Raw genomic sequence first — 57,671 nt, 5'->3', positions numbered from 1 at the left:
GACGACGTTCGCCAACGTCGAGAAGTCCTGGGCCTACCGCCAGGACCAGCTGCCCTCGACCCACCCGGTCGCCGCGGACATCCCCGACATCGCCGCCGTCGAGGTCAACTTCGACGGCATCACCTACGCGAAGGGCGCATCGGTCCTCAAGCAGCTGGTCGCCTATGTGGGTCTCGAGGACTTCCTCGCCGGGTTGCGCAGCTACTTCGCCGCGCACGAGTTCGGCAACGCCACGTTCGCCGATCTCCTGGGCGCACTGGAGAAGTCGTCGGGCCGCGACCTGTCGGACTGGGGCGCCCAATGGCTGCGCACCACCGGCATCAACGTCATCCGACCCGACTTCGAGGTCGACGACTCGGGCGCCTTCACCCGGTTCACCATCGTCCAGGACGGTGCCGCCCCCGGCGCCGGTGAGACCAGGGTCCACCGTCTGCGTGTGGGCGTCTACGCCGACAACGGATCCGGTGCCATCGAGCAGACCCGCAGCGTCGAACTCGACATCGAGGGTGAGCGCACCGATGTCGCCGATCTCGTCGGCGTGCACCGCGGAGATCTGGTGCTGCTCAACGACGGCGACCTGACCTACGCCTCGGTCCGACTCGACCCGGAGTCGCTGGCGACCGCGACCGCACGGATCGGCGACATCAGCGATCCGATGCCACGCACCCTGGTCTGGTCGGCGGCGTGGGAGATGACCCGGCAGGCCGAGATGCGGGCCCGCGATTTCGTCGAACTCGTTCGCCGAGGAATCGCCGCCGAGTCGGAAATCGGTGTCGTGCAACGCGTCCTGCTGCAGGCGACGACAGCCATCGAGTCCTACGCCGACCCCGAGTGGGCGGCGACGACGGGCCGCCCGGGGTTCAGCGCTCGCATGCTCGAGCTCGCCCGCGCCGCCGATGCCGGCTCCGACCATCAGCTCGCGTTCGTCAACACGTGGCTGGCCGGCCGGATCAACGACGACGAGACCGAGGTGGCCCGCGCACTGCTCGACGGTGCGGACCCCGCCGAGCACGGCCTCGACGGTCTCGCCGTGGACACCGATCTGCGGTGGAAGCTGGTGACCGCCCTGGCGACCGCTGGTGCCATCGACACCGATCCGGCGTCGACCCCGGTCATCGACGCCGAGGCCGAGCGTGACAACACCGCGACCGGTACGCGGTCGGCGGCACTGGCGCGGGCGGCCCGTCCGCTCGCGGAAGCCAAGGCGGACACCTGGACTCGCGCCGTCGAGGACGACACGCTCTCGAACGTGTACACCCGCACCATGATCGGCGGGTTCGCCCGCCCCGGGCAGGGCGAACTCCTCGAGCCCTATGTCGAGAAGTACTTCGCCGCCGTACCGGAGGTCTGGGCACGCCGGTCCAGCGAGGTCGCGCAGACCGTCGTCGTCGGTCTGTACCCGAGTTGGGCGATGTCGCAGCAGGCCCTCGACCTCGCCGAGGAGTTCTTGTCCGGGGACCATCCGTCCGCGCTCAAGCGATTGATCTCCGAGGGTCGTGACGGCGTGGCACGCTCGCTTCGAGCACGCGCCTTCGACGCACAGGAGGGCTGAGCCGGCAGACCTGCGGTCAGCGTCGTCGCCACCGGTATCGCACCTGCGGGCGGCCCGCCGAGCCGTATTCGGTGTCGCGGTCGAGGACGTGGTCGTCGGCGAGCCGCTCCAGGTAGCGCCATGCGGTGACCCGCGACGATCCGAGGGCGCGGGCGACCTCGGAGGCGGTGAGTCCGTCGGGGCTGTCGCGGACCGCCCGGCTCACCGCGTCCTCGGTCTGCGGCGCGGCCCCCTTCTTCGCCGACCGGCGGGTGTCGCTCGTGCGCAATTCGGCGAGCGCACGGTCGACGTCGCGCTGGCTGACCGCGTCGGCATCACCGGTGAGCGCCTCGCGGTAGCGCAGGTACTGCTCGATCTTCTCTCGGAACGCCGCGAAGGTGAACGGTTTCAGCAGGTAGAGCAGCACTCCGCGCGACATGGCGCTCCGGACGGTCGCGAGGTCGCGCTGTGCGGTGATCGCGATGACATCGGGCGCCGGGCGTACACCCGACAGCGCGGAGGCGAGGTCCACCCCGCGGGCGTCCGGCAGGCCCAGGTCGAGCAGGACCAGGTCGACGGGCCCGGCGCCGGCCATCCGCAGCGCCTCCTGCGCCGTGGACACGGCGCCCACGACCTCGAATCCCCCCAGACGGGCGAGGTAGTCCCGGTGCGCCTCGGCGATCACCGGTTCGTCCTCGACGATCAGGACGCGGATCACGGTGTGCCCGCCCGCTCGTCGGCGCGCACGCGCACCGAGATGACCGAGCCGTAGGTGTTCTCGGCGGTCATCGTGCCGTGTCGACGGGCGACGACCTGGGCGACCAGGGCGAGCCCGAGCCCGCGGCCGGCGGCGTCGCCACCCGACTTCGTCGAGTAGCCCCGGGCGGTCGCCTGGGCGAACAGTTCGGCGTCCATGCCGGTTCCGCTGTCGGCGACGATGATGTCGAGCACGCGGTCGTCCCCGACGACGGTCACCTCGACCCATGGGTCGGCCGGGTCGCAGGCATCCAGTGCGTTGTCGATCAGGTTGCCCACCACCGTGATCATCTCGCCGGGAGTGAGGATGCCGGTGCCGGCGTCGCTGACCTGCGACTCCTCGGTCAACGACAGCGGAATGCCGCGTTCGGCCGCCTGCGCTGTCTTGCCGAGCAGCAGGGCGACCAGCGCGGGCTCGGCCACCGCCTGGGTCATCCGGTCGATGAGCTGTTGGGACAACTCGAACTCGGTGGTCGCCAGGCGGACCGCCTCGTCGGGCCGTCCCATCTCGACGAGCGCGACGATCGTGTGCAATCGGTTGGCGGCCTCGTGCGCCTGGGACCGTAGTGCCTCGGCGAACCGCGTCATCGAGTCGAGTTCACCCATCGCCTCCGCGAGCTCGGTGCGGTCCCGGATGGTCACCACCGACGACCGCCGTCGGCCGGACACCGGGGAACGGCTCACGAGCAACACTCGGCCGCGGTCCGCATACGTCACGTCTGTCTCCTCGTCGCCGTCGGTGAGGAAGGCCGGCAGCTCGTCGGGCGACGCGTCGGCTTCGATGCCGAGCAGGCGTTGCGCTTCGGAGTTGACGAGGGCGGGTCGCCCGTCCTCCACCACCACCAGCCCCTCCCGCACGGACCGCAGCACGGCGTCGTGATGGTCGTACATCAGTCTCAGCTCCTCGGGCGCGAGGCCACCGGTCTGCCGTAGCAACCGTCGCCGAATCCACCACACGCCGCCGACCGCCGTGAGCAGGGCCGCGAACGCCGCGAGGGCGATCAGTGGCAGCTGGCCACGCCACGCCGATGTCAGCGTGCGTTGCGTGATCCCCGCCGCGACCATCCCCACGACGCGTCCGCCCGGCGTGCGGACGGGGACGATCGTGCGGATGGACGGTCCGAGGGTGCCGGTGTAGTTCTCGGTGATCGTCTGCCCTCGCAGCGCCGCGTCGATGCTGCCCAGATACGGTTCGCCGATCCGCGTGGGGTCGGTGTGGGTGAAGCGGGTCCGGTCCGGCGCGAGCACGGTGATGAAGGCGATCCCGGTCGCCGCGCGGACGCGTTCGGTCACCGGCTGGAGCACCGCACTCGGGTCCGGGGACGTCAGTGCCGCGACGGTCGACGGTGACTCCGCAAGGCTGACCGCCACGGCGGTCACCTCGGCCCGCGCCGCTCGGTCTGCGTCGATGCGGGCATCGACGGCCGCCAGAACGCTCTCGGCGACGACCACCACCGCGAAGACCGACAGCGCGAGGGCCGCGACCTGTCCGGCGAGCGTTCGCGGGTACCACCGCATCCCTGCCGACCTCGTTCCCTGTCTGAACGTAATGAACACAATCGTGACCCGCGTCACCCCGTCGGGCCACAATCCTAATCACTGTTGTCCGAGGTGTATGAGGAGAGAATCACCGATGAACATTCGAGGCAGGTCCGGCGGCTCACCGGCCGGAGAAGGTTCCGATCCGATCGCGACCACGCCTGACGATACGGCCGGCGCGCCCCCACGCGGTAAACGGGACCGTACCCACTGGCTCTACATCGGCGTCATCATCGCGGTGGTCGCGGGTGTGGTGGTCGGTCTCGTCGCGCCCGGCGTCGGCAAGGACCTCGGCGTGCTCGGCACCATGTTCGTCAGCCTCATCAAGATGATGATCGCGCCGGTCATCTTCTGCACGATCGTCCTGGGCATCGGATCGGTCCGCAAGGCGGCGACGGTCGGCAAGGTCGGCGGCCTCGCCTTCGTCTACTTCCTGGCGATGTCGACGGTCGCACTGGCCATCGGCCTGGTCGTCGGCAACATCATCCAGCCGGGCGACGGCCTGAACATCGATTCGGTGTCGGGCAAGGGGCAGGAGCTGGCCGACGAGTCACACGAGTCCGGCGGAACGCTCGACTTCATCCAGGGCATCATCCCGGACTCGATGCTGTCCGCGCTGACCGAGGGCAGTGTGCTGCAGGCCCTCTTCGTCGCACTCCTCGTCGGGTTCGCCATCCAGAGCATGGGCCGGACCGGCGAACCGATCCTGACCGCGGTCTCCTACTTCCAGAAGCTCGTCTTCAAGGTGCTGACGATGGTGCTCTGGGTGGCCCCGATCGGCGCGTTCGGCGCCATCGCCAGCGTCGTGGGCCAGACCGGCTGGGCGGCGGTCCAGCAGCTGCTGACGTTGATGCTCGCCTTCTACCTCACCTGCCTGGTGTTCGTGTTCGGCGTGCTCGGCGTGCTGCTGCGGACGGTGTCGGGTGTCTCGATCTTCAAGCTCGTCCGGTACCTCGCCCGCGAGTACCTGCTCATCTTCGCGACCTCGTCGTCGGAGTCCGCGCTGCCCCGCCTCATCGCGAAGATGGAACACCTCGGCGTGGAGAAGACCACGGTCGGCGTCGTGGTGCCGACCGGGTACTCCTTCAACCTCGACGGCACCGCCATCTACCTCACCATGGCGTCGATCTTCATCGCCGATGCGATGGGCGACCCGCTGTCGATCGGTGAGCAGATCGGCCTGCTCGTCTTCATGATCATCGCGTCCAAGGGTGCCGCCGGCGTCAGCGGTGCGGGACTGGCCACCCTCGCCGGTGGACTGCAGGCCCACCGCCCCGAGATGCTCGACGGCGTCGGCCTCATCGTCGGTATCGACCGGTTCATGTCGGAGGCCCGCGCGGTCACCAACTTCTCCGGAAACGCGGTCGCGACCCTGCTCGTCGGTTCGTGGACCAGCACCGTCGACAAGGAGCGCGTCGACGATGTGCTGTCGGGCCGGGACCCGTTCGACGAGACCAACATGGTCGACGACGAACTCGAGTCGGACGCCACCACCGCGCGAGGTGCACACGAGAAGGTCCTCACCCACTGACGCGGACACCACGGCAACGACGAGGCCGCCCCACCGGAAGGTGGGGCGGCCTCGTGGTCTGTGCAGAAGGGCGGGTCAGCCGGCGGCGGCCGCGGTGGCCATCACCCGCAGCGAGGCGATCAGCCCGTCGATCAGGTTGCCCTGACGAAAACCGGTGACCGCGGCGGTGACGCCGAGGGCCGCCACACGATCGTTCACGCGGGTGGAGACCGAACTGCCGGAGACGATGACCACGTCGCGCGAGTTCGGCGACACGGCGATCAGCGTGCCGTACGCGGGCTCGGGCGACTTCGCGAGGATCTCGCGGGCACTGGCCTCCACGTCGCCGTCGAGGTCACCGATGTACACCGAGAAACGGACGAGGGCCTTCTCGCTGGCGGCCTTGAGCGTGTCGTCGAGCGCGATCAGGTCCCGCTTGCTGAAGGGCGGCGTCGTCGGCGAGTCACCGGGGTAGCGAGCCGCGGAGATGCGGCCGCTGTTGGTGAACACCGCGCCCACCGGCAGTTCGGCGGCCGAACGGGCCGCGACCTCTGCGCTCACATTCGCGTGCGTAACCTCACCACTTGCCACTGGCCGAACTCCCGTCAACGTCGCTTGGTTCCGCGTGCCGCGGAAGTGCCATCGGTTCGATGTCGGTGGCACTGAAGAGAAGCGGTGCATGCTCCCACTGCTGGTCGAGGGTGTACTCCTTGACCTTCGGGTACTTGACCCCCGAGGAGAACACCATCGCGACAACACAGAGCAGCACGAAGAGCACCGTCACGATCGTGACTGGCACTCCGATGGGGACGATCAGGCTGTCGACGTCCATGTCACCCTTTCGATGGTCGCGCCGGACCCGCCCGGTTGTCGGCGCAGGTCATCGTTGATCAATCTAACCCACCGAACACCGCCCGGCGCACCGGGGCCTACAGCGCGTCGTAGACGCGCGAGGCGCCCCCGCGCGGCCTCCACGACGCCTCACGCAGCGCCGGAGTCGATGTACTGGAGCCAGGCCGGATCGATGTCCTTGATCGTCGCGAGCAACCGCCAGTGCCTGCCCTTCGGCGCGGTCGGAACCGTACGCAGCGCCCACCCGAGCTCCCCGAGGAGGCGATCCGCCTTGCGGTGATTGCACGACGCACAGCACGCGACGCAGTTCTCCCATGTATGCGTTCCGCCCCGGCTCCGCGGGACCACGTGGTCGATCGTCGTCGCCCGTGCACCGCAGTAGCCGCACCGCGCCCGGTCCCGACGCATCAGTGCGTCCCGGGTCATCGGGACCGTCGCCCGGTAGGGCACGTGGACGTATTTCCGGAGCCGGACCACGGTCGGGATCGGGACCGCGGTACCCACCGAGTGCATCGCACCGCCGTGTTCGTCGGCGTGCACGAGGTCCGCGCGACCGCGCAGCACGAGAACGACGGCACGCCGGACCGTGACGGCCGTCAGCGGTTCGTAGGTGGCATTGAGGAGCAGCACCCGACGACGTGTCCAGGTGCGGGTACCGGTCGCGTTCTCCTCGGTGTCGACGTCCCGCATCGGTGTCGCACCGCCCGTTGCCCGCGACCTCGCCCTGCCGTGTGTCGCCCTCGCGTGTGATCTGTGCGTCATTATCGCCTCCCACCACTCCGACGAGCACAAGTCCATCACGGCGGCGGTCTCCGTGGGAACCGTTTCGCGGTGTCGGGCCAGCTCAGAGCCCTGGAACCGGCGCGACGTTGAGAGGTGCGGCCGGGGTGAGGACAATGGCGTAGGTGACTGGCGAACCCAACACATCCCCTCCGACCCCACCGGCGCCGGAAACCCCCGCGCGGACCTTCTACGACGAGGTCGGCGGCGCCGAGACGTTCCGGCGCCTCACCGCTGTGTTCTACACCGAGGTGGCGCGCGACGAGGTGTTGCGCCCGCTGTATCCCGAGGAAGACCTCGCCCCCGCCGAACGCCGGATGCGGATGTTCCTCGAGCAGTACTGGGGCGGTCCGCGGACCTACTCCGACGAGCGGGGCCACCCCCGGCTCCGCATGCGCCACAATCCGTTCCGCGTCGGGCCGATCGAACGGGACGCGTGGCTGCGCTGCATGCACACCGCGATCGCCTCCATCGACGAGGAGACCCTCGACGCCCCGCACCGCCGAGCGTTGATCGACTACATGGAGATGGCGGCGCAATCGATGATGAATTCGCCCATCTGAGAGCGGTTTCCCTCCCGACACGCCGCCCGACTCGCCGACTGACCTGGATTTCTCCGAGAAAACTCAGGTAGGGCACAATGACCACGGTGAGCGACGAGACACCAGATGTTGTCCCCGCCGAGTCATCTGACGTGGGCCAGCCCGAGGACGCGCCGTACGACGACGGCGCGATCGAGTCCGATGTCGATGCGCTCGACGAGCCGACCCCCGATGAGTCGGTCACCGACGCGGCCGTCGTGGCCGCTGACACACCGGTCACACCGCCCGTTGTCCCGCAGCTGGATCCGTCCGACACCTCGTGGTGGAAGTCCGCGGTGTTCTACCAGATCTACCCGCGCTCCTTCTCCGATCTCGACGGCGACGGGATCGGCGACCTCGCCGGGGTCATCGACAAACTCGGTTACCTCGAACTCCTCGGAATCGATGCCATCTGGCTGAGTCCGATCATGGCCTCCCCCATGGCCGATCACGGTTACGACGTCGCCGACCCCCGCGACATCGATCCCCTCTTCGGCGATCTCGATGTGTTCGACGACCTCATCGCCGAGGCCCACGAGCGCGACATCCGCGTGACGATGGACCTCGTCCCCAACCACACGAGCGACCAGCACGAGTGGTTCCGAGCCGCACTCGAGGCGGCCCCCGGCAGTCCCGAACGGGAGCGGTACATCTTCCGGGACGGCCGCGGCGACAACGGCGACGAGCCGCCGAACAACTGGCACAGCATCTTCGGCGGCCCCGCCTGGACACGTGTGACCGAGGCCGACGGCTCGCCCGGCCAGTGGTACCTCCACATCTTCGCGAAGGAACAGCCGGATCTGAACTGGGAGAACCCCGACGTCTTCGCCGATCTGGAGAAGACACTGCGCTTCTGGCTCGATCGGGGTGTCGACGGTTTCCGCATCGACGTCGCGCACGGGATGGCCAAACCCGCCGACCTGCCCGACATGGACCTGTCGGCGACCAAACTCCTGCAGAACTCCGACGACGATCCGCGTTTCAACAACTATGCGGTGCACGAGATCCACCGCAAGATCCGCAAGGTCCTCGACGAGTACCCCGGTGCGGCCAACGTCGGTGAGATCTGGGTCAGCGACAACGAGCGTTTCGCCGAGTACCTGCGGCCCGACGAACTGCACCTCGGTTTCAACTTCCGGCTGGCCAAGGCGCCGTTCGAATCCGGCGCGATCCGCGAGGCGATCGAGAACTCGATCGACGCGGTGCTGTCGGTGTCGGGCACACCCACGTGGACGCTCTCCAACCACGACGTCGCCCGCGAGGTCACCCGCTACGCGGTGGTCGATCCGGATACCGGCGCACTCGACCTCGAACGCGGCACACGGCGCGCACGCGCGATGCTCGTCGTCGAGATGGCTTTGCCCGGAACCATATTCCTCTACAACGGGTCCGAACTGGGACTGCCCAACGTCGACGACCTGCCGGACGACGCGCTGCAGGACCCGGTGTGGGAGCGTTCCGGGCACACCGAACGCGGCCGGGACGGGTGCCGCGTGCCGATCCCCTGGGAGGGAACCGAGCCACCGTTCGGATTCAGCGCGTCGAACGAGACCTGGTTGCCGATCCCGACCTCGTGGCAGGCGCTCACCGTCGAAGCCCAGCTCGAGGACGTGGGATCGATGCTGTCGCTCTACCGTGCCGCCATCGACCTGCGAGTGTCCCGTCCGGAGTTCGCCGGCGAGCACATCGAGTGGTACGGCGCTCCCGAAGGATGCCTGGCGTTCCGTCGTTCCGAGGGGCAGCTGATCTGCGCACTGAACGCCGGCGAGGTACCGGTACCCCTCCCGCCCGGCGAATTGCTGCTCGTCAGTTCGCCTCTCGTCGACGGCCTGCTCGCGCCGGACGCGGCGGCCTGGCTGGTGTGACCGCCCACCTGCCGGGCTAGTTCAGGACCGTCACCGCGAGATCGCGGTGGCGACGCTGGTACACCGACCCGAAGCGGGCGTCGATCCGAATCCACGCCGCGGACATCCGGATTCGAACCGGCTCGTCGGCGGCGATCGCTCCGGTGTCGGAGGTCTCGGTGACCGCCCGTCCGGCCGCGTCGCGGATGAACCCCATACCGGTGAGGGCGAAGACCGACCTCATGCTCACCGCGGCCCGCAGGGCACCTTCCTCGGATGTCACTTCCAGGACGTCCTGATCGAGCAGACCCGTTGCGGGACCGTGCCCACTGCCCTCCTCACGGGCGACCCGTGCGCCCTCGCGGGACAGTTCGACGACGCTGCGCGCGGGGACGTCGTCGATGTGCCGGAAACCGACGGCGGCGGGAAGCGCACCGCGCCAGGCACTGTCGAGCGAGAAGCCGGGATCGACGGCGCCCCCGGGGACGGCGGCCTCGACGGCCGATCGCAACGTCGAGGCGTCACACACGATGTCGGCCGGCGCGACCCGGCCGGTCACCGAACGTGTGGCCAGCACGTCGAATCCGGTGTGCGCCCACAGTGCGACCAGACCATCCGAACGCGCGACCACCCGCACGACCGCGGTCTCGTCGAGTCGCACCGCATGCGCGAGAAACGCGAGAGCGTTGGATCGGTCGGACGAGGCGATCTCGATGAACCGCTCCATCAGCTGGGTCCGTCGGCTCGCGTGGCGGGTTCCCCTGTCACACGGCGGAATCCGGCGAGGTACTCCTTCTGTTCCGGCGTGAGCCGGGCGATACGCTGCGCGGCGACGTCGAACGCGACGAGCTGGGTGCTGGCGACGACGGCCGGCTTCGACGCCGGGTCCGCGCCCGCGGCCCGGACCTCGTAGCCGACGGTGAAATCGACGGCACGCAACCGCTCCACGTACATGGTGACCTCGATCGGCCCCTCGGAATGACGCAGTTGCGCTTGATATCTCACATGCAGGTCGGCGACGAGACAGCCGTCGCGCAGGGGTGCGGTGGGCCGGCCGTCGTAGAACAGCCATGGGATGCGCGCCTCTTCGAGCAGCGTCACCATCCGGGCATGGTTGATGTGCGCATAGACATCCATGTCCGACCACCGCACCGGCACCCTGACCAGGTACCCATCGGCGGTCGTGGTCCCGGCGTCCTCGTTGAGCACGTGCGTCATCCCCTGTCAGGTCGGTGTCGTCGAAGCCGGCCCTCGCGGCGGCCTCGGTCCAACCCTACGCACCCCTCGGCCAGGTCAGGCAGGCGCGATCTCCACCGGAAGACCGTTGAGGACGACGGTTCCCGACAGCGGATCCAGCAACGCGCCGTCGTTCAGCTCGTTCACGTTCACCCCCGGCTCGGTGGCGGCGACGCCCAGCCGGGTGCCCTCGACATCGTGGCCCCAGCCGTGCGGCAGGGAGGCGACGCCCGGCCGGATGTCGGTGGTGATCTCGACGGGAACGGTCAGCGACCCGCCTGCGCCGCGGATCTTGGCGGTGTCGGAGATCCCGAGCCGGTCGGCGTCGTCGGGGTGCATCAGGAGTGTGCAGCGATTGGTGCCGCCGGTGAGCGCAGGCAGATTGTGCATCCAGCTGTTGTTGGACCGCAGATGACGGCGGCCGACCAGCAGCAGGTTGCCGTCACCGACGGGAGCCGGGTCGTCGGCGACCACGGCGGCCCACAGACGCGCGAGGTCGCCGATGAGCGGATCGGGAACGAGTTCGACCTTGCCCGACGCCGTGCGGAGCACCCCGGGCAGCCGCGGTCGCATCGGCCCCAGGTCGATGCCGTGAGGCGCGGCGAGCACATCCGCGAACGTCAGTCCGTCCCGCTCGCCGAAGGCGTCGCCGTACGCGCCGACCCGCAGCAGCATGTCCAGACGGCGCTGGTGTCCCGGTGCGTCGGGCAGCATCGCGACGAGTGAGTCGACCTCGCGACCTGCGACCGGCGAATGCGGGTCGGTGACCTCCTTGGCCAGAGTCGCCGCGATGACCTGTTCGTCGACGAGCCCGGGGTCGGCGTCGACCCCGGCGCCGGACAGTCCCAGGATCAGCCGGGAGACGATCTCGATCTCGTCGGGACGGCCCGGTGGTAGCGGCAGTACCGGCGGTGAATAGCGAGCGGTGGCCCGGACCGCCAGGTTGTTCAGGATGGCGTCGAAGTGCGGACTCTGAGACGGACGCGGGGGCGGCAGCAGCACGTGCGCGTGCCGTGTCGTCTCGTTCAGGTACGGGTCGACGCAGACCACGAATTGCGCGTCGTCGAGTGCGCGCCCCAGTCGTCCGCCGTTGGGTGCCGACAGCACCGGGTTCCCCGACACCGTCACCAGGGCGCGCAGCTGTCCGTCGCCGGGTGTCTCGAATTCCTCGGCCATCGCGACGGCCGGCAGCTCGCCGCCGACCTCGGCGTGGCCGGACACCCGGCTGCGCCAGCGCCCGGTGCGGAAGCCGCGTCCGGCGCGGGCCGGGCGCGGCGACGGCGCCGTCGGAGCGAGCGGGAACATCACTCCCCCGGGCCGGTCGAAGTTGCCGGTGAGGATGTTGACCACATCGATCAACCAGCTGCCCAGTGTGCCGAATTGTACTGTCGTGGTGCCCATTCGGCCGTAGACGGCCGCCGAGGGGGATGCGGCGATCGATCGCGCGAGCGCCCGGATGTCGGCTGCCGCGACACCACAGAACGGCGCGACGCGTTCGGGCGTGAACGGGTCCAGCTCTCGGCGCAGCGCGTCGACCCCGGTGACATGTGCGGCTATCCCACCGAGATCGTCGGCGACGAGTTCCTCGCCGAACAGGCACTGCACGACCGCGGCCAGCAGGGCCGCATCGGTACCGGGCCGCGGCGCGAGGTGGGTGTCGGCGAGCTTGGCCGTCCGGGTGCGTGCCGGGTCGATGACGGTGAGGCGCCCGCCTCGCCGACGCAGTGCGGTGAGTTTCCCGGGAAAGTCCGCGGCCGTGGTGACGCTGCCGTTGGAGACCACCGGATTGGCTCCGATGATCACGAGGTGGTCCGTGCGATCGAGATCCGGGACGGCGAAGGTCCCCGCATGTCCGACCAGATAACCGGTGGCCGCCTGCTTCGGCATCTGGTCGAGGGTGCTGGCGCTGAACACGTTGCGGGTGCCGAGGGCCCGGATGAGCAACGGCGCATACATCGTGCCGGCGACGGTGTGGGCCGACGGATTGCCCAGGTAGAAGCCGATGGACTCGCCGCCGGAGGTCGAGATCACCTCGGCGTGCCCCTCGACGGCGGCCGCGAGCGCTGTGTCCCAATCGGTTTCGACGAGCCGGCCGTCACGCCGGACGAGCGGCCGGTCGAGGCGATCGGGATCGTTGTCGAGCTGCGCGAAACTCGCGCCCTTCGGACAGAGGTAGCCGGCGCTGAACACGTCCTCGGCGTCACCGCGTGCCGCGACGACGATCTCGCGGCCGGTCGTGCGGTCCCGGTCGATGCTGAGTGTCAACCCGCAGGTGGCCTCGCAGAGCGGGCAGATGCGCGGTGCGGTTCGGGTCATGGGCCCAGGCTATGCCGACACGACACCCGACGACCGGAAAACGGGCAGGGGCGGATCGGAGGGGTGCAGCCGGTATCGCCGTCAGCGGATCACGCTGCGCAGCTGCCTCGCCGCCACCGACAGGGTGGCCAGGCTCGTCGTCCCGGTCTCCTCGATCTCACGGAGCACGCTGCGCACCCGGCTCAGCCGGTTGGAGTGCGAGGACTCCCACTCGGCGATCTTCTCGGACGGGCTCTCCTCGGGTTCGCTGACCTCGAGGATCTTCAGGGTCAGCGCGCGCAGCGCACCGTGCATGTCGTCGCGCACGGCCAGCCGTGCCAGCGCGTGCCACCGGTCGCCGTAGTCGAGTCCCGACACGGCCGTCAGCAGCTGTTCGAGCCCGAAGTGTTCCATCACCGCGAAGTACAGCTCGCCGACCTCGTTGTCGTCGCGGTCGGCGATCTCGGCGGCGTCGATGATGTCGAGCAGGCAGAACCGGTGCAGGCTCGCCGCGACGGTGTGGGCGAGATCTTCGGGCACACCGTGATCGACGTAGGTCTGGGCGCGCTCGGCGACGTCGCGTCGCGAACTCGGTCCGTACCAGTCGCCGGCGACCGCCGACAACGCCGCCACCCGTTCGCCGTACCGGGTGATCTCGGCGGCCATGGCCAGGGGCTGCGGCCGGAAGGCGAGCAACCACCGCGAGGCCCGGAACAGCAGCCGGCGCGCATAGAGCATCATCTCGTCGACGGCCTCGACCGGCGCGGGCGCGTGCCGGATGCCCTCGAAGACCTCGTTCATGCCGAAGACCTTGTTGGACACCACGTATGCGCGCACCCCCTCTTCGGTGGTGCAGCTGCTCCCCTCGCTCAACCGGAACAGATGGGTCATGCCCGCGTGGTCGATCACGTCGTTGACCAGCGTCGTCGCCACGATCTGGCGGCGGAGCCGATGCCCGCTGATCGCGTCGGGGTATCTCGCACGCACCGCGTCCGGGAAGTAGCGCGCGATGCGGGGCGCGAACACGTCGTTGTCGGGCAGGTCGGTGGCCAGCAGGTCGGATTTGGACTCGAGCTTGACGTGCGCCATCAACGTGGCGAACTCGGGCGAGGTGAGACCACGGTGCAGCTCGCCGTCGACTCGCCTGCGCAGCTCGCGCGGTTCGGGCAGTGCTTCCAGCCGGAGGTCGACGCCCCGCTTGGCCGCGAGGTGTTCGAGCATCCGGGCGTGGACCTCCACGCGTGTCAGCTCGAAGGACCGGCAGAACCCGAGTTCGGAGTTCTGCGAGATGTTGTCGGCGAGAACGAGTTCGGCGACCTCGTCGGTCATCGACTCCAGCAGCGGATCCCGATCGTCGGGGTCGAGCTCGCCCGCGGAGACCGCCGAGTCGAGCAGGATCTTGATGTTGACCTCGTGGTCGGAACAGTCGACACCGGCCGAGTTGTCCAGGGCGTCGGTGTTGATCCGACCTCCGGCGAGGTCGAACTCGATACGTCCCCGCTCGGTGACCCCGAGATTGCCGCCTTCGCCGATCACCTTGGCCCGCACCTCGTTTCCGTCGACGCGGATCGGGTCGTTGGACTTGTCGCCGACGCTCCCGTGCGACTCGGTCGAGGCCTTGACATAGGTGCCGATCCCGCCGTTCCACAACAGGTCCACCGGGGCGAGAAGGATCGCGCGGATCAACTCGGGAGGCGAGAGTTCGTCGACGCCGTCGTCGATGCCCAGCGTCTCGGCCATCTGCGCGCTGATCGGGATCGACTTCCGGTCACGCTCCCACACCCCGCCTCCGTCGCTGATCAGCTCCGGGTCGTAGTCGGCCCATGAGGAGCGCGCCAGTCCGAACAGTCGCGTGCGTTCCGCGAACGACGTCGCCGCCTGCGGATCGGGGTCGACGAAGATGTGCCGGTGGTCGAAGGCGGCGACGAGCCGGATGTGCTCGCTCAGCAACATGCCGTTCCCGAACACGTCGCCGCTCATGTCGCCGATCCCGACGACGGTGAAGTCCTCCGACTGGGTGTCGGTGCCCATTTCGCGGAAGTGACGCTTGACCGACTCCCAGGCCCCGCGGGCGGTGATGCCCATGGCCTTGTGGTCGTAGCCGGCCGACCCACCGGAGGCGAAGGCGTCGCCGAGCCAGAACCCGTACGACTTCGACACCTCGTTGGCGATGTCGGAGAACGAGGCGGTCCCCTTGTCGGCCGCGACCACCAGGTAGGTGTCGTCGGAATCGAGGCGGACGACACCGCGGGCGGGGATCACCTCTCCGGTCGTGAGGTCGATGTTGTCGGTGACGTCGAGCAGGCCGGCGATGAACTGCCGGTAGCACGCGATCCCCTCGTCCCGCTGCGCCTCCCGGTCCTTCGCGGCGTCACCGGAGGGCGGCGGCGGTCGCTTGACGACGAAACCGCCCTTGGCGCCCAGCGGCACGATCACCGCGTTCTTCACCGCCTGCGCCTTCGCCAGTCCGAGGATCTCGGTTCGGAAGTCCTCCCGCCGGTCGGACCAGCGCAGACCACCACGAGCGACCGAGCCGAATCGGAGGTGCACCCCCTCCACGCGAGGTGAGTACACGAAGATCTCATGCAGCGGACGGGGTTTCGGGGTCTGCGGGATGTCGCGCGGGCGGAGCTTGAACGAGATGACCGGACTGTGGTCGGTGCCCGCGGACCGGCCGCCGACGAAGTAGTTCGTGCGGTCGGTCGCGGTGAGGACTGCGGCGAACGCGGAGACGATGCGGTCGGCGTCGAGATTCAGCACGAGTCCGATCTCCTCGTCGAGCTTGTCTCGCACCTGCTCCCGACGTTCCTCGTCGGCGGTGTCGGGGTCGAATGACGCCACGAACAGGTCGACGAGTCCGCGGGTGATGGCGAGATGCCGGCCGAGGACACTGGCGACGTGAGCCGGGCTGTAGGAGAACCCGCACTGGCGCAGGTACTGCCCGTAGGCCCGCAGCATCGCCGCCGACCGCCAGTCCAGGCCTGCCCGGATGACGAGTTCGTTGTAGGCGTCGACGTCCGCGCCGGCGAGCCAGATGCGCCGGAACGCCTCGGTGAACCGTTGCGCGAGATCGTCGGAATGGTCGAGGTCCACGGTCATCCCGGCGGCGAGTTGCACGCTGAATTCGTATGCCCAGCACACAGTTTCATCGAGACGGTGAATCTCGTAGGGATGCTCCTCCAGTACGTCGAGCCCGAGGCTGTGCAGCACCGGGAGGACGTCGGTGAGTGTTGCCGACGCTCCGCAGAGGTAGAGCGTGAAGGTCCACCGGTCCTGCTGTCCGTCACCCTCGGCCGCGTCGAGGGTGACGTCGATCTCGCCCGGTTGCAGGCCCACGACGCGGATGAGGTCGGCGAGCGCGGCGCGCGGTTCGCGGAGTTCCTTGTAGTCCTCCGACAACGAGGACAGGTGGCGCAGCAGCACATCCGGGCCGCCGTCGAGTCCCGGGATCTCGTCGGCGACGGCCAGTTCACGGACCCGTTCGTCCCAGCCGCGGATCGCGGCGACCAGCGCGGCCTGCATCCGTGCGTGCGTCGGCGATCCGGTGTCCAGGGAACCGAGTTCGGCCGCGGTCGCCGGGTCGATGCAGACCAGCACCTGCAGCAACGCCAACGGCATCTCGCTGACCCGCGCCGTGTATTCCAGTGCGGTCCCGCCCACTTCGGCGACCAGCGCGCGTTCGAGGGCCAACCGGCTGTGGGTGTTGTAGCGGTCACGGGGCAGATAGATGAGCGCGACCGCGGTGCGTCCGTCGAAGTTGGTGCGCACGAACAGCCGCAGGGACCGGGTCGCCACCGCGTCGAGCATCTCGGTGACGCGGCGCTCGAGTTCGTCCTCGGTGGACGAGAACATCTCCACCAGCGGATAGTTCTGCAACAGCTCGATCATCGACTGCCCGGCGTAGGAGTCCTCCTCGACGCCTGCTTGCGCGAGGACGGCGTGCACCTTGCCCCGCAGCACCGGGACGTCGAGGACCGCCTGATGGTTGCCCGCCGAGGTGAGCGTGCCCAGGAACCGCTGCTCACCGATGTGTTCGCCGCTCGAGTCGAACGTCGGAACCTGGAGGAGCACAGGGAAATTCGTACGCTGGATGCCGGTCGCGACGAGCACCCGGCTGACCCTGGGCACCAGCGGCTGGTCGGTCACCGACGGGAAGTCACGGTCGATGGAGTCGGTTCGCCACACGCCGAGACGTTCGGTGTCGTCGGCGGACCCGTCCACCCCCACCCGCGAATAGCCCAGCGGATGGAAGTGGTTGCCCGCGAACCATTCGAGAAGCGCGGCGTACTCACCGCGATCCGCGTCGGCGGCCCCGGTCCGGCGCCGCGACGCATCGGCCAACCCGGCGGCACACTCGGTCATGCGGGAGCGCATCTCCGACGCATCGGCATCGACGTCGATGACCCGCGAGACGACCTCTCGCAGGTCGTCTCGCAGCGGTTCCGGGTCGATTCCGGGGTGTCGTGCGAGACCGTTGACGACGATCCACGACTCGAAGGTCGTCTCGCCGGTGTCCACGGCGACGAGCGTGCCGTCGGGATCGCGTCGTACCGGCATCACGGGATGATCCATGTGGTCGACGGTGAGATCGTGCGCCTCGACGGTGGCGAGAACGGCTTCGACGAGCATCGGCATGTCGTCGTTGACGACGAGGATCTCGACCGTCCCGCCCTCACCCGCGGTCACCTCGACGAGTGCCTGCCCCCGGCGACGGACCCGCGCGGCGTCGAGGTGTCTGACCACCTGGTCCGCAGCCGCCCCGCCGGCCGACCCGTCGGTCCGCGACCTGAAGTAGTGGTTCACCGCGTCCGGCACGAGTGAGGTCACATCTGCCGATGCTAGTCACCCGTGCCGGACGGGGCCGGGATTAATCGCGAGTCAGTTTGCGGTGGGTGACCCGATGGGGGCGGGCGGCATCGGCGCCGAGGCGATCGACCTTGTTCGCTTCATAGGCCTCGAAGTTGCCCTCGAACCAGAACCACTTGCCTTCTTCGACGTTGCCCTCCCACGCCAGGATGTGGGTACAGGTCCGGTCGAGGAACCAGCGGTCGTGGCTGATGACCACGGCGCAGCCGGGGAAGTTCTCGAGCGCGTTCTCCAGGGAACCGAGGGTCTCGACGTCCAGGTCGTTGGTCGGCTCGTCGAGCAGGATCAGGTTGCCGCCCTCTTTCAGGGTGAGCGCGAGATTCAGGCGGTTGCGCTCACCGCCGGAGAGGACCTCGGCCTTCTTCTGCTGGTCCGGCCCCTTGAAACCGAAGGCACTGACGTAGGCCCGCGAGGGCATCTCGTTCTGGCCGACCTCGATGTAGTCGAGTCCGTCCGAGACGACCTCCCAGACGTTCTTCTTCGGGTCGATGTTGGCGCGACTCTGGTCGACGTAACTCAGCTTGACCGTCTCGCCGACCTTCACGGTGCCCGAATCGGGCTGCTCGAGCCCGACGATGGTCTTGAACAGCGTCGTCTTGCCGACGCCGTTGGGTCCGATCACACCGACGATGCCATTGCGCGGCAGGGTGAAGGACAGATCCTTGATGAGAACCCGGCCTTCGAAGCCCTTGTCCAGGTGGGAGACCTCGACGACGACGTCGCCCAGACGCGGCGGCGTCGGGATCTGAATCTCCTCGAAGTCGAGCTTCCGCGTCTTCTCGGCCTCGGCAGCCATCTCCTCGTAGCGGGAGAGTCGCGCCTTGTTCTTGGTCTGTCGGGCCTTGGAGCCCGAACGAACCCACGCGAGCTCCTCCTTCAGGCGCCGCTGCAGCTTCTGGTCCTTCTTGCCCTGGACCTCGAGACGCTCGGCCTTCTTCTCCAGGTAGGTCGAGTAGTTGCCCTCGTACGGGTGCAGCTTGCCGCGGTCGACCTCACAGATCCACTGGGCGACGTGGTCGAGGAAGTACCGGTCGTGGGTCACGGCCAGCACGGCGCCCGGGTAGCTCGCGAGGAACTGCTCCAGCCACAGCACCGACTCGGCGTCGAGGTGGTTGGTCGGTTCGTCGAGCAGCAGGAGGTCGGGCTTCTGCAGCAGCAGCTTGCACAGCGCGACGCGGCGCCGCTCACCACCGGAGAGGTGGGTGACCGGGGAGTCGGCCGGCGGGCAGCGCAGGGCATCCATGGCCTGCTCGAGCTGCGAGTCGAGGTCCCAGGCGTCGTTGTTGTCCAGGTCTTCCTGGAGTTTGCCCATCTCCTCCATCAGCTCGTCGGAGTAGTCGGTGGCGAGCAGCTCGGCGATCTCGTTGAAGCGGTCGAGCTTGACCTTGATCTCGCCCATCCCCTCTTCGACGTTCTCCTTGACCGTCTTCTCCTCGTTGAGGGGCGGCTCCTGGAGCAGGATGCCGACGGTGGCGTCGGGGTCGAGGAAGGCCTCACCGTTCGACGGCTGGTCGAGACCCGCCATGATCTTCAGGATCGACGACTTTCCGGCGCCGTTGGGTCCCACGACGCCGATCTTGGCGCCCGGGTAGAAGGACATGGTGACGTCGTCGAGGATGACCTTGTCGCCGTGTGCCTTGCGAACCTTCTTCATCGTGTAGATGAACTCAGCCACGTGAAAACTCCTTAGGACCTGTTCGATGCCGTGTGATTGTCAGCCGCGGAGGCGGGGGGTGGGCGCTGAGAGCGCACACACAATGAATCCAGCCTAGTCGCCGCCGGTTGCCGGGCGGCGGCCCGGTGGGCTGCGACCGGTTCGCTGTGCGCCGACTTTCGCGGGTCGGCGCGCAAGTGAGACGGTTTGCCGGGACAATGTCGTGGGGAAAGAGGGAGGGGCTGGGGTGAGGACGCCGTGCCGGTGCACGGCGTCGAGGAGATGGGAGCGGTCGATGGGTGGGGTACCCAGGTGGACGATCGTCTCCGTGGTTGTGGGCGTGATGGTCGGCTCCATGGGTGTCATCGCCTGCGGCCCGCCGCCACGAGAGTGTCCGACGACGATCTCACCCCTGTCCGGCCCGGCCGGGGACTGCCTGCGGTTCGGAGTCAGCACCCCGAGCGGCCCGCTCCGGCCGGCCGAGGTCGCCGCGGTCACGGAGCTGGTCGGGGTACGGCCGACCGTCAATCTCTTCTTCGAGGACTTCACCGCCATCCCCCCGATCGCCGCCCTCGATGCGGTGGTCGCGGCGGGCGCCGAGCCGGTGGTCACCTGGGAGCCGTGGCGCCATCTCGGTGGCGACGACTACGACCGGGGCGCGTTCTCGATGTCCTCCATCGTCGCCGGGACCCACGACGACTACCTGTACCGCTGGGCCGACGAACTCCGCGCCTGGGGCCAGGTCGTCTACCTGCGGTTCGCGCATGAACCGAACGGCGACTGGTACCCGTGGAGTCCCGCGGGCGGGACTCCACCCGAGCTCTACATCGCCGCGTGGCGGCATGTGCACGACCTCTTCGCCTCCAAGAACGCGAGCAATGTGAAGTGGGTATGGGCTCCGAACGTCCCCCTCGCCGACGACGCTCCCCTGTCCCGCTGGTATCCGGGAGACGGGTACGTCGACGTCCTGGGGATAGACGGTTACAACTGGGGAGCGGTGCCCGGCCATCGATGGACTCCGCCGGAGGAGCTGTTCTCCGGTTCGCTGGTCCAGCTTCGTAACTTGTCGCCGGAGAAACCGATACTCGTCACAGAGGTCGGATCGGCGGAAGCCGGTGGTTCCAAGGCCGAATGGATCGCGGACCTGGTGACCTACCTCGACAGGGCCGACGACGTCACCGGCTTCGTCTGGTTCGACCACGACAAGGAAGCGGACTGGAACTTGGGCAGCACGGCAGCAGCGGGCGCGGCGATGGCGCGCGCACTCGAGGAAGCAGGACTCAGGTGACTGTGATGGACGCACACATCGACGCCGACCTCGAAGAGGCACGCCTGCACTCGATGCAGCAGCTGAACGTTCTCGACTCGCCGCCGGAGGACCGGTTCGCGCAGATCACCCGCATGGCGAAAGCCGTGTTCGGCGTACCGATGTCGACGGTGTCACTGCTCGACCGCGATCGACAGTGGTTCAAGGCGTCCGACGGCATCGAGCTGCAAGACCTGCCGCGCGAGCAGACGGTCTGCCAGGTGACCGTGGCCCGCGCCTACGAGCACCCCGAGGACCCGGCCCTCATCATCCCCGACCTCTCGAAGGTCCCGACCTTCGCCGCAATCCCCCAGATCGCCGCCGAGGACGGCATCCGCTTCTACGCGGGGTATCCGCTGTACGGCCCCGGCGGGCACCCTGTCGGGACGTTCTGCCTCTACGACACCCGACCGCGCGAGCTGACCGCCGACCAGCACGCGGCCTTCCGCGAGATGGCCGCGTGGGCACAACGGGAGATCACCAACACCGACGACCTGGAACGCGCCGCGCTCGTGCAGCGCCAGTTGTTGCCGCCGCCCCTCGACGTCGTCCCGGGCTGGTCGATCGCGGCGATGTGCCTGCCCGCCTTCGCCGTCGGCGGAGACTTCTACGACCACTACCCGTGGAGCGGCGGCCTGGTGTTCACCGTCGCCGACGTGATGGGCAAGGGCCTCGGCGCGGCGATTCTCACGGCGACGGTCCGGTCGGCGATCCGCGCGGCATCCCGTGCCCTCGATGCCGCCGCGCGGGACGCGACCGACACCGACCTCGCACAGGTGGTGGGCACGGTCGCCGACCAGCTCGCCGACGACTTCGCCGGCACCGAGACGTTCGCGACCGCGTTCCACGCGCGGCTGAGCACCGACGACGGCCGGCTCGAATACGTGGACGCCGGACACGGCCTGTCGGTCGTCCGCCGGGTCGGCGGTCAGGTGGAGTCATTGAACGGCGGCGGATTGCCGATCGGCATCCTGCGCGACGAGACCTGGGACACCGCACGGGTCGACCTGGGCCCGGGCGACATGCTGATCATCACCTCCGACGGTCTGCTGGACCTGCTGCCGTCCGGCGACGAGGCGGCGCTGCGCGCGCTCTTCGACGAGACCGCCACACCTTCGGAGGTCTGCTCGATGGTGAGCGAGCTCGTGGCCTCGCGATCGCCGATCGACGACGTGACCGTCGTGGCCATCCGGCGTGACGAGACCGGATGAGCGAGAGCGTGGAGGAGGCCACCCTCGCACGGACGGCGCCGTCGCCGTGGTTGCGCCTGCTGATCGTCGCCGCCGCGATCCTCGGACTCAACTACATCGTGTGGCGCTGGCTGGCCTCGGTGAACTGGGACGCGTGGTGGATCGCGGTGCCGCTCGTCGTCGCCGAGACGTACAGCCTGATCGACTCGTTGCTGTTCGGTCTGACGATGTGGCGGCTGCAGCACCGCCCCGAACCACCTTCCCCACCCGAGGGCGCCACGGTGGACGTCTTCATCACCACCTACAACGAGCCGCTGGATCTCGTGATGAGGACCGCTGTCGCGGCGAAGGCGATCACGTATCCGCACACGACATGGATCCTCGACGACGGTGACAGGGCCGAGATCGCCGACGCGGCGGAGCGGGCGGGCATCGGGTACATCACCCGGTCGTCGAACTGGTTGGACAAGCCGCGCCATGCCAAGGCCGGCAACCTCAACAACGCGCTGATGCAGACCGACGGTGAGTTCCTGCTCATCCTCGATGCCGACCAGATCCCCGAACCCCAGATCCTGGATCGGACGCTCGGTTACTTCCACGACGAGAAGATGGCCCTCGTCCAGACGCCGCAGTACTTCGTCAACGTCCCGCCCTCGGACCCGCTCGGCAGTCAGGCGCCGCTGTTCTACGGGCCGATCCAGCAGGGCAAGGACGGTTGGAACGCCGCGTTCTTCTGCGGGTCCAACGCGGTGCTGCGCCGGGAGGCGTTGATGCAGCTGGGCATCACCCAGTACGTCTCCGCCGTCGCCGACGGCATCGATCGAGCCCTGCGCACCGCGCGGTCGGTGCTCAAGTCGACGCGCAAACAGGTGGGGCGCGACAACCCCACCGTCACGGCCGCCCTCGATGCCGTCGACGCGGCGGTCAAAGACGCACGCGCACAGCTGAAGAAGAAGGAACCGCTGGCCGACATCACCTACCGGTTCCAGGCCCGCGTCGACGAGGCGGCGCGCGGCCTCGCCGACGCCGATGTCGAGGCGATGCGTGCCGATCTGGAGGCGATCGAGGCGCTCACCGAGCTGAGCGAACAGGAACCGGGCGCCGGCGCCGTCGACTACGACGCGCTCGCGGTCCTCGCCGAGCGCGAGTGGTCTCCGCTGGGTGCCATCGAATCGATCCGCGCCATGGTCGAGGCCGTCGACGTCGGGAGATCCGACGAGGCCCAACCCATGCTGCCCCTCGCCACCATCTCGGTGACCGAGGACATGGCGACCTGCATGCGTCTGCACGCCCTCGGCTGGAACTCCGCCTACCATCACGAGAACCTTGCCTTCGGCCTGGCGCCCGAGGACCTGAAAACGATGGTGACACAGCGGCTCCGGTGGGCACAGGGCACGATCCAGGTGATGTTGCGGGAGAACCCGCTGGTCCAGAAGGGCCTCACCATCACCCAGCGGCTCATGTACTGGGCGACCATGTGGAGTTATCTCGCCGGGTTCGCGGCCATCGCCTACATCGCGGCACCGGTGGTCTACCTGGTGCTGGGCATCCTGCCCGTGCAGGCCTACAGCTGGGACTTCTTCCTGCGGCTCATCCCGTTCCTCGTGGTCAATCAACTGCTGTTCCTGGTGGTCGCCCGGGGCACGCCGACGTGGCGCGGTCAGCAGTACAGCCTCGCGCTGTTCCCGGTGTGGATCAAGGCCTGTACCACGGCATTCCGCAACGTCTACATGAACCGTCCACTCGGATTCGCGGTCACCCCGAAGACCAAACAGTCGCAGGATGCGCTGCCGTGGCACATCGTTCGGCCACAGCTGATCGCGATGGCGGTACTCGTGGTGGCGTCGGTGATCGGCATCGTGCAGCTGTACCGGGGCGCCATCTCCGTTCTCGGTGTGGGTGTGAACCTGTTCTGGGTACTGTTCGACCTGGTGATCCTGAGCGTTGTCATCATCGCGGTGCGTTACCGCGGTCCCGATGAGGAAAGGCAGTGATGGCGAATTTCGCAACCCGCAGCGTCGACGGGGGTGCCGTGGTGATCCGACCCGAGGGCCGGCTCAACATGGTTGCCGCCCCACGACTGCGAGACCAGTTGCACGAGTTGGTCGGGTCGGGATCGTCGAGGATCGTCGTCGACCTGTCCGGCACCGACTTCATCGATTCGTCGGGACTGGGCGCGCTCGTCTCCGGTCTCAAGGTGGCGCGCCAGGCGGGCGGCGACCTGCGGATCGCCGCCCCCACACCGCAGGTGGTCACCGTGCTCGAGTTGACCAATCTCAATCGCGTTCTCCGCGTGCACCCGTCCGCCGATTCCGCATTCGACGGGGCCTGACGGGTATCGACCCGCTCACCCAGAGATCGAGGACTCCGCGATGACCGAGAACACCGCGACCCGCAACCTCGAGGAGATCACCTCCCTCGAGACGATGGACCACATCCACGCACTGCTCGCCGACCTCCTCGCCGAGTGCCCCATCGACGACATGGACGCCATGCAGTTCGAACTCGCGGTCGCCGAGATCGGCGCGAACATCGTCGAACACGCCCGTGAGGGCTCCACCGTCACGTTGCGTCTCGAACTCGAGGTCACAGCTGATCGGATCGAGGCCCGCTACTCCGACGACGGGAACCCCGCTCGCGTCGATCTCGACGCGGTCAGCCTGCCCGACGACTTCGCCGAACGCGGTCGAGGACTGGCCATCGCGATCAACGTCCTCGACGAACTCGCCTACCGCCGCGCCGACGGCAAGAACCACTGGCGCCTGGTCCGGAACCGTTCGGCCTGAACCGTTTCCGCGTCACCAACCCCGGTGCCCTCGGGTCACGCTGCCGACTCCTGGGTTGCTTGGGCGGTCGCCGGGACCGGTGCATCGGCTCCGCGCCCCTGGGCGGGTGTGCCCCGATAGGTGACGACACAGCGACTCAGGTCGAGTCCGACGGCCACCGCGGTCATCTCGAGGTCGGAGCGCCGTGACCCGTCCGCCGACGGGTACTCGTTGGTCTTGATCTGACCGTGCGCCATCACCGGCCTCCCCTTGGCGATCGCCAGGCCGACACCGGTGAGCAGGCGTCGCCAGCAGCTGACCGTGAGATACAGCGTCGGCCCGTCGCTCCACTCGCCGGTGCTCTTGTCGATGCGGCGCGAGGTGCACGCCACGCGGAAGGAGATCACGTCCTCGCCGGTGGTCGTCTGCCGCCGGCGGGGATCGGACACTACGGTTCCGATGACGGTCACATTTAGTCGTCAACAAACATTATGATGACGGCATGACCACCACCACATCGCCCCGCCGCGCGGCCATCTACACGCGGATCTCCTTGGACGAGACCGGCGAGGGTCTCGGTGTCGCGCGACAGGAGGAGGACGCCCGCGCGCTTGTCGCCACCCGCGGCTGGGAGGTGGTCGCGGTCTACTCGGACAACAGCATCGGCGCCTACGACCGCCGCAAGGTCCGCCCCGGTTACGACGCGCTCACCAAGGCGTATGAGTCGGGCCAGTTCGACGCCCTGGTGTGTTGGGACCTGGACCGACTCACCCGCCAGCCGAGGCAGTTGGAGGACTGGATTGACGCCGCGGAGTCCCGGGGTCTGGCGCTGGTGACCCTCAACGGTGAGGCCGACCTGACCACCGACGGCGGCCGGACGTTCGCGCGGATCAAGCTGGCCGTGGCCCGCGGTGAGATGGAGCGCAAATCGGCCAGGCAGAAACGCGCCGCCCTCCAGCGCGCCCAGCTCGGCCGACCGCCCAAGGGCCGCCGCCTCCTGGGGTACACGCCGACCGGCGACACCATCCCCGACGAGGCCGCGACGGTCCGGCGGATCTTCGCTCTGTTCGACGCCGGAGAGTCCCTCAACGGGATCCGCCGGACCTTGGACGAGGAGGGGGTGCCGACGCGGTACGGCAAGCCCTGGACGGTCACCAGCGTCCGGAACATCCTGACCAACGCCCGATACGCGGGCCGGTCGTTCTATCACGGCCAGATCATCGACGGGGTCCGCGGCGAGTGGGAGCCGCTGGTCTCAGACGAGTTGTTCGACCTCATCCAGGCCCGACTCTCCGACCCCGCGCGGCGGACACGGCGGTACGGCATCGACCGGAAACACCTCGGGTCGGGCCTCTACCGGTGCGACGAGTGCGGGAACCGCGTGACGACGTGGAGCGCAGGGGCCTACCGATGCCTGGAGGCGTGTGTCCACCGGTCCCGCCTCCAGGTCGATGCCTATGTCCTGGAGGTGATCTCGGAGCGTCTCCGCCTTCCCGACGCCGCCCAGATCCTCGCGCCGGTCGAGGACGCCGCCGCTCCCCTCCTGGCCGAGATCACCCAGCTCCGCCAACGCCAGGCCAGCGTTGACGCCGACTACGACGCCGGACACATCGACGGGTTGCGCTACCGAGCGGCGTCGGAGCGGGTCCGGGCCGAGATCGACGAGGCCCAGCGCAAGCTCGGTGCCCAGCGCAGCGGGTCGGCATTGGGTGAGATGCTCGGGTCCCCCGACCCCGCCGAGGCGTTCGGCAACGCGTCCCTCATGGCCCAGCGCGCAGTCATCGAGGCCCTGTGTGATGTCCGCCTACGTCGAGGTGTCCGGGGCCGCCGGACGTTCGACCCGGACTCGGTCGTCATCGACTGGCGCAGTTAGTCACTCCCGTTCGGGGTCACCCATGCGAAACTCACGGGGTGGCAGACGACAAGCAGCTAGAGAATGTCCGGCGCGCAATCGGGTTCTTCCGGGACGAGAACCTAGATTACGACGAGATCCTCCAACGCCAGTTTGGCGAACTGGTGCGCGACATCAAGCGGCTCCAGGCCGGGAACGGAACCTACGACGACGCGGTCAACCTCGGCCTGACCGCGTCCGCGAACTTCCAGGAACTCCTGGCCGGAATGGTTCCCGTGGTCCAGGTCCTCGTGGCCCTCCGCACGCACGAAACGGGGGCATCGGCGGAGGAAACCTGGGACCGGGTCCAGGCACTGATCGAGTCCCGGGACGACCAGCAGTAGCCCCCCAACGACCGACGACGGCCCCGGACCCCCTCCACTCGGGAAGGTCCGGGGCCGTTGTCCGTGCGCGGTGTCAGCGGACGGGTTTGGTGATCCCCGCCGCGCAACTGGGACACGGCACGCCCGGGGCGATCTCGTGGCGCCGACGCCCCATCGTGGACGTGGACCCGCCCCTGACCGGCGTGTGCCCGCCGACGTCGGCGGACGATGACCTGGACCGCGACGACGTCCCCGCTGTCCCCTCGGGGATGGCGTCGGCGCCCGGCCGGTTGTCCAGGGCCGCGGTGCCGAACATGCGGGACGGTGTCATCCGAGGCCGTCGCGGCTCAGGGGTGGCCGGGGCCTCGGTGATCCTGCCTCTGAGTTTGCCGTCCTTGTCACGCCGAGGCTCCCCCACGACGCCGCCGTCGCGGAACCCGTCCACGTGGACGTTGACGAGATCCACGTCCCCGATCACGGGGACGTCCCGGACCCCGGCCCGGACGCGGGCGCCGGAGCCCTCCGAGGTCATCGACCCCGAGAACCGTCCGCCGCCGAAGTCGGTAATGCTGTCCCAGAACCCCATCGAGTCCTCCTAAGTGTTGTGCGGGTGCGGGTCCCGGCCGAGGCTCACCGAGTTGGAGGGCCTCGGCCGGGAGGGGCGGGTCAGGCGGCGGTGGCCACCTTGTAGACCGCGGCCGGGGCGTAGACCGAGACGCCGATACGGGTCTCCACGCGGGCCTGGACCTGGTTGTGGGCGAACAGGTCACCGGCCTCGGTCGACCACTCGATGTCGATGCCGCCGAGGTTGTCGATGCTCACCGCCGCCGGGTCGAGGACCAGGCCGGTCTTGGCCGGGAGGGCGGTGTTGAGGACCACCCGGAGACCCCAGAGCTTGCGCTCCAGGAGGTCGATGGGGACCCCGCGGAACGCCACGGCGTCGTCGGAGGTGGCGGTGAGCTCGATGGACTCCCAGTCCTCGGGCCGGAGGACCGCGACACCGGGGACGTACCCGTTGGCCTCGGCCTTGGTCATGGCCTTGCGGATCGAGACGATCGCGCTGGTGTCGAACGCCTGGACCTGGACGCCGGAGGTGTTGAGGATGCCGGTCTGATTTGCGCCCGTGCCGGAGCCGGTGAGGGCCTGGGCCTGGATCGCGACGTCAAGGCCGTAGAGCAACTCATCGGCCACGAACCGCTGGAGCTGGGGCGCGTCGGCCAGGACGAACTTGTCCAGCGGCTCCGAGAGGTGCGCCACGACCGAGACGTTGCCGTCCACGGTCTCGGTGCCCATCGTGCTGGTGGGCTTCTCGGCGCCCGGCGCCACGGCGGCGGCGTTGAGGGCTCGGGAGACCTGGCGGATGTATCGGTACTGCGGGCCGGTGCGCCGCACGGTCGGGATGACGTCCAGGAGGCTCACCGCGGGTCGTCCGGTGGGGATGACCGTCGGCGCCACCGGGATGTCGGTGGTGACCTGGCCGGAGGTGGTCAGGGCCTTGGTACCGGTGGGTGCGTCGTCGCCGGGCGCGCGGTGACCGCCGCCCGACATCTTGGTGGCGATGGCCGACGCGGCGGCCTTGCGGCCCGAGCCGAGAGCGATGAACTTGGTGGTGGTGTCCACTGTGGGGGCCTCCTTGGCCTTGGTCGAGGTGGTGATGCCGACGCTGGTGGCGTCGAAGTGGCCGAACTTGTCGGCGGCGGTGTCCGTTGTGCCCCAACGCTGTTCAAACTCCGCGGGGGTCAGCGACTTGGAGCTGATGACGTCGTACTGGTGCTGGATGCCGTGGCGCTCCCCGGGGGTCGCGTCCGCCCACGCCTGGATCTGGGTCTTGGTCATGCGGAGGTACTCAAGGCGCTTGGTGACCTCGGCGGCCTCCTCCTCGGTGAGGTCGCGCCCCTCGTCCTCGGCCTCCTTGATGAGGGCCTCCGCCGACGCCGTGGCGGCGGCCAGGGCGTCCAGGAGACGCTCCCCGTGGGTCTTGTCGGTCGCCTCGTCGTCGTAGAACTTCTCGGGCTTCTCGTCGTCGGCGCTGGTGTCTCCCGATGCCTTGGCCAGGGCGGCCCGGGCGGCGACGATGGCCGCCGCGCCGTTGCCGGACTTGGAGGCGGTGATGAGTGCCTGGTCATTGGCCGGACGGGCCACCAGGCTCACCTCCACCAGATCCAGGTCGGTGAGCTCCTGGACGCCGTCGGCGGCCTTGACCGCCCGGCGGGTGGCGTAGCCGATCGACATCGCCTTGACCCGGCGACTCTTGACCGACTTGTAGGCGGCGCGGCCGGTCTCGGTGTCGAGATCCAGGGCCACGTGGACCTTGAGGCCGTCGTCGGTCTCCTCGGCGGACTTGATCTCCCCGACCTGCATCCGGGGGTCGTCGTGCTTGTGCTCCCAGAGGATCGGTACGACGTCACCGCCCTCGATGCTCTTGACCGAGGTGGCGAACGCGCCCTTGACGACCCGGTCGCCCTGGCTGTCGGTGTTGCCGAACGTGGAGGCCCAGCCGATGAACTCACCGTCTGCCAGGCCCGCGGTCTTGATACCCGTCATCGTGACGGTCTTGTGCTTGAGCACGATGGAACCCCTCCTTGGGGTATGTGAAATGGAGTGGATCAACAACAACGAAAGATGAACGCCCACTAGGCAATTCGTTGTCGGATACGTTCGCGGCCGGGGACTTCGCGGGCCACACCCTGGTGTGGCTGGCGGCCTCGGTGGCGACGGCTCCGACGCCTACGATACCGGCTCGGCCGGTCAGAACCGGGGACCTAGTCGCGCCACGGGGCGTGGTGGCGGGCCACGGCCTCCAGGGCGGCGGCCTCCACCTTGGCCGGACCGGCCTCCTCGGCCACCCAGGACGCCAGGATCGTCGCCACCGAGGCCAGGGTGTCCGGATGGCCACCAGCCTCGGCCAGGACCGCGTTGACGGCCGTGGCGTCCTCGTGGGCGGCGGCCAAGGCCAACCGCGCGGCCATCGCGGCGTTGCGGTCGTTGCGGCGGACGTCGTACCCGCTCACTGAGTGCCGCCCTCGGCAAGGCGGGCGTACTCCTCGGCGCGGGCGGTGAGTACCGCCGCCGGGTCGTCCCCGGCCTCCCCGCGGATCGTGAGGAGCAGCGCCAAGGCCCCCATGAGGAGACGGCCGGGGTCGGCCTGGAGTAGTTCGTCCGGCGGGGTGTCACCGAGGCGGAGTGCGTTGGTGAGGGCGGCGACGTCGCGGATGGCGTCGGGGTGGACGGCGGAGGTGTCGAGCATGGTGGGAACTCCTTGATCGTGGAAATTCGGCCGGCGTCAATGCCTGGGGCCTATTTGTGCAGGTCAGAGACTTGCGTGTTTTTCGCGCGACCTACCGGCGGCAGGTGTCGCGGGGTCGGGGGCTTGTGATTGAACCCCCCCTACCCCTGGCGGTCACCAGTCCTCGGAGGGCTGGCCGAGGGTCGGCCGGACGTCGGCGTTGCCACGGGACCGGTTGCATGACGAGTGCGACGGCCGCGCGTTCGCGGGTTCGATCGCCAAGTCCGGGCGGCGGCTCCGCGGGTGGTAGTGGTCCAGCTCCCACGGATCGGGAGAGTCCGCCCGGTACGAAATTGGTTGCCCACATATCCAGCACGGGGCCTGGACGGCCTCGCACTTGGCGCGGTAGCGGGCTCTCATCTTGCGGTAGACGCGGTCACTGGTGTTCGTGCCGCGGGGGGCCTTGGGCTTAGTCATCGTTGGCTCCTCTTTCGGTTGATGGATGGTCGGCGGCGGGCTCGGGCACCACGGCGCCGAGGCGGACGGGGGTCGGTGTCGTCGGCGGTGCGCAGAGGTCGAAGCAGTCGGTCACGCGGTTGGGCAGGGTCTCGGCGCCAACGCCCGTAATGCCCGTCGCAGAGCCCCCGAGCGATGACCACGCGGTCGCAGTCGACGCCCGCACACACCGGCTCGGTTGGGCGGGCCGGACGCCGAGCACGCCGCCACCTCATCGCCCCGGCCACCGTCGCGGACGCGGCCGTGGGACCCATCACCCGCCTAGGCGACTGTCGAGAGGCCCACGACCAGCAGGCGCCACGCACGGGGCACCCGACGCACGTGGCCTCCACCGCCGCCTCTCGGTCCTCCTCGGTGGCGTAGCCGAGATCGCCGTGGTGGACGTCGGGATCGAACAGTGGACCCAGGCCCTGGCACGCGGCGCCGCGGAGATCCTGGGAGCCCTCCAGCATCGCGGCCATGAGGGCCACGACGCCGTCATGTCGCCGTTGGTCGAGGGTCTGGGAACCGTGGCGCCGAGGCTTGGGTGGTGCGGTCACTGGTCCTCCAGGACTTCCCGGGCGAGACGCTTGGACGCCTCCGACCGACCGCCCCGGCGCCGACGCGGTTTCACGGCGCCAAGCTGGGCGGCGACCGCGGCGCGGGAATGGGGCTCGCGTGGGCAGTCACCCGAGGCGAAGTTGGCGGCAACGCGGGCCGCGGCTCGTTGTGGATCGGACATGGTGGTGAACTCCTCGGGGTCGTCAGACACGGGGCGTTCTCCTTCGATGCTCATCGGGTTGGGCGGGGTGGGTCTGTCACTTGGTGAAACTGTCGCGTCAGGCGTGACCTGGGGTTTTCGATGGCGAGACTGTGGCGGGACAGGTGGCCAAGGCTCTAGACAGTTCCGCCAACCGTTCGCAGTTCCGCCACCCTGTCTCGCCACTGTTTCGCCATGTATTTGTGCTGGTCGTAGTAGTTACGACAAGAACTCCAAGGGATACGGGCGGGGATGGCGAGACTGGAACAGGACCGATCGCAGCATCGGGCATCACTGACCACCGCCCAGGAGGTCATCCGGACCTACGGCCGCGGGCATCGACCAGTGGGTGACTGCGGGGAACCCGTGACGAGTCACCGTCACCTGAATCGCCTTGGCGGCACGCTCCAGAGACCTGGATGAGTAGCCCTCGGTCGTCGCCGCCGTCTTGATGTCCATCGGCCGCACCGGTTTACCGGCGTCCATGAGGTAGGTCCGCAACCACGCCCGGATACCGCTCACGTCGTTGTCGTCCTCGGTCGGGCCATGGAAGTTCTCCGCGATCATCTCGGCCGCGGTCTTGTCGGCCTGGCCGATGCAGCGCATTCGCGGGACGGTGCCGTCGTGGTCGCCTGACGGCGGGAAGAACTGGACCGGCTCCACCACGAACTTGGAGGCCGCCAATGTCCCAGACAGGTTCGACTTGTCCGGGCCAATCGTGAGGCCGTCGTCCCCGCGCTGGGCGAATAAGGTCATGCGGGCCTTCTTGCGCAGTTCCACGGTCGCGCCGTACTTGTCGCGCGCCGAGGCCGATGCCACCCGGTTGGTGTGGGTGAGCAGCAGCACCGCGGCGCCGAGCTTGCCCGCGGCCTCCTTCCACGGGTGGAGGGCCTGGCGGGCCTGTTGCGGGTCCCTCACCGAGAGCTTGGCCGGGACAGTGTCCAGCCAGGCATCGACAACCACGAGGAGCGGCTTGGGGTCGGCGTCCATCACCAGGTCGATGTCGTCGGGAAACGTCGGCGCACCGGAGCCGTCCTCCTCGGCGCAGATCACCGCGACCCGGTCCATATCGGCTCCAGCGACCTCCAGGCGCGGCCGGACGGTTGTCGACCAGTCGTCTTCGGTCACGACCAGGAGTACGTCCGCGGGATCACGGGCCGGGATGCCGAACTCCGGGAGTCCTGTTCCTGTCGTCACCGCGGCGACGATCCATACCCAGAACATCGACTTGCCAATGCCCTCGTCCCCGACGAGCAGCGAGATGGCAGACAGCGGTATCCGGCCGCGCGCAAGCCAACTCGGCCGCTCGGCCGCCTTGAGGTCGGAGGCCCGGAACACCTTGGGGCGGGTGCCAGTACCCGACGCGGCGCGTTCCCGGGGCGCCTTGGTTTTGCGACTAGGACCGAACAGGTAGGACCCCGAGGTAGTCGTGATCGGTTCTCCCCGGCGCAGTCGCGCGGCCAGGTTCTCGCTTCCCACGGTGGCCGGTTCCATCGCCTCGGCCAGGTCGGCCCCGTATTGATCGGTGATGTGGTCCAGGACCATGTCCGGGGTCGGTGTTCCGAGGTGCCCGCGGAACACCAGTAGCGCGCCCTCGGCGTCGGTGAGGTCCTCCCACTGGGCCGACTCGTGGACGTCCCAGCCCCCGACCAAGACGACGCCGCCGGACTCTCCGGCGCCTCGGAGCGCGTCCAGGAGATCCTTGGCCCTCGTGGGATCGGGCTCGGGGACCACGATCACCCGGGACATATCCGCATCGGCTATTCCCAGGAGCTGTCCAGGGCTCACCACTGGCGTACCCGCCTGGGATATCGTGGAGGTGTCGGTAGCTGCAATCGACATCGGGTTGGAATGGTCCTCGGCGGGTTGGCCGGGGGCCGTTTCTCGTTCTACTGGCATGGGCGTGTGTCCCTTGAAAGTGTTGTGGCCGAACGGCCTTGACGCGTCTCCGGTATTCGGGTTGGGTCCGCGAAGCGTCACGTGACGCGGTGGTCCGGGACCTCGGGGTCGTCCGGGACCGCGCCTCTCGTCTGGACCGCCAACGCGCGAGCTTGGGAGCTCGTCGGGTTGGCCGGGACCGCGCCCAGGACCTCGGACACCGTCGGAACCGCCGTCACCACGCCGGAGATCCGGAGCATGGCGCCAAGGGCGACGCCGCCCAGGCTCACCAGGATGAGCGCGGTCATGACGAGGCCCGGAGGACGTCGGAGATCCTGCTGGCCTGGTCGGCGGTCAGGCGCGGCGCCCTGGCGACCAGGGCAAGGATGTGCTCGCGGCGGGGGTCGGGTTCTGGCGCGGCCGACCTCGGCCCCTCGGCCACGAAGCGGTCCAGCTCCACGGGGTCGATCCGGACGGTCCGACCGATCCGGACAACAGAGATCTCACCCGCGGCAATGTGGCGTCGGAGAGTGCTGTCCGAGACGCCGAGATCGGCGGCCGCCTCGGGTTTGGTCAACAGCCGGGTTCGGCCGGAGGTAGCAGGCATGGGGATGCGCTCCTGGGATCACGGGAATGGAGGGCATCGCCTCGACATGATCGTGGAGCGCGCTACGGAAACGGGCAGTCTCACCGCCGACCCGGAGGCCGCCGCGCTCGGTGAGACCGGAGCGATAGATCAAACGTAGCTTGAGCGCCTGTGACCGTCAAGCACCGCGCGACGAAACATGTTGCGCGGGGTGACATTTCGTAACGCTATGCGTCAACACCCCCGGCGCCCGCCAGGAACGACACACCTTTATCTGTTCACGTATACGGTCGTGTACGTCTCAAACATGGTCGTCTCCTACGGGTGTCGGCCACGGGAAGGTGTGGCCGCATCAGCATCACCCCCGACGACCCCGTCAGACGCCGAGCTAGAGCGGCTGTGGAGAACTCGGCGGGTTACCCACAGATCTCGGTGCACCCGGCGCTCGGCGCCCTAGACTCGCGGAATGCGGATGCGAGTGTTCCTGGTCGGTCTGATCGCGGCGACCATCATGCTGGTTGCGCCGCCCCTCTCGGGTGCGGCCCCGAGTACACAGACTGAGTTGACGGGTCTGACCGAGGCGATCGCCGGCCGACTCGCACTCGCCGACACCGTCGCCGCGACCAAGTGGGCATCCGGCGCGGCGATCGACGACCCGGCACGCGAACAGGTGGTCCTCGACACGGTGTCGCAGTTGGCGCTCGATCGCGACCTCGACCCCGCCTACGTCCGCAGCGTGTTCCGCGACCAGATCGAGGCGAGCAAGACCGTACAGCGCGGGCTGTTCGCCCGGTGGCAGCTACCCGGTCAGACGGCGCCGCCCGCGACACCGGATCTCGACCCGGTCCGGACGGCGATCAACGAGTTCAACGTCGCCATCGTCGACGAACTGGCGGCCGCGGGCGAACTCGTGACGAGTCTTCGGTGCCCACCGGCGCTGATCGCCGCATCCGCTGCGGCCGCAGACGGTTTCAACTTCGATGCGCTGCACATCAGTGCCCTGATCCAAGCCGGGTCGTCGGTCTGCGCGGTGCCGACCGGGTCCGGCTGAGCCTGTCGGCGCTCAACCGCGCTTGTTGAGTTCCTTGAGCATCTCGTTGTAGCTACCGAGGTCGGCGTCGTGGTCGCGTTCCGCGTTGCGGTCGTAGCGTCGCGCCTGCCGGGTGTCGCTGCGCTGCCACTGAACGAAAAGCGCGAGCAGGACCACCACCAGCGGGATCTCGCCTGCGGCCCAGGCGATTCCGCCGCCGACGCGCTGGTCGTCGAAAAGGTCGTAGTTCCACGGGAGATTCAGTCCACGGTAGTAGGCCTCGGCGATGACCGCCGTCGTCATCATGAGCGCGATGCCGAAGAACGCGTGGAACGGTATCGAGGCCATCACGATGCCGAGCTTCGCCACCGGTGACACCTGACGCGGCGCCGGGTCGATGCCGATGACCAGCCAGTAGAACAGGTAGCCGCTGAGCAGGAAGTGGAGGTTCATCAGCAGGTGCGCCGCGTGATACTGGACCACGGCCTCGTACAGACCGCCCAGATAAAGGACGTAGAAGCTGCCGACGAACATGATCGCGGCGATCAGCGGGTGGGTCAGGATCCGGGACGGCGCCGAGTGCACACCCAGCTGAATCCATTCGCGCGGGCCCGGCGGATTGCCCCGGCCGGCCGGCGGGAGTGCCCGCAGCGCGAGCGTCACCGGGCCGCCGAGCACCAGCAGTACCGGCACCATCATCGACATCAGCATGTGCGCGATCATGTGGATGCTGAACATCGCCGGGGCGTAGCGGCCGAAGCCCGACGACGTCGCCAGCAACAGCAGCAGACATCCGAGGACCCACGCCACGGTACGTCCGACCGGCCAGGCGTCACCGCGGCGCCTCAGGCGGATGACACCACGCAGATACACGACGGCGAGCACGATGGCCGCGAGCCCGAAGATCAGGTCGAAGCGCCACTCGGTGAGGAGTCGGACGAACGTCGGCGCACCGTCGAGGTCGTACCCGATGGCGTTCTCGGTCGCGGAGATCTGCGCGGTGTCGACGACGGGCGGCGGCGTCCGGCCCAGACCCACGGCGAGACCGAAGGTCGCGGCGAACACCGCCAACTCGACGAGTCCGAACCGTACGAACAGCGAGGGCCGTTCGTCGGAGTCCAGCTGCGCAATGGTCACCCGGCGATGCCAGGCGCCCAGCCCGCCGAGCACGACGAGGGCCACCACCTTGGCCACGACGAGACGGCCGTAGGTGTCGGTGAACAGGTCACCCAGCGGTACCCGGACCAGGGCGTTGACGACACCGCTGGCGCCGACGACGAGGATGCACCAGAACGCGACGCGCGAGAAGCGTCGGACCGCCAGGGCACGCCAGTGTCCATCGGCGAGGGCGTAGACCACGACCGCCGCGAGGCCGCCGAGCCACAGCGTCGCGCCGATGATGTGCAGGATCAGGCTGTTGGTGGCGACGTCGTGGTTGCCACCCGACGAGGAGTGGCCTGCCAGGGCCGACGGCATCAGGCTGAAGACGGAGAACGCGGTCACCGCGATCGTCGGACCCCAGTGCAGCGTCATCCGCGCGATGATGGCCGCGACCAGCGCGAACAGCGCAGTCCAGAACCACGTGCGCACTTCGGCGACCTGGCTGTAGGCGGTGAGCAGGTTGGCGGGTCGGATCGTCTCCGACAGGGGCGCCCCACTGACCTCCGAGGCCGACAGCGGCATGAGCAGGAGGGCACACACCGACCACGTCAACGCGCTGGCCGCACCGATCCGGATCGCGCGGTATCCCCCGACGTCGAGGACGCCGCTCGCCTGGGGCGGCACGAAGAACGCGGCGAACACGGCCGAGCCGAGTGCGATCGCCGCGGCGAACTCGCCGACCGCAGTGAGCGCCGGCGCCCCGTACGTGGTCAGCGGACCGGGATCGGGCACGCCGGTCAGCCGGAGTGCCGACGCCGCGGAGATCGCGGTGACGGCGACAGCGACGATCGCGGCGAGCCAACCCGATGCCCACAGGATCGCGGTGACGACGCCGCGCGGTTCGTTCATCGCGTCGCGATGCTGCTCCGCGAAGGCGGGCGTCGACGTGCGGGTCATCCCTCAACTGTAGGACCGGCAACTGACGCGATCCCAATTCGACCTGGCCCGCGGTGGCGCACGGCATACCCGCGGCCGTGTCGTAGACTCTCTCTGCCCGACGCCTCGTGTCGCTCGTCACGCGCGCGCCGGTCAGCCTCCGTAGCTCAGGTGGATAGAGCAAGGGCCTTCTAATCCCTAGGTCGCAGGTTCGAGTCCTGCCGGGGGCACCTCACGTGTCTGTCGCGGACCGCGCGCGGCAGAACGGGAACCGTTCAGGGCACCCCGTGCGTCATAGTCCTGCCCCACAGATCGGTGGGTCGCGACCCCTGGAGGATCATGACGCTCCCCGGCCCACTCTCCGGTTTTCCGCCCCTGCCATCCGGTCCGCTGTCAGCGGGCCGACGTGACCAAACCGACTCGGCGACTTCGCTGTTCGGTGTCGATCCCGCCGAGGTCCAGGAGATCGCCCGCGTCTGGCAGTCTGCCGGGATCGCCATCCACGCCGCTGATGTCGAGGCCATCGGCGCGGTCATCGGCCCGTCGAGCCGGGTCGCTCGGGCACTGTCCGCGACCGCCCACCCCGCGCGCTCGGCGGTCGACTCGATCGGCGAACGCCTGACCGTGATGGGCAGAATGCTGCGGATGTTCGACGCGTCGACGAGTGCCGCCGACGTCCGCTCGGGCGCGCGGTTCCGCGACCTCGAGGACCGCTGATGCGGCCCACCGTCTCGCAGTTGCGCGCGTGGAGTCCGCAGTCGTTCGCCGACGCCGGTTCTGCGGCGTCCGGTGTCGCGGAGTCCCTCGACGCCGGCATCGATACCGCGGTCCGAGCCTTCGACTCGGCGTCGTCGTGGTCGGGTGACACGCATGATGCGGCGCATCAGGTCATCTGGGCGGAACACGATCATGCCGGCGAGATACGCAACGTGCTGCACATGGTCGCCGACGAGGCGACCGACGCCGGCGCCGACCTCGACCACGCGCGCGACTTCGCGTTGGGCGTCGTCCGAGGGGCAGAAAATCTGGGCTTCACCGTCTTCGACGACGGCACCGTCACCCACCCCGACGCCGGTCTCGGGGGACAGGCCACCCTTCTCGCGGCCTCCGTCTCCGACGCCCTCGACACCGTGGACATCCTCGACGAACGCTATGGCGAACGACTCGAGGGTTTCGCCGCCGATCTCGCGTCGATGAGCACCGGTCAGCCCGATGTCCGGCTGCCGGGCGGTACGGCATCCGATGCCGACGCGGCGGTCCGATTGTTGGAGACGCTGACGCCGACCCAGGTCCGGGACGTCGTGGAACAGATGAGCCCAGCCGATGTGCGCCGCCTGATGCAGGCGAACCCGCATGTCATCGGGAACCTGCCAGGTGTCCCGTTCGCGATCCGTGCCCAGGCCAACGAGATCAACATCCGCAACGCGCTCGCCGACGAGGTCGAGGCCGGCCGCGGACAGGGACGCCGAGCTCGGACTCTGCGGGGGCTGCTCGACCCCCTGCCCGAACCGAGCGCTGAAGCATCCCGCCGCGGCGACGACGGACTCGTCGAGCGGACCTTCATCACCTTCGTCAACACACCTCGGGGCCGCATGGTCGAGATGATCGGATCGCTGCGGTCCGACACCACCAACACCGCGACCTATGTCCCCGGTACCGGCACCACTCTCGACACCGTGGTCGGTCGCAACCGCACGGCTGCAACCGAACTCGCGTCGCGTACGGGCGGCCCGGTGTTCCTCTACCTCGACGGTGACCTGCCGCCGGACCTGCGCGCGGCGGCGAGCACGAGCTTCGCCGCCGCGATGGCGCACCGTCTGGAGTTGTTCGGTTCCGAACTCGACGCCGAGATCGCTCGTCACGCGCCCGCGGCGACCACCACCTACATCGGCCACAGCTACGGCGGATCGGTCGTGGGCTCGGCCGAACAACTCGGCCTGTCCCCCGACCGCGTCGTCTACGCCTCATCGGCGGGCACCGGCATCTACGCCACCCCGCACCCCGCGGGCGTCGAGCGGTACTCGCTCACCTTTCCCGGCGACCCGATCCACTACGTGCAGTCTTTCCCCGGGAACCCCCACGGCCACGACCCCGACACCGCGCCCGGCGTGATCAGGCTCGACACCGGCACAGTCGACGTAACCGGCCGCCCAGTCGACGAAAACGGGCGCACAGTCGACGGAAATGGACGCACGGTCGATGGGGGTCTCGTCACGCACGGCGCCTACTGGAATGACCCGGAATCAACGGCTTTCCAGAACATGGTGAAGGTCATCACCGGCGCAGACCCCGACCTCTACGTGCCGCGCCGGCCCGACGTCCCCGAACTCCCGCCGCCTCTCGGTGCGCCCGCCCCGCTGTGGTGGCTGTACCTCTTCAACGATCGCGCCGACGGCGACATCGACCTGCCGGGCCCGGTCCCCGACATTCCGTTACGTCTCCCGTGGTGACTGCCCATTTCTGCCGACGTCGACCGTCCCCCGCCATCGACCGATGAGTCGCATGGAGTGATAGATGACCAGCGCCGCGACGGACCCCAGGGAGATGCCGGCGAAGACGAGGTCGCCGACCTGCCAGGTGTAGTCGGCGATGCCGATGATCAGCGGGATCGCGGCGGTGAACTGGTTGATCGGCTTGGAGAAGTCGACCTTGTTGCTCACCCAGATCTGTACGCCGATCACGCCGACCAGACCGTAGAGCGCCGTCGTGACACCGCCGAGCACGCCGGGCGGAATCGCGGCGATCACGGCGCCGACCTTGGGCGACAACCCCAGCAGGATCGCGGCGCCGCCGGCCACCCAGTAGGCCGCGGTCGAGTACACCTTGGTCGCCGACATCACGCCGATGTTCTCGGCATACGTCGTCGTGGCCGAACCGCCGCCGCTGCCGGCCAGCATCGTGGCCAGTCCGTCCGCAGCCAGTGCGCGACCCATGGTGGCGTCGTAGTCCTTGCCGGTCATCATCGCCACCGACTTGACGTGACCGATGTTCTCCACGACGAGCACCAGCACGACAGGGAGGAACAACGGCAGGACACCCAGATCGAAGGTGGGTGTCTGAAAATCGGGCAGACCGATCCACGCCGCATCGCCGATACCGGAGGTGTCGATGAAGTCGTTGTCGCTGTCGATCCGGTCGAGGACCAGCGCGAGGACATAACCCACCACGACGCTCAGGAAGATCGCGAGCCGTCCGAGCAAGCCCCGGAACAGGACCGCGGAGGCGACCAGCAACACCAGCACGATGGTTGCGAGAACGGGGTCCTCGACGAAGTTGTTCTTGGCCGCCGGAGCGAGATTCAGACCGATCAGAGCGACGATCGCGCCGGTCACCACCGGCGGCATCAGGGTCTCGATCCATCGGACGCCGGCGAAATGGCTGATGAGTCCGATGACCACGAGCATCGCGCCGACCGCCACCAGCCCGCCCAGCGCCGACGACGCACCGTCGGACGCGACGGCGGCCGTCACCGGCGCGATGATGGCGAAGCTCGAACCCAGGTAGCTGGGCAGACGGTTGCGGGTGATCAGCAGGAACAGGATCGTGCCGACGCCGGAGAAGAACAGCGTCGTCGACGGCGGGAATCCGGTCAGCACTGGTACCAGGAAGGTCGCGCCGAACATGGCGACCACGTGCTGCAGACCGATGCTGACCGTGCGCGGCCAGGTCAGCCGTTCCTCCGGTGCCACCACCACGTTGTCGGTCAGCTTCCACGACAGCAGATTCCGAGACCTCGTCTCCGGTTCGTCCATGCCGAACAGTCTGCGGCACGGAGGTCATCGTCGCCTCACTTCGGGGTCGGGCCTCCCCCGCGGCCCAGACGGCGTGCATATGCAACTCGACTCATATACACCTTGTTGCATAGTGCGTTGTTGCACGGTATTTTGCACTCATGGCGCTCGAACACGCGATTCTGGTGTCGCTGGCCGAGCGACCGGGAACGGGCTATGAGATCGGTCAGCAGTTCGATCGCAGCATCGGCTACTTCTGGTCGGCCACTCACCAGCAGATCTACCGGACGCTCAAGAAGCTCCTGGACGACGACCTGGTCAGCGTCGAATCGATCAGCCAGGACGGCCGCCCGGACAAGAAGGTCTACACGATCTCCGACGCCGGCCGTGACGCTCTCGCCGACTGGGCGATGAGTCCGACACCGCTGCAACCGGTTCGCAGCGACATCGGGGTGAAGCTACGGGCCGCGGAATTCGGTGACCTCGCCGCGATCATCGGTGAACTGAAGGCACACCGGGACGAACATCTCGCACAGCTCAAGCTCTACACCGGTTTCCAAGACGACTACTACCCCGATCCCGACGCGCTCACCGGTCGCAAGCTGCACCAGTACCTCGTTCTCCGTGGCGGTATCCGGCAGGAGCAGGGATACATCGAATGGTGCGACGAGGTCATCCACGGACTCGAACGCGAACTGTCCCAGAGCTGAGTTCGCAACGCTCGCAGCCCAACTACACAGCCCACCAAGGTTCACCGAGATGAAAGGTCGCGCCATGTCAGCCCCGACGGCACAACCGAACCAGCACTATCCGCACCTGTTCACGCCGTTGCAGATCGGCGGCATGACCATCGAGAACCGATTGGTCATGGGGTCGATGCACACCGGCCTCGAGGACCGGTTCTGGGACACCGACAAACTGGCCGCCTACTTCGCGGAGCGGGCCAAAGGTGGTGCGGGACTGATCATCACCGGCGGTTTCGGCACGAGCCGGACCGGCCTGCTCGCGTTCGCCGGCGGCAAGATGACCAACGTCGTCGACATGACCCGCCACAAGCGCGTGACCAAAGCCGTGCACGACGAGGGCGGCAAGATCGCCATGCAGCTGATCCACGCCGGGCGTTACGGCTATACCCCGTTCAAGGTCGCGCCCGGCACCGATCCGTCGCCGATCCACCCGTTCAAGCACCTTCGGATGACCGAGCCGATCATCCGCCACGTCATCAAGTCGTTCGGCCAGTCCGCCAAGCTCGCCCGCAGAGCCGGCTACGACGCCATCGAGATCATGGGCGGCGAGGGCTACCTCATCAACCAGTTCCTCTGCCCGCACACCAACGATCGCACCGACAAATGGGGCGGCAACACCGAGAACCGCCAGCGTTTCCTGGTCGAGGTGATCAAGGAGATCCGCCGACAGGTTCCCCGCGACTACCCCGTCATCCTGCGCCAGTCGATCGCCGACCTGATCCGCAAGGGACAGACCTGGGACGAGGTCGCACTGATGGCGCGCAAGGCCGAGCAGTACGGCGTCGACGCGATCAACACCGACATCGGTTGGCACGAGGCACAGGTCCCCACGATCGTGACCTCGGTGCCCCGCGGGGCATTCGTGAAGTTCACCGAACGTCTCCGCGACGAGGTGTCGATCCCGCTGATCGCGGCCAACCGCATCAACACCCCCGAACTCGGCGAGGAGATCCTCACGAACGGACGCGTCGACGCCATCCAGATGGCCCGCCCGTTCCTCGCCGATCCCCACCTGGCGAACAAGGCCCGCGAGGGTCGGTCCGACGAGATCAACACCTGCATCGGCTGCAATCAGGCCTGCCTCGACCATGCCTTCGTCGGCAAACACGTGTCGTGCCTGGTGAACCCGATCGCGGGTCGCGAGACCACGCTCATCCTGGGTCCGACGCGAAAGGCCAAGCGCGTGGCCGTGATCGGCGCGGGCCCGGCCGGCCTGTCGGCCGCCGTGGCCGGCGCACAACGCGGTCACAAGGTCACCCTGTTCGAGGGCGGCGACGCGATCGGCGGCCAATTCTCCATCGCCTCAAAGATTCCCGGCAAGGAGGAGTTCAAGGAGACGATCCGCTACTTCACCCGCCAGATCGAGGTGCTCGGCATCGAGGTCCGGCTGAACACCCGCGCCGACGCCGACTCCATCATCGCCGAGAAGTTCGACGACGTGATCGTCGCGACCGGCGTCGTGCCGCGCATACCGAGCTTCCCCGGCGTCGACCACCCGATGGCGATGTCCTACGCCGACGCGGTGCTCGGGCATCGGGAGATCGGCAAACGCGTGGCCGTGATCGGTGCCGGCGGAATCGGTTTCGACGTGAGCGAGTTCCTCACGACCGATGAGTCGCCGACCTTGAACCTCAAGGAATGGGAACAGGAATGGGGCGTCACCGAGGACCCGGAGAAGCCCGGCTTCGTCACCAAGCCGCGGCCGCTCCCCCCGGTGCGCCAGGTCTACCTGGTCCAGCGCAAGGCCGGTAAGCAGGGCAAGTCGCTCGGCAAGACCACCGGCTGGGTGCATCGCGCGACGATGAAGATGAAGGGTGTCGAGCAGATCAGCGGCGCCACATACGACAAGATCGACGACCAGGGACTGCATCTGAGCTTCCGCGACGACGAGGGCAACGTCACCGACACCCGCGTCCTCGAGGTCGACAACGTGGTGATCTGCGCGGGCCAGGAATCGGTACGCGATCTCATCGACCCGTTGACGTTGGCCGGTGTCACCACACACGTCATCGGCGGCGCCGACTACGCGGGCGAGCTCGACGCCAAGCGTGCGATCCGGCAGGGCACCGAGGTCGCCGCGGGTATCGACTGACGGTCGGCCTCGGCGTGAGAGGCGGCGGCTACCATTGCGACATGCCGGTACCGCCGCCCTCCGCCACCGCCCGCGCCGTCGTCACCGGGGCCTCGTCCGGGATCGGACGGGAACTAGCACGCGCGTTGGCCGCTCGTGGCCACTCGGTGGTCCTCGTCGCCCGCCGCGGTGAGCTTCTCGAAGAGCTCGCCGGCGAACTGCGCACGGCACATGAGGTCTCGGTCGAGGTCCGTGCCGTCGATCTGTCCGACCCGACGAAGGTAGAGGTGCTGGCCGCCGAGTTCGCTGGTCGCGACATCTCGATTCTCTGCAACAACGCGGGCATCGCGACGTTCGGTCCGGTCGCCGACCTCGACGCCGACTACGAACGCGCGCAGGTCCAGTTGAACGTCAACGCCGTCCACGACCTCACCCTGGCAGTGCTGCCGCAGATGGTGAAACGCGGCTCGGGCGGCATCCTGATGGTCGGCTCGGCGGCCGGGAACATGCCGATCCCCAACAATGCGACGTACGCGGCGTCGAAGGCTTTTGTGAACAGCTTCAGCGAGTCGCTGCGCGGTGAGGTGTCCGGGCAGGGCGTCCACGTCACCCTCCTCGCACCCGGACCGGTACGTACCCACACCCCCACCCCCGACGAGGCGTCGATCGTCGACAAGGTCGTGCCGGACTTTCTGTGGCACTCGTCGGCCAAGGTCGCCGAGATGAGTCTGGATGCATTGGCGCACAACAAGATGCGCGTAGTACCCGGCAGCCTGTCGAAGGCGATGTCGGTCGCCGGTGGATACACACCACGCGCAGTGGTGGCGCCGATCGTCGGCGGGTTCTACCGCAAGTTCAGCGCCGAATAACGGCGGTCAGCGCCGCCGGCGACGCCCCGTGCCGAAGATCGCGCGGCTGAACTCACGCCCGGCCGCGCTCGCCGCCGATCGCAGGAAACTCTGCATCGGCTTGCTCGTGAGCACCTCGGTCAGCAGCCCTGGTTCCTCCGGTGCGGGTGTCGGGGCGGGCGCAGGCGGTGGTGTCGGAACCGGCGCCGGCGCGTCGGCGGACTCACCAGGTCCGAGGGTGTTCGCCGCGAGCATCTCGTAGGCGGAGTCCCGATCGACCGGCGTGCCGTACTTCGCATACAGCGCTCCGGATTTCGCGGCCCCCGTGATCGCGTCGGCGCCGATCGCCTCCATTGCCGACCGTGGCGCTCGGATCACCGTCCAGGCGACCGGTGTCGGCGCGCCGCGCTCGGACAGCACCGTCACGATCGCCTCGCCCGTGCCGAGGGAGGTCAGCGCCTGCTCGAGGTCGTAGATCTCCGACACCGGGTAGGTCTTGACCGTCGTGCGCAGCGCCTTCTGGTCGTCGGGGGTGAAGGCACGCAACGCGTGCTGGACTCGTGCACCGAGCTGCGAGAGCACCTCGTTGGGGATGTCGGTCGGCAGCTGAGAGCAGAAGAACACGCCGACGCCCTTCGACCTGATCAGTTTGACCGTCTGGACGACCTGGTCCACAAACGCTTTCGACGCGTCGTCGAAAAGCAGATGCGACTCGTCGAAGATGAAGACGAGCTCGGGTTTGTCGAGGTCGCCGACCTCGGGCAGGAACTCGAAGAGGTCGGCCAGGATCCACATGAGAAAGGTGGAGAACAGGGCGGGTCGGGCCGCCTGGGTGCCGAGCTCGAACAGCGTGATGATTCCGCGCCCATCGGCCGCCGTCCGGATGAGGTCGGCGGGATCGACTTCGGGTTCGCCGAAGAACGTGTCACCGCCGTCGGCCTCGAGATACGTCAGCGCGCGCAGGATCACGCCCGCGGTCTGTCGCGACACCCCGCCGATCCCTTTCAGTTCGGCCTTGCCCTCGTCGCCGGTGAGGAATGCGATGACCGACCGCAGGTCCTTGAGATCGAGAAGCGGTAGGCCCTTCTTGTCCGCCCAGTGGAAGATCAGGCCCAGCGTCGATTCCTGAGTCGCGTTGAGCCCCAACACCTTGCTGAGCAGAATGGGCCCGAACGAGGTGATGGTCGCGCGGATCGGCACCCCGATCCCGTCCGAACCCAACGAGACGAACTCGACCGGGTGTGCCGCGGGCTGCCAGTCGTCGCCGGTCTGCTGGGTTCGGTCGACGATCTTGTCGTTGCTCGCACCAGCCCGGCTGAGCCCGGACAGGTCGCCTTTGATGTCGGCCATGACGACCGGCACGCCGTTGCTCGACAATTGCTCGGCGATCAGCTGCAACGTCTTGGTCTTCCCGGTCCCGGTCGCTCCGGCGACGAGTCCGTGCCGGTTCATCATCGACAACGGGATACGCACCTTGGCCTCGGGATCGACCTGCCCCGAGACCGAGACCGCCCCCAGTTCGAGTGTGGGTGTGGTGAACGCGTATCCGGCGGCGACACTCTGTGCTGGACTGCCCTGTGCTGGACTGCCCTCGGCGGGACTGGAGGCTTCGGTCACGAGCACACGATAGCCCGCGGGCGCCGATCTCCCGCGGATCTGCGGATGAGGTTGGCTAAGGTTGTCGGGTGCAGGACAAACTGGTGTGGATCGACTGCGAGATGACCGGACTCCGACTCGAGTCGGACAAACTCATCGAGATCGCGGCCCTCGTGACCGACAGCGACCTCAACATCCTCGGCGACGGTGTGGACGTCGTGATCCACGCCGACGATGCCGCCCTGGCCTCGATGCCGGACGTCGTGACCAAGATGCACGCGGCGTCGGGTCTCACCGAGGAGGTGCGGGCGTCCACGGTCACCCTCGCCGAGGCCGAGAAGCTGGTCCTGGATTACATCCGCGAGCACGTGACCACCGCCGGAGCGGTGCCGCTTGCCGGCAACTCGATCGCCACCGACCGCGGTTTCATCACCCGGGACATGCCCGAACTCGACGCCTACCTGCACTACCGCATGGTCGACGTCAGCTCGATCAAGGAGCTGTGTCGACGCTGGTATCCGAAGGTCTACTTCGGTCAGCCGGAGAAGGGCCTCGCGCACCGGGCGCTCGCCGACATCCGCGAGTCGATCCGCGAGCTGCGCTACTACCGCGCGGCGGCGTTCGTACCCGCTCCCGGCCCGGACACCGATGCCCTCGCCGAGATCGTCAAGGACCTCGGCCCCGCGTGAACACGCTGGTCCGGTAACCGATTGGAGTTCTACGGCACCGACCCGCTAGAGTATTGATGGCTCTGAGGCCCGGCGCGTATGCCCAGGTTTCCGACGCCGATGGTGGATGTAGTTCAGTTGGTAGAGCACCAGGTTGTGATCCTGGCTGTCGCGGGTTCGAGTCCCGTCATCCACCCCGACGAAACCCCGCCTGCGAGCCGCAGGCGGGGTTTTTCGCGTCTCGGAACTTTTTTCGTCCTGCTGTCGATACCCGTGCTCGCCGTACGTCACCATGGTGTCGGACCGATCCGGTTCGGCACCGAAGCCACATCGGCGGAGAAGTGCGGCCGAGAACTGGAGGAACGATGAAGTACGCATTGCTGCTCATGGGACACGTCAACGATCCGGCGTGTGGTGAGGACGGGGGCGCGAGCCCCGAGGAGTTCTTCGCCTTCGACGAGGAGATCACCAAGGCCGGCGTCGTGGTCAATTCGTTCGCTCTGGAGGACGAGCGCGCGGTCGTGCACACCGACGACAGCGGCGAGCGGGTGGTGGCGTCGTCCGGGCCGTTCGCGGAAGTGCGGGAGTTCGTCGGCGGGGTCTATGTCATCGACGTCGCGAACGTCGACGAGGCGATCGAGTGGGCCCGACGCAGCCCCGGCTCGGCGCCCGGCGGTCACGTCGAGATCCGGCCGCTCGCACCGTACTGATCGATGACGAGTCCTCCCCACCGCCCGGCAACCACGGAGTCCGCGGAATCCGTGGCCCGCCGGGCGGTGTCCGCCGTCGACCGAGACGTCCGCGCGCGTGTACTCGCCACTCTCACCAGGAGATTCGGCGACCTCGACCTCGCGGAGGACGCCGTGCAGGATGCGATCGCGCAGGCGCTGACCACCTGGTCCCGAACCGGGGTACCGGACTCGCCCGAGGCGTGGCTGACGACGACGGCCAAACGCAAGGCACTCGACGTGATACGCCGCGAATCCGTCCTCGCCGGGAAGCTCGCCCGCCTGCACGCCGACACCGAACGCGTACCGTTGCATCCGGATTTCGCGGACCCGGCAGATGCGCCGCCACCGGAACTGCCCGACGAACGACTCGGAATGTTCTTCGCGTGCACCCACCCCGTGCTGCGCGCCGAGGACCGGATCGCACTCACCCTGCGTTTCGTCGCCGGGCTGACCACCGCGGAGGTCGCGCACGCCTTGCTGATTCCGGTCCCGACGGCCCAGCAGCGAATCGTGCGCGCCAAGAAACGGATCGGCGCGCTGGGTGTTCCGTTCACCCCACCGCACGAGGACGATCTCCCCGCCCGGCTCGGCGGGGTCCTGCGGGTGGTCTATCTGATGTTCTCCGAGGGTTACGCCCGCTCGGCCGGCGACTCGCACGTACGCGACGACCTCACCGACGAAGCGATCTCTCTCGCACGAACCCTGCGCTCGCTGCTCCCCCGCGCCGAGACGACCGGGCTGCTGTCGTTGTTGCTGCTCACCCAGTCCCGTCGTCCGGCGCGACTCGACACCGACGGGCGTCCCGTTCCGCTGGGCGACCAGGATCGCGAGCTGTGGGACCGGGACCTCGCCGTCGAGGGCATCACACTCGCCGAAAGCGCTGCGGCACAGCCCGATGCCGGGCCCTACACGATCCAGGCCGCGATCGCCGCGGTGCACGCCGAAGCACCCACGGCCCCCGAGACCGACTGGACACAGATCGCGGTCCTGTACCGGCTTCTGGAAGCACACGATCCCGGGCCCGTGGTGCGCGTCGGTCGCGCCGTCGCCGTCGGCCGCGCCTACGGGATGGCTCGTGGCATCGAGATGCTCGATCGGTTGCGGTCGGACAAGCAGCTCGACCGCTTCCGGCCCTTCCACATCGCCCGGGCGCTCACGCTCTCCGAACTGGGCGACGACCGCGGCGCGGCCGACGCGTACCGTCGGGCGCTCGAGCTGCCCGGCAATGTCGCCGAGGACGACTATCTCGCCGACGCACTGTCGGGCCTCGTGAACGAGACGCCGACCGATCGGTGAACTCCCATCAGGAGCCGCATTCTTCCGCCCGCCGACGTGCGACGAAACCCGGCCGTAAAACCGATGACACACCGTCGAAGCGACGTCGCACTAGCGTCTCGCCCACATTCGGCGAGAGGCCGTGACACGCGGCCGTCGGCCGCACCCTGCGTCCGAGGAGAGTCCGTGAAGGCGTTGAAGCATCCCGCGTTGCAGATCGGGTTCGGTGCGATCGCCGGCCTGATCTTCGGGTTGGTCGTCGGTGAGTGGGCCGCCAACCTGAAGTTCATCGGCGACATGTTCATCCGCCTGATCCAGATGTCCATCGTGCCGCTCGTTCTCGCGTCGGTGATCGTGGCAACAGCGTCGATGTCGGGCGCGGGCACGGGCCGCATCGCCTTTCGGACCGTCAAGTGGATGCTCGGATTCTCGGTCGTGGCGGCGGTACTGGCATGGGGACTGAGTGTGCTGATCAGACCCGGCGCCGGGATGGTGTTCGACGGCGAGCTCGACCCGACACTCGAAGACGAGGCCGGTCAGACAACAGGATGGCAGGACACGCTCCTCAATTTCGTGTCCAAGAACGTCTTCGAGGCGATGTCCACGGCCACGATGGTGCCGATCATCATCTTCGCGTTGCTGTTCGGCGTCGCGCTGCGCATGCAGATCACCAAGTCCGGCGACGACCGCGTCCTGACGTTCATCGACCAGATCCAGCAGATCATCCTGACGATGATCCGGCTGGTCATGTACATCGCACCCATCGGTGTGTTCTGCCTTCTCGCCTCACTCGCCGGCGACGTCGGGCTCTCGGTGGTGACCACCGCCGTCAAGTACCTGGGCACCACGGCGCTCGGCGTGGCGATCCTGTTCGTGCTGTTCGTCGTGGTCGTCACCGCCCGGACCCGCCTCAACCCGGCACGGCTGCCGGGAAAACTCGCGGAACAGACCACCATCGCGATCACCACGACGAGCTCGGCCGTCACCTTCCCCACCGTCCTCAAGAACACTGTCGAGAAGATCGGCGTGAGTCAGAAGATCGCCAACTTCACGCTCTCGATCGGCCTCACCATGGGTTCCTACGGCGCGGTTCTCAACTACATGATCGTCGTCATGTTCCTGGCCCAGGCAGGCAACGTCGAGCTCTCCGTCGGCGACATCGCGCTCGGAATGGGCCTCGCGATCCTGCTCAACATGGGCACGATCACGGTCCCCGGCGGATTCCCGGTCATCGCAACATTTCTCGCGACCTCACTCGACCTCCCGCTCGAAGCCGTGGGCATTCTCATCGCCGTGGATTGGTTCGCGGGCATCTTCCGGACATTCCTCAACGTCAACGGGGACACCTTCGTCGCCATGCTCGTGGCCAACGCCGACGACGAGATCGACCGCGACGTCTACAACGACAAGAAGACCGTGGTGTCCGAGGAGATCGATGTCAGCGAGTACTCCGGCGCGTTCGCTCGCGCGGACGACGCCGACTGACGGGCGTTTCCCGGCGGGACGGCGAGCCACAGCGGTCGACGACCCTCCGGGACCTTCGACCTCAAAAGCCTCCGAAGCCCGGCACATCAGGACGGTGCGCAGTAACGTCCACTCCATGCCTTCCTACTGGGTCATGCCTGCCGTCGCGCTGATCTCGTGCATCATCATCGGGATCGGGTTCATCGTCGGAATCCCTGGCGGCGGCGACAAGGACTGAGGTCGGACGCTCCGCCGACCTGACCTGATCGGAGCCCACGCGGCCGCACCGTCGGGGTGCTGCCGCGATGACACCGCACGTCTGCCGGTGTCGTCCGACGCCCGGAAGGACGCCTCGTGGAACTCACTCGCAGACAGGTGATGGCCGGTGCCGCGGCGACCGCCACCGCCGCGGGCCTCGGAACCGCCCTCACCTCCGGGCGCGCCGGCGCTTCGCCGCCGGGGTCGACGAACTACCTCGTCGGCTGCGGCATCGCCGACGTCACCGGCGCGGTCGCCGGCCAGGGCATGATGGGCTACTCCAATCCCGAGCAGGTCGCGGCCGGGCTCCTGCAGCGTTGCTGGGCGCGGGCCTACATCATCGTCGACCGCGCCACCGGTGAACGCGTCGTCTTCCTCACCGCCGACCTCGCCTGTCTGTTCCAATCGCATCACATGGGCCTGATGGCCAAGCTGCGCACCAGGTTCGGGTCTCTCTACACCGAATCGAACGTGAACCTGAACGCGCAGCACACCCACGCCTCGTGCGGCGGCACGTCGTGGGACTACGCGTACTCCCTCGCCGCATTCGGGTTCAAGAAGAACTCCTACGACGCCGAGGTCGACGGCATGTTCGCCGCGATCGTCCGCGCGCACGACGACCTCGCGCCCGGCACCCTCACCCTCGGCCGTGAGGAACTGCACGACGCCAGCCGCAACCGGTCCCGGGTGGCCTTCGACGCGAATCCGTCGTGGGACAAACGTCATTTCCCGAACGCGATCGACCCCCGGGTCACGGTGCTGCGACTACGGCAGCACGACGGTTCCGGCGGCCGGGATGTCGGCGCCATCACCTGGTTCCCGACCCACGGCACATCCCTCACCGACCGCAACGTCCTCATCGCCGGCGACAACAAGGGTTATGCGAGCCACCTGTGGGAACGTGCACAACCAGGGTTCGTCGCCGCGTTCCCCCAGACCAACTCCGGTGACATGACGCCGAATCTCGCGCTGGCACAGTTCCATCCGAACGGACCGACCTCGAACAACCGACGGAACTGCGAACTCATCGGTGAGCGCCAGTACGTCGCGGGACGGCGGGCCTTCGACAGCGCTCGCCCGATGACGCGCGGCGGCGTCGACTCGATCGTGCGGTACGTCGACATGTCATCGGTCACGATCTCGGGCACCTACACGCCCGACGGCCGGCCGGCTTCCACGACTCCGGCGATGATGGGTGCCGGTGCGGTGGCGACGAGCAGCGAGGACAACTACGAGCAGCCGCTCCCCTTCCTCGTCGAGGGCATGACCAACCCTCTCGTCACCGCCCTCGGCGGCGATCGCGTCCCGCCGATCGCACCGTGGATGCGAGACATGCAGGCGCCCAAGCTGATCGCGTTTCCGCTCGGTCTGCTGCCGCCCTCCGGCTGGATCCCGTCGGTGGTACCGCTGCAGCTCATGCGTATCGGCGAGATCGTGCTCGTCGGCGTGCCCGCCGAGGTCACCGTCGTCGCAGGCCTGCGACTTCGACAGGTGGTCGCCGACGAACTGCGGATCGATCTCGACAACGTTCTCGTGCAGGGATTCTCCAACGCCTACACCCAATACGTGACCACGCCCGAGGAATACGACCTGCAGCACTACGAGGGCGGGGAGACCCAGTACGGCCGATACACGCTGTCCGCCTATCTCCAGGAGTTCGCCGCGCTCGCGGCGGCCATGGCATCCGGACGCGGGATCGGCCGGGGTCCCGCGCCGGTCGACAAGTCGGGCCTGCAACCCGATCTGGTGCCACCGGTCCCCGCGGACCGTCCGATACCGGGCCACCGCTACGGCGACGTCCTGCGCCAGCCCGAGGCCAGGTACCGCCCCGGCTCGACGGTGACCGTGCAGTTCGTCGGCGCCCACCCCAACAACGACTTCCGGCACGGGCGGACCTACCTGGAGGTGCAACGGCGCACCGGGTACGGGTGGACGACGGTCGCCGACGACAACGACTGGTCCACGGAGTTCCGGTGGGCGCGACCGGCCGGCAGCCCGGACACGTCGCGGATCACCATCACCTGGCGTCCGCCGGCGGATGCGTCGGGTGAATACCGCATCCGCTACTTCGGGGACCGACGCGATGCGAGCGGGACGACGAGACCCGTCACCGGCACGAGCCGTACGTTCCTCGTCGCGTCGCGCTGATCCTCCGCCCGACGCACGGACGCCACCGACCGCGATGCGGGTTCGGTGGCGTCCGGGAACTGTCTGGCGTCAGGCGTTGTCGGCGTTGCCCTTGCGCCACACCGACCACGGGATGTTCCAGTCACCGAGTCCGTCGGTGCCCGACAGGGTTCCGCCGGTCGTGTTCTTCACGACCACCGGGTCGCCGCGCAGGGTGTTCTCCATGACCCACAGCGCGTTCTCCGGGCTCAGGTTCAGGCAGCCGTGGCTCGTGTTGGTGTTGCCCTGCGCCCACACCGACCACGGTGCGGAGTGGAAGAAGATGCCGCTGTAGGACATCCGGGTCGCGTAGTCGACCGGGGTGCGGTAGCCGTTCGACGAGTTGACGGGCACACCGTAGGTCGAAGAGTCCATGATGATGTGGTCGTGCTTGTCCGCGATCAGGTAGACGCCGTTGTCGGTCTCGTCGCCTGCCTTGCCCATCGACGTCGGCATGCTCCGGATGACCTTGCCGTCACGCTCGAAGACGACCTGCTTGGTGTTGTCGTCGGCGGTGATGACCATCGAGCGTCCCACCGTGAAGTTGGTACGCACGTTCTCCTGGCCGAACAGTCCGTCACCGAGGTCGATGCCATAGGTGTTGACCGCGACCCGCACCTTGGTGCCCGGCTTCCAGTACTCCGCCGGCCGCCACCGGACCTCGCTGGGGCTGATCCAGTAGAAGGCGCCCTCCACGGGAGGATCGGTGGTGATCCGGATGGCGCGCTGCGCCGCACGACGATCCGCGATCGGCTCGTCGAACTTGACCGCGACCGGCTGCCCGATGCCGACGGTCTCGCCGGGGCTCGGGGTCAGGTACGCCTGCGTCAGGTTGTTGGGACTGCTGGTCGTGAACGTGACCTTCTTGGTGACCGCTCCGCCGATGCCGACCGCGTCGGTCTCCAGCGTGTAGGTGCGGTTGTAGCCGAGGGCCTCGTCGCTGACCCACACCGTGTCGTTGTCCGCGAGGGTGCCCTTGACGGGAGTGCCGTCGGACTTCTTGATCAGCACCCGGCTGATGGTGCCCTCGCTGGTCTTCACCTTGATGGGCGCGCCGGGCTGCACGCCGACGGCGTTGTCGTTCAGGGGACGTTCGGCCCACTCGGTGATCTCGAGACCCGGCTTGAGCAGGTCGTCGAAAAGACTGGAACTGCTGACGTTGTCGGAGTACGACGCTTCCTGCGTGCACGACGTCACCAGCGCGACGATCGCCAACATCACCCCGCTGATGATCAGCGGCATCCGCCGAGTACGGCCCATCCCCATCTCACTCCCGCCTGTCGGCGTCCCGACCCCGAACCGGCCGGTCACGCTGCCCCGCAACCTGTGAAAACCTGACACCTGAACCCCGAACCGCCGAACCGGACATTCCGAACCCGATGTCGCCGACCAGTGTACGAGAAATCGCACCGAACGCTTCGCCGGTCATCCGTTCGAGTGGCGTGTTGCGCACGCGAAACGCCGGACGTTCACCTGCTGTTCATCAAGCACCCGCGCGCGACCGAAAACCTTCTGAGATGACACAAGACGCCCCGCTGAATGCGAGGCGTCTTGAAACTCTGTGCGCCATCAGGGACTCGAACCCCGAACCCGCTGATTAAGAGTCAGCTGCTCTGCCAATTGAGCTAATGGCGCTTGCCGGTGCGAGATGGAACCTTACAGGACCCGCGCGGCAGAAGTGAAATCGCCTGGTCGGCGCGGTTTCTGCCGCCCGACGGGCTTGCGCGGACGAGTCCCTGTCCCCACCGGCGGGATCACCGGATCACCTGGCGGTGACCTTGCGGACGACGATGAGCACCACCAGCGCACCCAATCCGGCGATCGCGTACTTCACCGCGGGCGTCTGCAGCGTGGCGAGGGCCTTGGACTTGGCGTCGTCGGCGAGCCGCTGGGGGTTGGCGCGCTCGGCCAGCGCGTCGAGCGTACTGGCGAGGTCCTCACGGGCCTTGGCGATGTCCTGCTCGATACGTTCGGTATCTCCGGCCACGTTGCATCCTTCCGGCGCTTCTCGTTGGTCTTCTCACTTCCCGGCCGCCGCACGACCTCTCGGCGCCGGGGACGAACCGCCAGATGGCAGCGTCTCGATGCTACGACATCCCGGCATCCGGGCATGTCGCCATGCACTAGCCTGGCTCTCATGGCTGAGACCACCACCCGACTGTCCGTGGGCGACACGGCGCCGTCGTTCACGCTGCCCGACGCGAACGGCGACCCGGTCTCGTTGTCGGACTACGCCGGCCGCAAGGTCGTCGTCTACTTCTATCCCGCAGCGGCCACCCCGGGGTGCACCAAGCAGGCGTGCGATTTCCGCGACAACCTCGGCGAGCTGAACGAGGCCGGGATCGCGGTCCTCGGCATCTCCCCCGACAAGCCCGCGAAGCTGGCGAAGTTCGTCGAGGCCGAGGGCCTGACGTTCCCGTTGCTCAGCGACCCGGAGAAGAAGGTGCTCACCGAGTGGGGCGCATTCGGGGAGAAGAAGATGTACGGCAAGACCGTCACCGGCGTCATCCGGTCGACGTTCCTGGTCGACGCCGACGGCACGATCGAACTCGCGCAGTACAACGTCCGGGCCACCGGACACGTCGCCAAGCTGCGCCGCGACCTGTCCGTCTGAGCCGGCCCCGATGCCCGAGTCCGCCGAACCGCTGGTGCCGCGCAAGCGGCCCACTCAGGAACGCAGCAAGCGCAAGTTCCAGGCGATGCTCGAAGCAGCACGCGAGCTGTTGATCGACGTCGGGTTCGAATCGCTGACCTGCGAGGAGATCGCGACCCGGGCCGAGGTCCCCATCGGCACGCTCTATCAGTACTTCGCGAACAAGTACGTCATCGTGTGCGAGCTGGACCGCCAGGACACCGTCGACGTCCGCGAGGAACTCACGGCGTTCTCCTCGGAGGTGCCGTCCCTGGAGTGGCCCAGCCTGCTCGAGAAGTTCCTCGATCACCTGGCGGCCCTGTGGCGCACCGACCCGTCGCGGCGGGCGGTGTGGCTGGCCGTCCAGTCGACACCGGCGACCCGCGCCACGGCGTCGCTGAACGAACGGGTGCTCGCCGAACAGGTCGCGCGGATCATCGCGCCGCTCACGCCGTCGCAGCGCGAACGCCGCGAGATGATGTCCCAGGTGCTCGTCCACACGGCCTACTCGCTGCTGAGCTTCTCCGTACAGGACGGCCACGACCACGACGAGACCGTCGCCGAACTCAAGCGGATGCTCGCGGGCTATCTGCTGCTCGAGGAGTCGACGACGGTCTGAGAGCCGTGCGGGCTACCTGCCCTCGAGGATGGCCACCGCCGCAGCGGTGTCCCCGTCGTGGGTCAGCGACACGTGCACGGTCGTGTCGCGCAGATGCTCGCCGATCTCGCCGGACAGGCGGATGGCCGGACGGCCCCACGTGTCGGTCACGACCTCGATGTCGCTGTGTCGGATCAGCGGCAGCAGCGGAGACCGCGAGAAGCGGCTCACCGACCACGCCTTCACGACGGCCTCCTTGGCCGCCCAGCGGGCGGCCAGATGCCGGGCGTCGTCGCCGGTCCCGGCGGCCGAGTCCCGACGCTCGCCGACCGTGAACCGGTCGGCGAACGTCGTACCCGGCTGCCGGAGCTGCTCGCCGAACTCCGGGATCGACACGATGTCGATGCCCACACCGAGCACGCTCATCCCTTGGGAGTCACTCGCGCCGTTCGCGTCACCGGGTGTCACCGACCACCCGCCACCGGCTCACCGGCGACGTAGACGTCGGCGCCGTCCAGACGGGTCTGCGGGTCGAGGAGCATGCCCGCCTCGGCGTCGTGCTCGTCGACCGACTCGTCGAAGCGACGGTTCGGCGGTCGCTGGTAGGCGGGCTCGCCACCGCAGATCGACTGCAGGAAGCGCTGACTGCCCTGGCGGGTCCGCTCGTCGGCGCGCTGACGGTAGGCGTCGCGCTCCTCCGGGTTCAGCGAGGCGATGAACGCCTCCGGGTGCACCACCGCGATCAGTCCGGACACGTGACCGAAGCCGAGGCTGGTCAGCAGGCCGGCCTTGAGCGGGAACCGCTCGCCGAGCTGCAGCGTCTCCCGCGGCCACACCAGGTGCGGGTACTCGGCCATCTTGTCGTCGACACAGTCGAGGCTGCGGTTGGGCGGGATCACGCCGTCGCGCAGGATCTGGCACAGGCCGATGAGCTGGAAGGCCGCCGCGCCGCCCTTGGCGTGACCGGTCAGCGACTTCTGCGACACCACGAACAGCGGTGCGCCCTTGCCGCGGCCGATGGCCGCCGCGAGCCGCTCGTGCAGTTCGGACTCGTTCGGATCGTTCGCCTTGGTGGAGGTGTCGTGCTTGGACACGACCGCCACGTCGTCGGCGCTGACGCCGAGCGAACCGAGCGCACGTGCCAGCGGCGAGGACAGCGACCCGCGAGCCGCGCCCAGGGCACCGAGACCCGGAGCCGGGATCGAGGTGTGCACACCGTCGCCGAAGCTCTGCGCCCACGCGACCACACCGAGCACCGGCAGACCCATCTCGGCCGCGACATCGCCGCGGGCGAGCAGGATCGTGCCGCCGCCGGCCGACTCGACGAACCCGCCGCGTCGGCGGTCGTTGGCACGCGAGAACCGGCGATCGTCGATGCCACGCGCGGTCATCTTCGCCGAGTCGGCGGTCGCCGACATCGCGCCGAAGCCGACGATGCCCTCGATACCCAGGTCGTCGAAGCCGCCCGCCACCGCGAACAGCGCCTTGCCGAGGCGGATCTTGTCGACGCCCTCCTCGACCGACACCGCGGCGGTCGCACATGCCGCCACCGGGTGGATCATCGCGCCGTAGCTTCCGACATACGACTGGACCACGTGTGCCGCAACGATGTTCGGCAGGGCCTCCTGCAGGATGTCGTTGGCGTTGGCCTCGCCCAGCAGGGTGTTGACGTACAGGTCGCGCATGGAGGTCATGCCGCCCATACCGGTGCCCTGCGTGTTGGCGACCAGACCGGGGTGCACCCAGCGCATCAGTTCGCTCGGCGTGAAGCCCGACGACAGGAAGGCGTCGACCGTGGCCACCAGGTTCCACAGGGCGACCCGGTCGATCGACTCGACCATGTCGGGGCTGACACCCCAGCGGGTCGGGTCGAAACCGGTCGGGATCTGCCCGCCCACGGTCCGGGTCAGCGCGAACTGGCGCGGAACGCGGATCTCGGTGCCCGCCAACCGGGTG

General features: G+C 68.2%; 51 protein-coding genes and 3 tRNA genes (2 of these 54 cut by a window edge). 26 read left to right on the top strand and 28 right to left on the bottom strand.

Annotated features, from left to right (window positions below; translation table 11 throughout):
• Window positions 1-1,552, top strand: the 3' portion of a protein-coding gene (pepN, locus tag AMD30_RS03915) for an aminopeptidase N (protein WP_014926423.1). The gene continues 1,052 nt to the left of window position 1, outside the view; the window shows 1,552 of its 2,604 coding nt (coding positions 1,053-2,604); its start codon lies beyond the left edge, outside the window; the stop codon is at window positions 1,550-1,552.
• A gap of 16 nt (window positions 1,553-1,568) precedes the next feature.
• Here the strand turns inward: pepN and AMD30_RS03910 are convergent, their stop codons facing one another.
• The gene (locus AMD30_RS03910) at window positions 1,569-2,249 is read right to left on the bottom strand and encodes a response regulator (protein WP_010841638.1); all 681 of its coding nucleotides are present in this window, start codon (window positions 2,247-2,249) and stop codon (window positions 1,569-1,571) included.
• On the bottom strand, window positions 2,246-3,805 hold the full coding sequence (locus AMD30_RS03905) for a sensor histidine kinase (RefSeq protein WP_055474762.1): 1,560 nt from the start codon (window positions 3,803-3,805) through the stop codon (window positions 2,246-2,248). The genes AMD30_RS03910 and AMD30_RS03905 overlap by 4 nt, the downstream gene beginning before the upstream one ends.
• 115 nt (window positions 3,806-3,920) lie before the next feature.
• Here AMD30_RS03905 and AMD30_RS03900 point away from each other — a divergent pair, with 115 nt between their 5' ends.
• A complete protein-coding gene (locus AMD30_RS03900; protein ID WP_010841640.1) occupies window positions 3,921-5,357 on the top strand; it encodes a C4-dicarboxylate transporter DctA in 1,437 nt (478 codons plus the stop codon).
• Window positions 5,358-5,432: 75 nt separating this feature from the next.
• Here AMD30_RS03900 and AMD30_RS03895 read toward each other — a convergent pair whose 3' ends face one another.
• The 3 genes from AMD30_RS03895 to AMD30_RS03885 all read right to left on the bottom strand — a co-directional run bounded on the left by AMD30_RS03895 (window position 5,433) and on the right by AMD30_RS03885 (window position 6,878).
• On the bottom strand, window positions 5,433-5,927 hold the full coding sequence (locus AMD30_RS03895) for a DUF5130 family protein (protein ID WP_193363240.1): 495 nt from the start codon (window positions 5,925-5,927) through the stop codon (window positions 5,433-5,435).
• On the bottom strand, window positions 5,914-6,168 hold the full coding sequence (ctaJ, locus tag AMD30_RS03890) for an aa3-type cytochrome oxidase subunit CtaJ (RefSeq protein ID WP_004019594.1): 255 nt from the start codon (window positions 6,166-6,168) through the stop codon (window positions 5,914-5,916). The genes AMD30_RS03895 and ctaJ overlap by 14 nt, the downstream gene beginning before the upstream one ends.
• A 149-nt stretch (window positions 6,169-6,317) precedes the next feature.
• Window positions 6,318-6,878, bottom strand: a complete 561-nt coding sequence (locus tag AMD30_RS03885) for an HNH endonuclease (protein WP_055474761.1) — start codon at window positions 6,876-6,878, stop codon at window positions 6,318-6,320.
• 215 nt (window positions 6,879-7,093) lie between these two features.
• Here AMD30_RS03885 and AMD30_RS03880 point away from each other — a divergent pair, with 215 nt between their 5' ends.
• Window positions 7,094-7,531, top strand: a complete 438-nt coding sequence (locus AMD30_RS03880; protein ID WP_010841643.1) for a globin — start codon at window positions 7,094-7,096, stop codon at window positions 7,529-7,531.
• Between the two features lie 77 nt (window positions 7,532-7,608).
• The gene (locus tag AMD30_RS03875; RefSeq protein WP_084817189.1) at window positions 7,609-9,414 is read left to right on the top strand and encodes a glycoside hydrolase family 13 protein; all 1,806 of its coding nucleotides are present in this window, start codon (window positions 7,609-7,611) and stop codon (window positions 9,412-9,414) included.
• A gap of 16 nt (window positions 9,415-9,430) precedes the next feature.
• On the opposite strand, the gene AMD30_RS03870 is transcribed toward AMD30_RS03875, so the two are convergent.
• From AMD30_RS03870 to ettA, 5 genes are all read right to left on the bottom strand, one after another.
• Complete coding sequence (locus AMD30_RS03870) at window positions 9,431-10,120, bottom strand: hypothetical protein (protein WP_010841646.1); 690 nt, start codon at window positions 10,118-10,120, stop codon at window positions 9,431-9,433.
• Entirely contained in the window at window positions 10,120-10,611 is a 492-nt protein-coding gene (locus AMD30_RS03865) for an acyl-CoA thioesterase (RefSeq protein WP_010841647.1), read from the bottom strand. The genes AMD30_RS03870 and AMD30_RS03865 overlap by 1 nt, the downstream gene beginning before the upstream one ends.
• Window positions 10,612-10,686: 75 nt before the next feature.
• A complete protein-coding gene (locus tag AMD30_RS03860; protein ID WP_055474760.1) occupies window positions 10,687-12,945 on the bottom strand; it encodes a molybdopterin-dependent oxidoreductase in 2,259 nt (752 codons plus the stop codon).
• A gap of 81 nt (window positions 12,946-13,026) precedes the next feature.
• Window positions 13,027-17,751 (bottom strand): NAD-glutamate dehydrogenase, encoded by a 4,725-nt coding sequence (locus tag AMD30_RS03855; RefSeq protein ID WP_055474759.1) that lies wholly within the window; start codon window positions 17,749-17,751, stop codon window positions 13,027-13,029.
• A gap of 40 nt (window positions 17,752-17,791) precedes the next feature.
• Window positions 17,792-19,465: an energy-dependent translational throttle protein EttA gene (ettA, locus tag AMD30_RS03850; protein WP_010841650.1), complete on the bottom strand. Its 1,674-nt coding sequence runs from the start codon at window positions 19,463-19,465 to the stop codon at window positions 17,792-17,794.
• Between the two features lie 274 nt (window positions 19,466-19,739).
• Here ettA and AMD30_RS03845 point away from each other — a divergent pair, with 274 nt between their 5' ends.
• The 5 genes from AMD30_RS03845 to AMD30_RS03825 are packed head-to-tail and all read left to right on the top strand — an operon-like array spanning window position 19,740 to window position 24,726.
• On the top strand, window positions 19,740-20,732 hold the full coding sequence (locus AMD30_RS03845) for a glycoside hydrolase family 26 protein (protein ID WP_055474758.1): 993 nt from the start codon (window positions 19,740-19,742) through the stop codon (window positions 20,730-20,732).
• The gene (locus AMD30_RS03840) at window positions 20,729-21,961 is read left to right on the top strand and encodes a PP2C family protein-serine/threonine phosphatase (protein ID WP_055474757.1); all 1,233 of its coding nucleotides are present in this window, start codon (window positions 20,729-20,731) and stop codon (window positions 21,959-21,961) included. Before AMD30_RS03845 ends, AMD30_RS03840 begins: the two co-directional genes overlap by 4 nt.
• Window positions 21,958-23,934: a glycosyltransferase family 2 protein gene (locus tag AMD30_RS03835; protein WP_055474756.1), complete on the top strand. Its 1,977-nt coding sequence runs from the start codon at window positions 21,958-21,960 to the stop codon at window positions 23,932-23,934. Before AMD30_RS03840 ends, AMD30_RS03835 begins: the two co-directional genes overlap by 4 nt.
• Entirely contained in the window at window positions 23,934-24,272 is a 339-nt protein-coding gene (locus tag AMD30_RS03830; protein ID WP_004019580.1) for an STAS domain-containing protein, read from the top strand. Before AMD30_RS03835 ends, AMD30_RS03830 begins: the two co-directional genes overlap by 1 nt.
• 40 nt (window positions 24,273-24,312) lie before the next feature.
• Window positions 24,313-24,726 carry an ATP-binding protein gene (locus tag AMD30_RS03825; protein WP_055474755.1) on the top strand — a complete coding sequence of 138 codons (414 nt, stop codon included), beginning with the start codon at window positions 24,313-24,315 and terminating at the stop codon, window positions 24,724-24,726.
• Between the two features lie 35 nt (window positions 24,727-24,761).
• Here the strand turns inward: AMD30_RS03825 and AMD30_RS03820 are convergent, their stop codons facing one another.
• Entirely contained in the window at window positions 24,762-25,175 is a 414-nt protein-coding gene (locus AMD30_RS03820; protein ID WP_055474754.1) for a single-stranded DNA-binding protein, read from the bottom strand.
• Between the two features lie 32 nt (window positions 25,176-25,207).
• Here AMD30_RS03820 and AMD30_RS03815 point away from each other — a divergent pair, with 32 nt between their 5' ends.
• Together AMD30_RS03815 and AMD30_RS25215 are read left to right on the top strand one after the other, a co-directional pair.
• Window positions 25,208-26,578, top strand: coding sequence for a recombinase family protein (locus tag AMD30_RS03815; protein WP_055474753.1), 1,371 nt, complete (start codon window positions 25,208-25,210; stop codon window positions 26,576-26,578).
• Between the two features lie 38 nt (window positions 26,579-26,616).
• Window positions 26,617-26,940: a hypothetical protein gene (locus AMD30_RS25215; protein WP_055474752.1), complete on the top strand. Its 324-nt coding sequence runs from the start codon at window positions 26,617-26,619 to the stop codon at window positions 26,938-26,940.
• Between the two features lie 73 nt (window positions 26,941-27,013).
• Here AMD30_RS25215 and AMD30_RS03805 read toward each other — a convergent pair whose 3' ends face one another.
• The 9 genes from AMD30_RS03805 to AMD30_RS03770 all read right to left on the bottom strand — a co-directional run bounded on the left by AMD30_RS03805 (window position 27,014) and on the right by AMD30_RS03770 (window position 33,885).
• Complete coding sequence (locus AMD30_RS03805) at window positions 27,014-27,505, bottom strand: hypothetical protein (protein WP_055474751.1); 492 nt, start codon at window positions 27,503-27,505, stop codon at window positions 27,014-27,016.
• An 80-nt stretch (window positions 27,506-27,585) separates the two neighbouring features.
• Window positions 27,586-29,487, bottom strand: a complete 1,902-nt coding sequence (locus AMD30_RS03800) for an HK97 family phage prohead protease (protein WP_231632638.1) — start codon at window positions 29,485-29,487, stop codon at window positions 27,586-27,588.
• A gap of 194 nt (window positions 29,488-29,681) precedes the next feature.
• Window positions 29,682-29,930, bottom strand: a complete 249-nt coding sequence (locus tag AMD30_RS03795) for a hypothetical protein (RefSeq protein ID WP_055474750.1) — start codon at window positions 29,928-29,930, stop codon at window positions 29,682-29,684.
• Window positions 29,927-30,166 (bottom strand): hypothetical protein, encoded by a 240-nt coding sequence (locus tag AMD30_RS03790; RefSeq protein ID WP_055474749.1) that lies wholly within the window; start codon window positions 30,164-30,166, stop codon window positions 29,927-29,929. Before AMD30_RS03790 ends, AMD30_RS03795 begins: the two co-directional genes overlap by 4 nt.
• Window positions 30,167-30,319: 153 nt before the next feature.
• Window positions 30,320-30,622, bottom strand: coding sequence for an HNH endonuclease (locus tag AMD30_RS24930; RefSeq protein WP_231632637.1), 303 nt, complete (start codon window positions 30,620-30,622; stop codon window positions 30,320-30,322).
• Window positions 30,623-31,196: 574 nt separating this feature from the next.
• On the bottom strand, window positions 31,197-31,412 hold the full coding sequence (locus AMD30_RS03785; protein WP_055474748.1) for a hypothetical protein: 216 nt from the start codon (window positions 31,410-31,412) through the stop codon (window positions 31,197-31,199).
• A 279-nt stretch (window positions 31,413-31,691) separates the two neighbouring features.
• Window positions 31,692-33,149 (bottom strand): AAA family ATPase, encoded by a 1,458-nt coding sequence (locus AMD30_RS03780; RefSeq protein WP_055474747.1) that lies wholly within the window; start codon window positions 33,147-33,149, stop codon window positions 31,692-31,694.
• A 227-nt stretch (window positions 33,150-33,376) separates the two neighbouring features.
• Window positions 33,377-33,586: a hypothetical protein gene (locus tag AMD30_RS03775; RefSeq protein ID WP_055474746.1), complete on the bottom strand. Its 210-nt coding sequence runs from the start codon at window positions 33,584-33,586 to the stop codon at window positions 33,377-33,379.
• Entirely contained in the window at window positions 33,583-33,885 is a 303-nt protein-coding gene (locus AMD30_RS03770) for a helix-turn-helix domain-containing protein (RefSeq protein ID WP_055474745.1), read from the bottom strand. The genes AMD30_RS03775 and AMD30_RS03770 overlap by 4 nt, the downstream gene beginning before the upstream one ends.
• A 445-nt stretch (window positions 33,886-34,330) precedes the next feature.
• Between AMD30_RS03770 and AMD30_RS03765 the strand changes: the two genes are divergently transcribed.
• Window positions 34,331-34,915 (top strand): chorismate mutase, encoded by a 585-nt coding sequence (locus tag AMD30_RS03765; RefSeq protein WP_055474744.1) that lies wholly within the window; start codon window positions 34,331-34,333, stop codon window positions 34,913-34,915.
• Between the two features lie 12 nt (window positions 34,916-34,927).
• Here the strand turns inward: AMD30_RS03765 and AMD30_RS03760 are convergent, their stop codons facing one another.
• Complete coding sequence (locus tag AMD30_RS03760) at window positions 34,928-36,952, bottom strand: cytochrome c oxidase assembly protein (RefSeq protein ID WP_055474743.1); 2,025 nt, start codon at window positions 36,950-36,952, stop codon at window positions 34,928-34,930.
• A gap of 135 nt (window positions 36,953-37,087) precedes the next feature.
• Here AMD30_RS03760 and AMD30_RS03755 point away from each other — a divergent pair.
• From AMD30_RS03755 to AMD30_RS03745, 3 genes are all read left to right on the top strand, one after another.
• A tRNA-Arg gene (locus AMD30_RS03755) sits at window positions 37,088-37,161 on the top strand.
• Window positions 37,162-37,270: 109 nt separating this feature from the next.
• On the top strand, window positions 37,271-37,648 hold the full coding sequence (locus tag AMD30_RS03750; protein ID WP_055474742.1) for a hypothetical protein: 378 nt from the start codon (window positions 37,271-37,273) through the stop codon (window positions 37,646-37,648).
• On the top strand, window positions 37,648-39,381 hold the full coding sequence (locus AMD30_RS03745; protein ID WP_055474741.1) for a hypothetical protein: 1,734 nt from the start codon (window positions 37,648-37,650) through the stop codon (window positions 39,379-39,381). The genes AMD30_RS03750 and AMD30_RS03745 overlap by 1 nt, the downstream gene beginning before the upstream one ends.
• Here AMD30_RS03745 and AMD30_RS03740 read toward each other — a convergent pair.
• Window positions 39,364-40,683, bottom strand: coding sequence for a uracil-xanthine permease family protein (locus tag AMD30_RS03740; RefSeq protein ID WP_055474740.1), 1,320 nt, complete (start codon window positions 40,681-40,683; stop codon window positions 39,364-39,366). The genes AMD30_RS03745 and AMD30_RS03740 overlap by 18 nt on opposite strands.
• Before the next feature lie 140 nt (window positions 40,684-40,823).
• Between AMD30_RS03740 and AMD30_RS03735 the strand changes: the two genes are divergently transcribed.
• The 3 genes from AMD30_RS03735 to cmrA all read left to right on the top strand — a co-directional run bounded on the left by AMD30_RS03735 (window position 40,824) and on the right by cmrA (window position 44,348).
• Window positions 40,824-41,372, top strand: coding sequence for a PadR family transcriptional regulator (locus AMD30_RS03735; protein WP_055474739.1), 549 nt, complete (start codon window positions 40,824-40,826; stop codon window positions 41,370-41,372).
• Between the two features lie 64 nt (window positions 41,373-41,436).
• Window positions 41,437-43,500, top strand: coding sequence for an NADPH-dependent 2,4-dienoyl-CoA reductase (locus AMD30_RS03730; protein WP_010841662.1), 2,064 nt, complete (start codon window positions 41,437-41,439; stop codon window positions 43,498-43,500).
• Window positions 43,501-43,541: 41 nt separating this feature from the next.
• A complete protein-coding gene (cmrA, locus tag AMD30_RS03725) occupies window positions 43,542-44,348 on the top strand; it encodes a mycolate reductase (RefSeq protein ID WP_055474738.1) in 807 nt (268 codons plus the stop codon).
• Window positions 44,349-44,354: 6 nt separating this feature from the next.
• Here cmrA and AMD30_RS03720 read toward each other — a convergent pair whose 3' ends face one another.
• Window positions 44,355-45,950, bottom strand: coding sequence for a helicase HerA-like domain-containing protein (locus tag AMD30_RS03720; protein WP_055474737.1), 1,596 nt, complete (start codon window positions 45,948-45,950; stop codon window positions 44,355-44,357).
• A 62-nt stretch (window positions 45,951-46,012) separates the two neighbouring features.
• Here AMD30_RS03720 and orn point away from each other — a divergent pair, with 62 nt between their 5' ends.
• The 6 genes from orn to AMD30_RS03690 all read left to right on the top strand — a co-directional run bounded on the left by orn (window position 46,013) and on the right by AMD30_RS03690 (window position 52,467).
• Window positions 46,013-46,612 carry an oligoribonuclease gene (gene orn / locus AMD30_RS03715; protein WP_044506443.1) on the top strand — a complete coding sequence of 200 codons (600 nt, stop codon included), beginning with the start codon at window positions 46,013-46,015 and terminating at the stop codon, window positions 46,610-46,612.
• Between the two features lie 102 nt (window positions 46,613-46,714).
• Window positions 46,715-46,787: transfer RNA gene (locus AMD30_RS03710), tRNA-His, on the top strand.
• A gap of 169 nt (window positions 46,788-46,956) precedes the next feature.
• Entirely contained in the window at window positions 46,957-47,301 is a 345-nt protein-coding gene (locus tag AMD30_RS03705) for a YciI family protein (RefSeq protein ID WP_010841666.1), read from the top strand.
• A gap of 3 nt (window positions 47,302-47,304) precedes the next feature.
• On the top strand, window positions 47,305-48,618 hold the full coding sequence (locus tag AMD30_RS03700) for an RNA polymerase sigma factor (protein ID WP_051129765.1): 1,314 nt from the start codon (window positions 47,305-47,307) through the stop codon (window positions 48,616-48,618).
• A gap of 165 nt (window positions 48,619-48,783) precedes the next feature.
• Window positions 48,784-50,082: a dicarboxylate/amino acid:cation symporter gene (locus AMD30_RS03695; RefSeq protein WP_014926399.1), complete on the top strand. Its 1,299-nt coding sequence runs from the start codon at window positions 48,784-48,786 to the stop codon at window positions 50,080-50,082.
• 333 nt (window positions 50,083-50,415) lie between these two features.
• Complete coding sequence (locus tag AMD30_RS03690; RefSeq protein WP_055474736.1) at window positions 50,416-52,467, top strand: neutral/alkaline ceramidase; 2,052 nt, start codon at window positions 50,416-50,418, stop codon at window positions 52,465-52,467.
• Between the two features lie 69 nt (window positions 52,468-52,536).
• Here AMD30_RS03690 and AMD30_RS03685 read toward each other — a convergent pair whose 3' ends face one another.
• From AMD30_RS03685 to AMD30_RS03675, 3 genes are all read right to left on the bottom strand, one after another.
• Window positions 52,537-53,751, bottom strand: a complete 1,215-nt coding sequence (locus tag AMD30_RS03685; RefSeq protein WP_193748562.1) for a L,D-transpeptidase — start codon at window positions 53,749-53,751, stop codon at window positions 52,537-52,539.
• A 296-nt stretch (window positions 53,752-54,047) separates the two neighbouring features.
• Window positions 54,048-54,120: transfer RNA gene (locus AMD30_RS03680), tRNA-Lys, on the bottom strand.
• Window positions 54,121-54,247: 127 nt separating this feature from the next.
• Entirely contained in the window at window positions 54,248-54,472 is a 225-nt protein-coding gene (locus AMD30_RS03675) for a DUF3618 domain-containing protein (protein ID WP_055474735.1), read from the bottom strand.
• 150 nt (window positions 54,473-54,622) lie between these two features.
• On the opposite strand from AMD30_RS03675, the gene bcp reads away from it, so the two are divergent.
• A complete protein-coding gene (gene bcp / locus AMD30_RS03670; protein WP_055474734.1) occupies window positions 54,623-55,099 on the top strand; it encodes a thioredoxin-dependent thiol peroxidase in 477 nt (158 codons plus the stop codon).
• A gap of 10 nt (window positions 55,100-55,109) precedes the next feature.
• Window positions 55,110-55,736 carry a TetR family transcriptional regulator gene (locus AMD30_RS03665; RefSeq protein WP_055474733.1) on the top strand — a complete coding sequence of 209 codons (627 nt, stop codon included), beginning with the start codon at window positions 55,110-55,112 and terminating at the stop codon, window positions 55,734-55,736.
• A 12-nt stretch (window positions 55,737-55,748) separates the two neighbouring features.
• Here the strand turns inward: AMD30_RS03665 and acpS are convergent, their stop codons facing one another.
• Together acpS and AMD30_RS03655 are read right to left on the bottom strand one after the other, a co-directional pair.
• A complete protein-coding gene (gene acpS, locus AMD30_RS03660) occupies window positions 55,749-56,141 on the bottom strand; it encodes a holo-ACP synthase AcpS (RefSeq protein WP_055474732.1) in 393 nt (130 codons plus the stop codon).
• A 38-nt stretch (window positions 56,142-56,179) separates the two neighbouring features.
• Window positions 56,180-57,671 carry the end of a type I polyketide synthase gene (locus AMD30_RS03655; RefSeq protein ID WP_055474731.1) on the bottom strand. The gene runs 7,778 nt beyond the window's last position, so 1,492 of the gene's 9,270 nt are visible here — the last part of the coding sequence; its start codon lies beyond the right edge, outside the window; its stop codon occupies window positions 56,180-56,182.

Origin of the sequence: Gordonia sp. HS-NH1, assembly GCF_001418765.1 — a bacterium.
Classification (GTDB): domain Bacteria; phylum Actinomycetota; class Actinomycetes; order Mycobacteriales; family Mycobacteriaceae; genus Gordonia.
This window is presented reverse-complemented; position numbering and strand designations above follow the sequence as displayed.

Excerpts from the sequence above, each read along its gene's own strand:
- AMD30_RS03900 (WP_010841640.1), top strand. The coding sequence starts at position 3,921 with ATGAACATTCGAGGCAGGTCCGGCGGCTCACCGGCCGGAGAAGGTTCC.
- AMD30_RS03865 (WP_010841647.1), bottom strand. The coding sequence starts at position 10,611 with ATGACGCACGTGCTCAACGAGGACGCCGGGACCACGACCGCCGATGGG.
- AMD30_RS03875 (WP_084817189.1), top strand. The coding sequence starts at position 7,609 with ATGACCACGGTGAGCGACGAGACACCAGATGTTGTCCCCGCCGAGTCA.
- AMD30_RS03845 (WP_055474758.1), top strand. The coding sequence starts at position 19,740 with ATGGGTGGGGTACCCAGGTGGACGATCGTCTCCGTGGTTGTGGGCGTG.
- ctaJ (WP_004019594.1), bottom strand. The coding sequence starts at position 6,168 with ATGGACGTCGACAGCCTGATCGTCCCCATCGGAGTGCCAGTCACGATC.
- AMD30_RS03860 (WP_055474760.1), bottom strand. The coding sequence starts at position 12,945 with ATGACCCGAACCGCACCGCGCATCTGCCCGCTCTGCGAGGCCACCTGC.
- AMD30_RS03760 (WP_055474743.1), bottom strand. The coding sequence starts at position 36,952 with ATGACCCGCACGTCGACGCCCGCCTTCGCGGAGCAGCATCGCGACGCG.
- AMD30_RS03780 (WP_055474747.1), bottom strand. The coding sequence starts at position 33,149 with ATGTCCCGGGTGATCGTGGTCCCCGAGCCCGATCCCACGAGGGCCAAG.
- AMD30_RS03835 (WP_055474756.1), top strand. The coding sequence starts at position 21,958 with ATGAGCGAGAGCGTGGAGGAGGCCACCCTCGCACGGACGGCGCCGTCG.
- AMD30_RS03775 (WP_055474746.1), bottom strand. The coding sequence starts at position 33,586 with ATGACCGCGCTCATCCTGGTGAGCCTGGGCGGCGTCGCCCTTGGCGCC.
- AMD30_RS03735 (WP_055474739.1), top strand. The coding sequence starts at position 40,824 with ATGGCGCTCGAACACGCGATTCTGGTGTCGCTGGCCGAGCGACCGGGA.
- AMD30_RS03815 (WP_055474753.1), top strand. The coding sequence starts at position 25,208 with ATGACCACCACCACATCGCCCCGCCGCGCGGCCATCTACACGCGGATC.
- AMD30_RS03805 (WP_055474751.1), bottom strand. The coding sequence starts at position 27,505 with ATGGGGTTCTGGGACAGCATTACCGACTTCGGCGGCGGACGGTTCTCG.
- AMD30_RS03750 (WP_055474742.1), top strand. The coding sequence starts at position 37,271 with ATGACGCTCCCCGGCCCACTCTCCGGTTTTCCGCCCCTGCCATCCGGT.
- AMD30_RS03765 (WP_055474744.1), top strand. The coding sequence starts at position 34,331 with ATGCGGATGCGAGTGTTCCTGGTCGGTCTGATCGCGGCGACCATCATG.
- AMD30_RS03790 (WP_055474749.1), bottom strand. The coding sequence starts at position 30,166 with ATGCTCGACACCTCCGCCGTCCACCCCGACGCCATCCGCGACGTCGCC.
- AMD30_RS03665 (WP_055474733.1), top strand. The coding sequence starts at position 55,110 with ATGCCCGAGTCCGCCGAACCGCTGGTGCCGCGCAAGCGGCCCACTCAG.
- AMD30_RS03700 (WP_051129765.1), top strand. The coding sequence starts at position 47,305 with ATGACGAGTCCTCCCCACCGCCCGGCAACCACGGAGTCCGCGGAATCC.
- AMD30_RS03770 (WP_055474745.1), bottom strand. The coding sequence starts at position 33,885 with ATGCCTGCTACCTCCGGCCGAACCCGGCTGTTGACCAAACCCGAGGCG.
- cmrA (WP_055474738.1), top strand. The coding sequence starts at position 43,542 with ATGCCGGTACCGCCGCCCTCCGCCACCGCCCGCGCCGTCGTCACCGGG.
- AMD30_RS24930 (WP_231632637.1), bottom strand. The coding sequence starts at position 30,622 with ATGACTAAGCCCAAGGCCCCCCGCGGCACGAACACCAGTGACCGCGTC.
- AMD30_RS03730 (WP_010841662.1), top strand. The coding sequence starts at position 41,437 with ATGTCAGCCCCGACGGCACAACCGAACCAGCACTATCCGCACCTGTTC.
- AMD30_RS03705 (WP_010841666.1), top strand. The coding sequence starts at position 46,957 with ATGAAGTACGCATTGCTGCTCATGGGACACGTCAACGATCCGGCGTGT.
- AMD30_RS03870 (WP_010841646.1), bottom strand. The coding sequence starts at position 10,120 with ATGGAGCGGTTCATCGAGATCGCCTCGTCCGACCGATCCAACGCTCTC.
- AMD30_RS03830 (WP_004019580.1), top strand. The coding sequence starts at position 23,934 with ATGGCGAATTTCGCAACCCGCAGCGTCGACGGGGGTGCCGTGGTGATC.
- AMD30_RS03885 (WP_055474761.1), bottom strand. The coding sequence starts at position 6,878 with ATGCGGGACGTCGACACCGAGGAGAACGCGACCGGTACCCGCACCTGG.
- AMD30_RS03740 (WP_055474740.1), bottom strand. The coding sequence starts at position 40,683 with ATGGACGAACCGGAGACGAGGTCTCGGAATCTGCTGTCGTGGAAGCTG.
- AMD30_RS03745 (WP_055474741.1), top strand. The coding sequence starts at position 37,648 with ATGCGGCCCACCGTCTCGCAGTTGCGCGCGTGGAGTCCGCAGTCGTTC.
- AMD30_RS03825 (WP_055474755.1), top strand. The coding sequence starts at position 24,313 with ATGACCGAGAACACCGCGACCCGCAACCTCGAGGAGATCACCTCCCTC.
- acpS (WP_055474732.1), bottom strand. The coding sequence starts at position 56,141 with ATGAGCGTGCTCGGTGTGGGCATCGACATCGTGTCGATCCCGGAGTTC.
- bcp (WP_055474734.1), top strand. The coding sequence starts at position 54,623 with ATGGCTGAGACCACCACCCGACTGTCCGTGGGCGACACGGCGCCGTCG.
- AMD30_RS03905 (WP_055474762.1), bottom strand. The coding sequence starts at position 3,805 with ATGCGGTGGTACCCGCGAACGCTCGCCGGACAGGTCGCGGCCCTCGCG.
- AMD30_RS03685 (WP_193748562.1), bottom strand. The coding sequence starts at position 53,751 with ATGGGGATGGGCCGTACTCGGCGGATGCCGCTGATCATCAGCGGGGTG.